This window comes from Nostoc sp. DedSLP03, assembly GCF_034530815.1.
GTDB lineage: Bacteria > Cyanobacteriota > Cyanobacteriia > Cyanobacteriales > Nostocaceae > Nostoc.
This window is the reverse complement of record NZ_JAVRCK010000015.1, coordinates 57,672-115,342: the sequence shown is the minus strand read 5'-3', so window position 1 is coordinate 115,342 and position 57,671 is coordinate 57,672. Positions and strand designations below refer to the sequence as shown.

At 41.6% G+C, this 57,671-nt stretch carries 48 protein-coding genes (2 of these 48 cut by a window edge); 22 read left to right on the top strand and 26 right to left on the bottom strand.

The window, feature by feature from the left end:
- From RM368_RS10130 to RM368_RS10120, 3 genes are all read right to left on the bottom strand, one after another.
- Positions 1-33, bottom strand: partial view of a metal ABC transporter ATP-binding protein gene (locus RM368_RS10130; protein ID WP_322693946.1) — the start only. The gene continues 747 nt to the left of window position 1, outside the view; the window shows 33 of its 780 coding nt (coding positions 1-33); it begins with the start codon at positions 31-33; its stop codon lies beyond the left edge, outside the window.
- 150 nt (positions 34-183) lie between these two features.
- The gene (locus RM368_RS10125; protein ID WP_322693945.1) at positions 184-1,182 is read right to left on the bottom strand and encodes a metal ABC transporter substrate-binding protein; all 999 of its coding nucleotides are present in this window, start codon (positions 1,180-1,182) and stop codon (positions 184-186) included.
- 672 nt (positions 1,183-1,854) lie between these two features.
- Positions 1,855-1,995: a hypothetical protein gene (locus RM368_RS10120; protein WP_322684630.1), complete on the bottom strand. Its 141-nt coding sequence runs from the start codon at positions 1,993-1,995 to the stop codon at positions 1,855-1,857.
- Between RM368_RS10120 and RM368_RS10115 the strand changes: the two genes are divergently transcribed.
- The 5 genes from RM368_RS10115 to RM368_RS10095 all read left to right on the top strand — a co-directional run bounded on the left by RM368_RS10115 (position 1,977) and on the right by RM368_RS10095 (position 6,589).
- Complete coding sequence (locus RM368_RS10115; protein ID WP_322684619.1) at positions 1,977-2,477, top strand: DUF2231 domain-containing protein; 501 nt, start codon at positions 1,977-1,979, stop codon at positions 2,475-2,477. The two genes, RM368_RS10120 and RM368_RS10115, sit on opposite strands and share 19 nt — an antisense overlap.
- The gene (locus RM368_RS10110) at positions 2,474-3,091 is read left to right on the top strand and encodes a DUF2231 domain-containing protein (protein ID WP_322693944.1); all 618 of its coding nucleotides are present in this window, start codon (positions 2,474-2,476) and stop codon (positions 3,089-3,091) included. The genes RM368_RS10115 and RM368_RS10110 overlap by 4 nt, the downstream gene beginning before the upstream one ends.
- Before the next feature lie 107 nt (positions 3,092-3,198).
- The gene (locus RM368_RS10105) at positions 3,199-4,128 is read left to right on the top strand and encodes a cytochrome c oxidase subunit II (protein ID WP_322693953.1); all 930 of its coding nucleotides are present in this window, start codon (positions 3,199-3,201) and stop codon (positions 4,126-4,128) included.
- 100 nt (positions 4,129-4,228) lie between these two features.
- Entirely contained in the window at positions 4,229-5,890 is a 1,662-nt protein-coding gene (gene ctaD, locus RM368_RS10100; RefSeq protein ID WP_322693943.1) for a cytochrome c oxidase subunit I, read from the top strand.
- Between the two features lie 96 nt (positions 5,891-5,986).
- On the top strand, positions 5,987-6,589 hold the full coding sequence (locus tag RM368_RS10095; RefSeq protein WP_322693942.1) for a heme-copper oxidase subunit III: 603 nt from the start codon (positions 5,987-5,989) through the stop codon (positions 6,587-6,589).
- Positions 6,590-6,703: 114 nt separating this feature from the next.
- Here RM368_RS10095 and RM368_RS10090 read toward each other — a convergent pair whose 3' ends face one another.
- Both RM368_RS10090 and RM368_RS10085 read right to left on the bottom strand, forming a co-directional pair.
- The gene (locus RM368_RS10090) at positions 6,704-7,300 is read right to left on the bottom strand and encodes a hypothetical protein (protein ID WP_322693941.1); all 597 of its coding nucleotides are present in this window, start codon (positions 7,298-7,300) and stop codon (positions 6,704-6,706) included.
- A gap of 202 nt (positions 7,301-7,502) precedes the next feature.
- Entirely contained in the window at positions 7,503-8,855 is a 1,353-nt protein-coding gene (locus RM368_RS10085) for an OB-fold nucleic acid binding domain-containing protein (protein WP_322693940.1), read from the bottom strand.
- Between the two features lie 558 nt (positions 8,856-9,413).
- Between RM368_RS10085 and gatA the strand changes: the two genes are divergently transcribed.
- The gene (gene gatA, locus RM368_RS10080; protein WP_322693939.1) at positions 9,414-10,874 is read left to right on the top strand and encodes an Asp-tRNA(Asn)/Glu-tRNA(Gln) amidotransferase subunit GatA; all 1,461 of its coding nucleotides are present in this window, start codon (positions 9,414-9,416) and stop codon (positions 10,872-10,874) included.
- A 98-nt stretch (positions 10,875-10,972) separates the two neighbouring features.
- On the opposite strand, the gene RM368_RS10075 is transcribed toward gatA, so the two are convergent.
- The 3 genes from RM368_RS10075 to RM368_RS10065 all read right to left on the bottom strand — a co-directional run bounded on the left by RM368_RS10075 (position 10,973) and on the right by RM368_RS10065 (position 17,576).
- Positions 10,973-11,434, bottom strand: coding sequence for a helix-turn-helix domain-containing protein (locus RM368_RS10075; RefSeq protein ID WP_322693938.1), 462 nt, complete (start codon positions 11,432-11,434; stop codon positions 10,973-10,975).
- 296 nt (positions 11,435-11,730) lie between these two features.
- Positions 11,731-17,184 (bottom strand): Calx-beta domain-containing protein, encoded by a 5,454-nt coding sequence (locus RM368_RS10070; protein WP_322693937.1) that lies wholly within the window; start codon positions 17,182-17,184, stop codon positions 11,731-11,733.
- Positions 17,185-17,405: 221 nt separating this feature from the next.
- The gene (locus tag RM368_RS10065) at positions 17,406-17,576 is read right to left on the bottom strand and encodes a hypothetical protein (protein ID WP_322693936.1); all 171 of its coding nucleotides are present in this window, start codon (positions 17,574-17,576) and stop codon (positions 17,406-17,408) included.
- Between the two features lie 120 nt (positions 17,577-17,696).
- Between RM368_RS10065 and RM368_RS10060 the strand changes: the two genes are divergently transcribed.
- Both RM368_RS10060 and RM368_RS10055 read left to right on the top strand, forming a co-directional pair.
- Entirely contained in the window at positions 17,697-18,824 is a 1,128-nt protein-coding gene (locus RM368_RS10060; protein ID WP_322693935.1) for an acyltransferase family protein, read from the top strand.
- Between the two features lie 264 nt (positions 18,825-19,088).
- Complete coding sequence (locus RM368_RS10055; protein WP_322693934.1) at positions 19,089-19,793, top strand: CAP domain-containing protein; 705 nt, start codon at positions 19,089-19,091, stop codon at positions 19,791-19,793.
- A 286-nt stretch (positions 19,794-20,079) separates the two neighbouring features.
- On the opposite strand, the gene RM368_RS10050 is transcribed toward RM368_RS10055, so the two are convergent.
- The 6 genes from RM368_RS10050 to RM368_RS10025 all read right to left on the bottom strand — a co-directional run bounded on the left by RM368_RS10050 (position 20,080) and on the right by RM368_RS10025 (position 30,668).
- Positions 20,080-21,462 carry a carotenoid oxygenase family protein gene (locus RM368_RS10050; protein ID WP_322693933.1) on the bottom strand — a complete coding sequence of 461 codons (1,383 nt, stop codon included), beginning with the start codon at positions 21,460-21,462 and terminating at the stop codon, positions 20,080-20,082.
- A 579-nt stretch (positions 21,463-22,041) separates the two neighbouring features.
- A complete protein-coding gene (locus tag RM368_RS10045) occupies positions 22,042-25,233 on the bottom strand; it encodes an efflux RND transporter permease subunit (protein WP_322693932.1) in 3,192 nt (1,063 codons plus the stop codon).
- Positions 25,234-25,421: 188 nt separating this feature from the next.
- Complete coding sequence (locus tag RM368_RS10040) at positions 25,422-27,047, bottom strand: efflux RND transporter periplasmic adaptor subunit (protein ID WP_322693931.1); 1,626 nt, start codon at positions 27,045-27,047, stop codon at positions 25,422-25,424.
- Positions 27,048-27,420: 373 nt separating this feature from the next.
- Positions 27,421-27,507, bottom strand: a complete 87-nt coding sequence (locus RM368_RS10035) for a hypothetical protein (protein WP_322693952.1) — start codon at positions 27,505-27,507, stop codon at positions 27,421-27,423.
- A gap of 522 nt (positions 27,508-28,029) precedes the next feature.
- A complete protein-coding gene (locus RM368_RS10030; protein ID WP_322693930.1) occupies positions 28,030-29,319 on the bottom strand; it encodes a glycosyltransferase family 4 protein in 1,290 nt (429 codons plus the stop codon).
- A 743-nt stretch (positions 29,320-30,062) separates the two neighbouring features.
- Positions 30,063-30,668: a PEP-CTERM sorting domain-containing protein gene (locus RM368_RS10025; protein WP_322693929.1), complete on the bottom strand. Its 606-nt coding sequence runs from the start codon at positions 30,666-30,668 to the stop codon at positions 30,063-30,065.
- A gap of 558 nt (positions 30,669-31,226) precedes the next feature.
- Here RM368_RS10025 and glyS point away from each other — a divergent pair.
- Both glyS and murD read left to right on the top strand, forming a co-directional pair.
- Positions 31,227-33,380 (top strand): glycine--tRNA ligase subunit beta, encoded by a 2,154-nt coding sequence (gene glyS, locus RM368_RS10020; protein WP_322693928.1) that lies wholly within the window; start codon positions 31,227-31,229, stop codon positions 33,378-33,380.
- 82 nt (positions 33,381-33,462) lie between these two features.
- Positions 33,463-34,998, top strand: a complete 1,536-nt coding sequence (gene murD / locus RM368_RS10015) for a UDP-N-acetylmuramoyl-L-alanine--D-glutamate ligase (protein WP_322693927.1) — start codon at positions 33,463-33,465, stop codon at positions 34,996-34,998.
- A 139-nt stretch (positions 34,999-35,137) separates the two neighbouring features.
- On the opposite strand, the gene RM368_RS10010 is transcribed toward murD, so the two are convergent.
- From RM368_RS10010 to RM368_RS09995, 4 genes are all read right to left on the bottom strand, one after another.
- Entirely contained in the window at positions 35,138-35,362 is a 225-nt protein-coding gene (locus RM368_RS10010) for a type II toxin-antitoxin system HicB family antitoxin (protein ID WP_322693926.1), read from the bottom strand.
- Between the two features lie 5 nt (positions 35,363-35,367).
- Positions 35,368-35,523 (bottom strand): addiction module toxin, HicA family, encoded by a 156-nt coding sequence (locus RM368_RS10005; RefSeq protein ID WP_322693925.1) that lies wholly within the window; start codon positions 35,521-35,523, stop codon positions 35,368-35,370.
- The gene (locus RM368_RS10000; RefSeq protein WP_322693924.1) at positions 35,516-36,124 is read right to left on the bottom strand and encodes a hypothetical protein; all 609 of its coding nucleotides are present in this window, start codon (positions 36,122-36,124) and stop codon (positions 35,516-35,518) included. The genes RM368_RS10005 and RM368_RS10000 overlap by 8 nt, the downstream gene beginning before the upstream one ends.
- Before the next feature lie 183 nt (positions 36,125-36,307).
- A complete protein-coding gene (locus RM368_RS09995; RefSeq protein WP_322693923.1) occupies positions 36,308-36,895 on the bottom strand; it encodes a thylakoid membrane photosystem I accumulation factor in 588 nt (195 codons plus the stop codon).
- Positions 36,896-37,251: 356 nt separating this feature from the next.
- Between RM368_RS09995 and RM368_RS09990 the strand changes: the two genes are divergently transcribed.
- From RM368_RS09990 to RM368_RS09975, 4 genes are all read left to right on the top strand, one after another.
- Positions 37,252-38,610: a MurT ligase domain-containing protein gene (locus RM368_RS09990; RefSeq protein ID WP_416212227.1), complete on the top strand. Its 1,359-nt coding sequence runs from the start codon at positions 37,252-37,254 to the stop codon at positions 38,608-38,610.
- Between the two features lie 77 nt (positions 38,611-38,687).
- Entirely contained in the window at positions 38,688-39,506 is an 819-nt protein-coding gene (locus RM368_RS09985; protein ID WP_322693922.1) for a type 1 glutamine amidotransferase, read from the top strand.
- A gap of 81 nt (positions 39,507-39,587) precedes the next feature.
- Positions 39,588-40,211, top strand: a complete 624-nt coding sequence (locus tag RM368_RS09980) for a Uma2 family endonuclease (RefSeq protein ID WP_322693921.1) — start codon at positions 39,588-39,590, stop codon at positions 40,209-40,211.
- Positions 40,212-40,259: 48 nt separating this feature from the next.
- Complete coding sequence (locus RM368_RS09975; RefSeq protein WP_322693920.1) at positions 40,260-40,883, top strand: Uma2 family endonuclease; 624 nt, start codon at positions 40,260-40,262, stop codon at positions 40,881-40,883.
- 433 nt (positions 40,884-41,316) lie between these two features.
- Here the strand turns inward: RM368_RS09975 and RM368_RS09970 are convergent, their stop codons facing one another.
- Complete coding sequence (locus RM368_RS09970; RefSeq protein WP_322693919.1) at positions 41,317-41,439, bottom strand: hypothetical protein; 123 nt, start codon at positions 41,437-41,439, stop codon at positions 41,317-41,319.
- A 113-nt stretch (positions 41,440-41,552) separates the two neighbouring features.
- Here RM368_RS09970 and RM368_RS09965 point away from each other — a divergent pair, with 113 nt between their 5' ends.
- The 3 genes from RM368_RS09965 to RM368_RS09960 are packed head-to-tail and all read left to right on the top strand — an operon-like array spanning position 41,553 to position 45,210.
- Positions 41,553-44,180, top strand: coding sequence for a COR domain-containing protein (locus tag RM368_RS09965; protein ID WP_322693918.1), 2,628 nt, complete (start codon positions 41,553-41,555; stop codon positions 44,178-44,180).
- Between the two features lie 35 nt (positions 44,181-44,215).
- Complete coding sequence (locus RM368_RS38730; protein WP_416212228.1) at positions 44,216-44,632, top strand: helix-turn-helix domain-containing protein; 417 nt, start codon at positions 44,216-44,218, stop codon at positions 44,630-44,632.
- Positions 44,545-45,210 (top strand): transposase, encoded by a 666-nt coding sequence (locus tag RM368_RS09960; protein WP_322693917.1) that lies wholly within the window; start codon positions 44,545-44,547, stop codon positions 45,208-45,210. The genes RM368_RS38730 and RM368_RS09960 overlap by 88 nt, the downstream gene beginning before the upstream one ends.
- A 160-nt stretch (positions 45,211-45,370) precedes the next feature.
- Here the strand turns inward: RM368_RS09960 and RM368_RS09955 are convergent, their stop codons facing one another.
- From RM368_RS09955 to RM368_RS09935, 6 genes are all read right to left on the bottom strand, one after another.
- Positions 45,371-45,934, bottom strand: a complete 564-nt coding sequence (locus RM368_RS09955; RefSeq protein ID WP_322693916.1) for a hypothetical protein — start codon at positions 45,932-45,934, stop codon at positions 45,371-45,373.
- 247 nt (positions 45,935-46,181) lie between these two features.
- The gene (locus RM368_RS09950) at positions 46,182-46,775 is read right to left on the bottom strand and encodes a DUF4360 domain-containing protein (RefSeq protein WP_322693915.1); all 594 of its coding nucleotides are present in this window, start codon (positions 46,773-46,775) and stop codon (positions 46,182-46,184) included.
- A gap of 447 nt (positions 46,776-47,222) precedes the next feature.
- Positions 47,223-47,561 carry an element excision factor XisH family protein gene (locus RM368_RS38725; protein WP_416212226.1) on the bottom strand — a complete coding sequence of 113 codons (339 nt, stop codon included), beginning with the start codon at positions 47,559-47,561 and terminating at the stop codon, positions 47,223-47,225.
- Positions 47,562-47,587: 26 nt separating this feature from the next.
- On the bottom strand, positions 47,588-48,193 hold the full coding sequence (locus tag RM368_RS09945; RefSeq protein WP_322693914.1) for a Uma2 family endonuclease: 606 nt from the start codon (positions 48,191-48,193) through the stop codon (positions 47,588-47,590).
- Positions 48,194-48,314: 121 nt separating this feature from the next.
- Positions 48,315-49,928 (bottom strand): NAD(P)H-quinone oxidoreductase subunit 4, encoded by a 1,614-nt coding sequence (locus tag RM368_RS09940; RefSeq protein ID WP_322693913.1) that lies wholly within the window; start codon positions 49,926-49,928, stop codon positions 48,315-48,317.
- A gap of 582 nt (positions 49,929-50,510) precedes the next feature.
- Entirely contained in the window at positions 50,511-51,620 is a 1,110-nt protein-coding gene (locus tag RM368_RS09935; RefSeq protein ID WP_322693912.1) for an S-(hydroxymethyl)glutathione dehydrogenase/class III alcohol dehydrogenase, read from the bottom strand.
- Positions 51,621-52,029: 409 nt separating this feature from the next.
- On the opposite strand from RM368_RS09935, the gene RM368_RS09930 reads away from it, so the two are divergent.
- The 5 genes from RM368_RS09930 (at position 52,030) to RM368_RS09910 (ending at position 57,215) form a co-directional block, all read left to right on the top strand.
- Complete coding sequence (locus RM368_RS09930) at positions 52,030-53,313, top strand: valine--pyruvate transaminase (RefSeq protein WP_322670381.1); 1,284 nt, start codon at positions 52,030-52,032, stop codon at positions 53,311-53,313.
- Positions 53,314-53,383: 70 nt separating this feature from the next.
- The gene (rimM, locus tag RM368_RS09925) at positions 53,384-53,971 is read left to right on the top strand and encodes a ribosome maturation factor RimM (RefSeq protein ID WP_322693911.1); all 588 of its coding nucleotides are present in this window, start codon (positions 53,384-53,386) and stop codon (positions 53,969-53,971) included.
- A gap of 62 nt (positions 53,972-54,033) precedes the next feature.
- The gene (locus tag RM368_RS09920; RefSeq protein ID WP_322693910.1) at positions 54,034-54,288 is read left to right on the top strand and encodes a hypothetical protein; all 255 of its coding nucleotides are present in this window, start codon (positions 54,034-54,036) and stop codon (positions 54,286-54,288) included.
- 18 nt (positions 54,289-54,306) lie between these two features.
- The gene (locus RM368_RS09915) at positions 54,307-54,648 is read left to right on the top strand and encodes a type II toxin-antitoxin system PemK/MazF family toxin (RefSeq protein ID WP_322693909.1); all 342 of its coding nucleotides are present in this window, start codon (positions 54,307-54,309) and stop codon (positions 54,646-54,648) included.
- A gap of 185 nt (positions 54,649-54,833) precedes the next feature.
- Positions 54,834-57,215, top strand: coding sequence for a phosphoketolase family protein (locus RM368_RS09910; RefSeq protein WP_322693908.1), 2,382 nt, complete (start codon positions 54,834-54,836; stop codon positions 57,213-57,215).
- A gap of 443 nt (positions 57,216-57,658) precedes the next feature.
- Here RM368_RS09910 and RM368_RS09905 read toward each other — a convergent pair whose 3' ends face one another.
- Positions 57,659-57,671, bottom strand: the end of a protein-coding gene (locus RM368_RS09905; protein WP_322693907.1) for a hypothetical protein. Its footprint extends 125 nt past the window's final position; only the last 13 of its 138 coding nucleotides appear in the window; its start codon lies off the right edge, out of view; it ends in the stop codon at positions 57,659-57,661.

Here is a 57,671-nt window from a genome sequence, read left to right as displayed (position 1 = left end):
CAAATTTTCGACATCAATACTAATGGATTTCATTAAAAATTACCTCTAAAATTAATTAATAGTTTGTAGTAAGCGGCTTCAGCCCTCTTTTCAAAGACGTAACGTTTTCCAGAAAATAAAATAGGACTAAATTCGTTACTACAAGCTTATTTTCAATAGTTAAATTTATTCTTGCATACTTGCTCACTTTTCCTCTAATCCCTGAGTTAGAGTATTAATATTACCTTCTAGCAACTTGAGATAAGTCGGTGCTGGCCCGTTTGCTGGAGACAGGGAATCAACATAAAATACTCCACCAAACCTTGCTCCTGATTCTCTCGCTACCTGACGTTGCGCTCCATCGTTGACTGTACTTTCACAGAAAACTACAGGTATTTTATTTTTTTTAACTATATCAATGACTTTCTCTAGCTGTTTGGGAGTAGCTTGTTGTTCAGAGTTGACTGCCCAGAGATAAGCTTCTTTCAAGCCATAATCGCGGGTGACGTATGAGAAAGCGCCTTCACAGCTTACCATGTAGCGCTTTTCTGCTGGAACTAACGACACGCTTTTTCGCAGTTTCTCATCAACTTCCTTAATTTTTTGGCTGTATGCTTTGGCATTGGTATTATAAGTCTCTGCATTCGCTGAGTCCAAATTAACCAATGCCTTACGAATATTCTCTACGTAAATCAAGGCATTTTCTGGTGACATCCAAGCATGGGGATTAGGTTTCCCTTTGTAGGCATCCTCCGCAATTTCAACAGGCTTAATTCCCTCACTTAGGGTAACGTGAGGTACATTAGGAACGCTGTTATACAATTTCTGTGCCCAACGCTCTAAATTCAGACCATTATTCAAAATTAGGTCTGCTTTTTGCGCCCTCACCAAATCGCTAGGAGTTGGTTCATAACCATGAATTTCCGCCCCTGGTTTGGTGAGAGATTCAACAATCGCCTTGTCTCCTGCCACGTTTTGCGCCATATCTGCAATGACTGTAAAGGTGGTAAGAACTACTTTTTTACCTTTTTTATCTAGGTTGGTGTTAGTTGTGCCTGGGTTTGGACTTAACTGTGGTTGAGAATTAGAGATTGACGGGCTACACCCACTCAAACATAGCCACAATAGCAGCCCAGACGCTAAAGCCAATTTTTGCCCGTGCTGCGGTAGTTGCATCTGAAAGTTATTGATATTAAATCTCATTATAGCAATTTCATAATCTTCTCACTTTTGTTTCACTTTAGCAGAAGGAAGATAAAAATGAAAGAATTATGAAAATCATCTCAGAGCAAAAAAGCGAACCTATTGCAATAAACTATATTTCTGAGTTCTGGCTTAACCATGATTCCTTACTTTTGTCTTTTTAAAGGTTTTTTTGAGTGATTCAAATATTTTTGTTATTTACATCACAAACAAATATTTTACTATTGTGAAATAACTTACAGACAAATATTATTTTTCGGCTTTTTTGTATTTAAAAAAAATGCAAAAGTAAATACATTATGAAAATCTTTGTTTGTTAAACAACTAACCTTTAAAAGTTTAATATTTATTGTTTTGACAATTCATAAAAATTTACTTAAGCTAAAGGATAGGTTAAGCAAATCAACAAACGACAGCGATTTTATTTAGCTACATCAAGAATTGCTGTTGCAGACTATTGGCATAAGGAAATGAATCAAAACAAAAATTATTCCATGTAGGCAATTTAACCAAATTTGGCTACAAAAAGCTAAGACATGATTAAGCGTATTGCACCGCGCAGATATTGAACAGAATTCGGTCAATTATGGATGGATACTTGTGGTGATGTTAGTGAGTGTCCATCAATTATTGAAGCTTGACTAGCGATTTTAGATTTTTGATTAGGGTCTTCTAGTTTATATCTCGTCTGGGACGGAATAAATCTAAAAGACGCTCGCTAAGACTGCGCGATCGCCAATCCAAAATCCAAAATTTATTGACCAAAGTGCGGTAGATATGTCCAGGAGAAGACGATGCTTGAGTATTTGACATCTTTGAACGACCACAATTTGCCCTATCCAGATACGATTCATCCCATCGTTGTCCACTTCGTAATTGCGATGGTGTTGTTTTCCTTCTTCTGCGATGTAATCGGCTATTTTACTGGTAAATCCGGTCTTTTTGAGGTGAGTTGGTGGAATATGTTAGTTGCCACGATCGCCATCTTCGTCGCGATTATCTTTGGTCAGTTTGAAGCGGGATTAGCACAACCCTACAGCCTAGCGAAATCGGTGCTGAATTTGCATACGCTAATTGGTTGGTCGCTTTCAGGAATTATCACCGCGATTACAGCTTGGCGCTATGTAATTCGTGCCCGCAATCCTAAAAAAGTACCGATTTATTATTTGGGAGCCGGGCTAGTTTTAACTTTAATAGTTGGCTTGCAGGTATATCTCGGAGATGAGCTTGTTTGGGTATATGGATTGCATACCGTGCCAGTTGTGGAAGCAGTAAAGGATGGTGTGTTGCGATGAACTCAGAATTAATTGACCAACTGAACGGTTCTTTAGGTGCAAACGGATTACCTTACACCATTCCCATTCATCCCAATTTAGTCCATCTGACAATAGGTTTGTTCATCATTGGGATCGCCTTTGATATTGTTGGTGTTCTGTTCCCCTTTGAAAAATGGGTCTTCAAATTTTTGGCGATTACTGTCGAACGTGACAACTTATTTGCTGTTGGCTGGTACAACATGCTAGCTGCCAGCATCATCACATTTTTCACAGTGGGAGCAGGCTTTTACGAAATGCTGTTGGCAACACCACCGACGGATATAAAGAGTGCCTGGGGATTGCAGGCAATGGAAACTATGCTTTGGCATGGTGTAGGTGGTGTGTTCTTATTAGCGCTGATTGTTGGCATGACCATCTGGAGAGCATGGCAGCGCTTCGTTTGGGGCAGACAAGAATATAAACATACAGATAGAGAAGTGCAATGGATCTATCTGTTTGCAGGCATAGCAATCATGTTCGTTATGTACATCCACGGCACACTAGGAGCGCAACTAGCTGCTGAGTTTGGCGTACACAATACAGCAGATAATTTGCTGCGATCGCACCAAGACCTCAACACAACACTCAAATAGTCATTTGTCAATTGTCCTTTGTCATTTGTTTAAAGTTACTAACCAATGACCAATGACCAATGACCAATGACCAATGACTAATGACCAATGACCAATGACCAATGACCATGAAAATCCAGAAGATTTTAAATATTTTGACGCTGCTTACAGGCGCGATCGCAGTGACTGTTACGAGTCTCTGGATCGGCAAGCAGGCTTACTCCTGGCTTCCTCCCCAAGCAGCAGCCGAATCCCTACTCATTGATGATTTGATTAGCTTCTTAGTAACTCTCGGAGCCTTCATCTTCTTGGGAGTAACAAGTACTCTGATGTATTCTGTGATCTTCCATCGGGCAGTCAAAGATGACTTCACTGATGGCCCCCCGATTCATGGCAATATCACCTTAGAAGTTGTCTGGACAGCAATCCCAATTCTTTTGGTGTTTTGGATTGCGGGTTACAGCTACCAAATTTATGAACAAATGGGAATTCAAGGCCCATCGGAATTAGTTCACCTACATAATCCGTTAGCAATGCAATCGGCTCATGCAGATCCAAAAGATGCACCAGCTAACGCTTTAGCAGAACCTGTAGAAAAAATCGACGTACTAGCTAAACAGTGGGCGTGGGTTTTTCATTATCCTGAAAAAGATATTACTAGTACCGAATTGCATTTACCAAGCGATCGCCGGATACGTTTAGCGCTGAAATCACAGGATGTTTTGCACGGCTTTTATATACCTGCGTTCCGCCTCAAGCAGGATATTATTCCTAACCACGCGATCGACTTTGAATTTACTCCCATCCGCCCCGGACAATACCGATTAACCGATTCCCAATATAGCGGTACATACTTTGCGACGATGCAAGCGAATGTAGTCGTCGAATCTCCTGAAGATTATCAGCAGTGGCTAGCACAAGCTGCAACCCAAAAGCCATCCCTAGCAAATAATCAGGCAGCTTCTGAGTATGCCCAAACATCCAATCAATCAGTCCAAACAGGTTGGGTTACAGTTCCACCTGCTGCACCACCTCTAGTCAACATAATTGGTAATTGATAAGAGAGTAATTCGTACTTGCAATCAGATTTTATTACGAATTACGAATTACGAATTACGAATTATTTAGTCAATTCTCCTGGTTGAAAGGAAAGTAACCATGACTAATGTTCCTATTGAAGGTATCCTTCTCCCTGATGAGAAGCATAACCACGAATCTGCAAGTAACTGGAAAGAATACTTCAGCTTTAGTACTGACCACAAGGTAATTGGTATACAGTATCTCGTTACCTCCTTCTTCTTCTTTCTCGTCGGCGGTATCTTTGCGATGGTGATGCGGGGAGAACTGATGACACCCGAATCAGATTTAGTCGATCGCACCGTCTACAACGGTATGTTCACCATGCACGGCACTGTGATGCTGTTTTTGTGGACATTTCCCTCACTGGTTGGTTTTGCTAACTATCTAGTACCCCTGATGATTGGGGCGCGAGATATGGCATTTCCCCGCCTGAATGCCGTCGCCTTTTGGATGGTGCCAGTAGTTGGGATTTTGATGATGGGTAGCTTCTTTGTCCCTGGTGGCCCAGCCCAAGCCGGTTGGTGGTCTTACCCACCAGTCAGTCTCCAGAATCCCACAGGTAACTTGATTAATGGTCAAGTTCTCTGGCTCTTAGCAGTGGCAATATCCGGCGTATCCTCAATTATGGGGGCAGTCAACTTTGTCACTACAATCGTGAAGATGCGCGCCCCAGGAATGGGCTTCTTTCGGATGCCCTTGTTTGTCTGGGGAGTATTTAGCGCCCAAATCATCCAACTATTCGGACTACCTGCATTGACAGCTGGTGCGGTGATGTTGCTACTTGACCTCACAGTTGGCACCGCCTTTTTTGACCCTAGCAAGGGTGGGAATCCAGTGATGTTCCAGCATTACTTCTGGTTCTACTCCCACCCCGCCGTTTACGTGATCATTCTGCCTGTCTTTGCGATTTTCTCAGAAATCTTCCCAGTTTATTCACGTAAACCTCTATTTGGTTACAAAGTAGTTGCTATTTCATCCATCTTGATTGCAGGAGTAAGCGGCATTGTTTGGGTACACCACATGTACGTCAGTGGTACATCAGGCTGGATGCGGTTGCTTTTCATGCTGACGACAATGTGTGTGTCTGTACCCACAGGAATTAAAGTATTTGCTTGGGTAGCAACTATTTGGGGCGGTAAACTGCGGCTAAATACCGCCATGCTGTTTGCCTTGGGCGGATTAATCATGTTTGTCTTCGCCGGCATCACAGGCATCATGCTTTCTTCCGTGCCGGTTGATGTCCACGTTAATAATACCTACTTTGTAGTCGGACACTTCCACTACGTCCTCTACGGCACCGTGACGATGGGCTTATTTGCAGCCATCTATCACTGGTTCCCCAAAATGACTGGACGGATGTACTCCGAAAGCTGGGGTAAAATCCACTTTTGGTTAGCCTTCATCGGCACCAACCTCAACTTTTTGCCCATGCACCCCTTGGGATTGCAAGGAATGTTACGCCGAGTTGCTTCCTACGCACCAGAGTATCAATTCTGGAACATCATCGCCAGCCTCGGCGGATTTCTCTTAGGAATGTCCACCTTGCCCTTCATCTTCAACATGGTGATTTCTTGGATGCAAGGCGAGAAAGCACCCGCTAACCCTTGGAGAGCGATCGGACTAGAGTGGTTAGTTTCTTCACCCCCCCCAGTAGAAAACTTTGAAGAAACTCCCATCATCATCTCCGAACCCTACGGCTACGGCAAATCAGAACCTTTAACAGCCAACCTCCCAGAATAAACGCCAACCATCGGGAAGACGCAAAAACCCTCCGCGTACCTCTGCGCTTCCCTTTGCGTACCTTTGCGTTTCAAATTCCCCCTCTCAAAAACTAAAATGGACAGCTATATCAATTCCCACGAATTGCCCCATACAAGCTCAGAACACAGCCACGACGAAGAAGGCAACAAAATGTTTGGCTTCATCGTCTTCCTCCTCTCAGAAAGCGTCATTTTCTTGAGTTTTTTCGCCGGATATGCCATCTACAAAACAACAACCCCTAACTGGCTACCAGCAGGTGTTTCTGGACTAGAAGTAAAAGAACCGACAATCAACACAGTAATTCTTGTTGCTAGTAGCTTTGTAATTTACTTAGCAGAACGCGCCCTTCAACGCCACGACTTAGTGAAATTTCGCCTATTCCTCTTGGCAACAATGGCGATGGGAACTTACTTTTTGGTTGGACAGGCGATTGAATGGAACGGCCTCGCCTTTGGTTTCACCTCCGGGGTATTTGGTGGAACCTTCTATCTGCTTACAGGTTTCCACGGTTTGCACGTTTTCACTGGTATCCTGTTGCAGTTAATAATTTTGGTACGTTCTTTCTTACCTGGCAACTACGATACAGGTCACTTCGGCGTCAATGCAACTTCATTGTTTTGGCACTTCGTCGATGTTATCTGGATTATTTTGTTTGTTCTTATCTATGTTTGGCAGTAAAGATTGATGGGAAGGAAAACCCAGATAATTTCTCTGGGTTGGTGTATGTGGCATTGTTAATTACTTTTATGCCCCATACACCATTCACTGTAATAACTATATTTGGGTCTTAGTTCAACCTTTTAAATTAACCTTCTTCTCAAACTTTGACCCATCTTGATGAGATAAAATTTTTTCACTACTGTGATAACTTCTTCGCCATTGTTCGAGCTTATCTATAGATATTGATTTAGATGTGACATTCACCCCATTTCCTCGCCAAGCAACTTCTGCATCTGTTGTGAAAACCCCGCACTCTAATTGATCTAGCCTCATATTCCAATATTCGCTAAATCGACCTTTTAAAGTAATGACTTGCTCAAATACCTTGTTTCTATGCTTATTTCTCCTTTTTCGTTCTGTTGCTCCAGTTGCTTCTGTATCAATAAACTTAGTTTCAATTAAAAAGAGACTACCCTTAAAGGTTAGGAAGACAAAATCACACTTTCCTAAATCTGTATAATCTGAAATTGGAGATTTTTCAAATAACAGTAATTCAGCGCACGAGGGAAACAATTCTTTAATATTCAGAAATAAATAAGCTTGCAATAGAAGTTCCTTATCATAAGGAAATAATATTACTCCTTCAAAAAATTTTTGAATGTCCTCGTGAGTTTGGGGTTGAATTTTTTTACAGTATGAAACAAATCTATGTAGCTCGTTGACGATCATCAAGTTCTAACTCCTTCCCCCAGTCGCAGCCTTAAGGGTATTAGCATCAAAAGATACCACTCTCTCAAGGAAATTATCATCCGCATAAGTAACTAAAAAAACGATTAAAATCCTAGATACTTAAGGCAATTTACTGTTGACAGTTCAATCAAAGGAATTTTTAAGTTGCTTTTCAGTATTGGTGGATTTTTCACACCTGGCCTCAGCTACCAGTCAGCGATTTTATATGAGCAGGAAAACTGGCATTTTGCAAAGCTTGAACAGTTATTCGAGAATCTTGTACAGAAAATTGCCAACCTAAGCGAACAAGTTTACGAGAAGTTTCAGTTTGAATAATTCCAATCACTGGCATTTTTGCCTTTTCTTTGTCTACTGAATGGTCTTGTAAAATTATTTTCAAGCGATGTAAATCTTCCATATTACCTGCTTGCTGGGGATTTAATTCCACCATTACCATTTGTACTGTTTCCACTGGTTCTGCATCTTCAAGAATAAATTGAGTTTGCTCGTCACGTCGGTCTACTTTTCCCCAAATAATCAATCTAGTATCAACTTGGAGTAGGGAACTTATGCGTTCATAAGTTTTCGGAAAAACTACAGCTTCTGATTGTGTAGTTAGGTCTTCTACTTGCAAGATCGCCATTTGATCGCCTTTTTTAGTCACCACTTTTTTGACATTATTTAACATCACAACTGCACAAAGCCGTGTATCTTCCCTTTGTTCTCCCAGTTGCGAAAGGTTAATTGGTGTCAAAAGCGGTGCTATTTGCCGTAAGGATTTCAGTGGATGATCTGATACATAAAAGCCTAATAATTCTTTCTCCATCTGTAACTTTTTCTGTGGGGGTAAATCTGTCACAGGTTTAGATTTTGGAGCAGTTTCAAAGGCATTATTTGCTCTTTTATTCTGAGTCGAAGAAAAGCCGTCGCCCAATAAATCAAATAGATTCCCTTGACCACTAGCTCTATCTTTCGCACGAGATTGTGCCCAATCATACACTAATTCTGAGTCGTTAATTAACTGTTGGCGGTTGGATTCAATTTTGTCAAAGGCTCCACAGTAAATCAGCGACTCCAGGGTTCGGCGATTAACAGCACGCAAATCCACGCGATCGCAAAAATCAGCGAGTGATTTAAACTCTCCTGTCTCATTTCTCGCTGACAAAATAGAAGCGATCGCATTTTGTCCCACGTTACGCACTGCCGAAAATCCAAATAGAATCTTTCCTGCCGTTGGCGTAAAATCAACACCAGAACGATTAATATCTGGTGGATCTATGGATATCCCCATATTTGTACAGTTAGTAATGTATCTCTGTACCTTATCGGTATCACCACTGTTAGCTGTTAACAGCGCCGCCATATATTCCAATGGGTAATTAGCTTTTAAATATGCTGTTTGATATGTTACATAACCATAGGCTGTCGAATGGGATTTATTGAAACAATTAGCAGCTATTAAGCCATTTCTTATGGTAAAATTATGGTCACGCTCCACCCCAATGTCATAAACATTTTGTTTGCCTAAATATTTACGTGTGGCTATTTTTATCATCCTACCTTACCTCGAAAAATTTTGTGTAATTGATAAAATTATGAAATTTGTAGTATGAATAAGGTGTAATACAAAATTATATCATTAGAAAACACTGCTATACTCTTACACAAAAGTAGTCAATTATAGATGAAAACTTTAGCAAACTATTCAATAGATGGTTGATAGCCATGTATTTGCTGTTTTTAAAAACATATTAAACACATTTCAATACATATTAATCCGCTTAGTCAGATGAATGACCAATGGCAAGCAGAGGAGAATAAGCAATAGACCTGCCTTAAAAATAGGGACTAGGGACTAGGGACTGGGGCCTGGGAACTGGGGAAGAGATATTTTTATTGTTCCTTGTGAGTTCCACTCATGGAGTCTCTTGGCATTTGTACCTTTTGCACTCGTGTAGGGAAAGGGAGAAAGGTTAAAGGGGAATGTTAATTTTATCCCTTTCCTCTTTACCCTTTACCCAGCTTCTGCAAGAAGTCTAATGCCCAATAACCAATACCCAATTTTGACCAATATGTACTAGAATCAATGACTTGAGTCACAAAGAGAGCAATCATGGCATCCATCCGCGAGTTGCACCAACAGCTGGTTAAAAAAGAACGTTCTGCCGTTGAAATTACCCAAGAAGCTTTAGAGCGCATTCAAGCGTTAGAGCCGAAATTGCACAGCTTTTTATGTGTGACGGCAAATCGAGCATTAGAGCAGGCGGGTGCTGTGGATGCCAAAATTGCCGCAGGAGAAGAAATTGGGCTGCTGGCGGGCATTCCTGTGGGTATCAAGGACAATATGTGTACCAAGGGGATTCCTACCACCTGCGCCTCTCGGATTTTAGAAAATTTCGTGCCGCCTTATGAATCAACAGCGACGCAAAAATTGGCAGATGCTGGGGCGGTAATGGTAGGTAAAACCAATTTGGATGAGTTTGCAATGGGTAGTTCCACTGAAAACTCTGCTTATCAAGTCACGGCTAATCCTTGGGATTTGTCACGAGTTCCAGGTGGTTCTTCTGGGGGTTCGGCGGCGGCGGTGGCGGCTCAAGAATGTGTAGTTGCTCTCGGTTCTGATACTGGCGGTTCAATTCGCCAACCTGCATCTTTCTGCGGTGTGGTAGGGATGAAACCAACTTATGGTTTGGTTTCCCGTTATGGCTTGGTAGCTTACGCTTCCTCTTTGGATCAAATTGGGCCATTTGGAAATACGGTAGAAGATGCGGCAATATTATTAGGTGCGATCGCAGGTTACGATCCCAAAGACTCTACCAGCCTGAAAGTTCCCATTCCCAATTATGCTGCTAGCTTAAAACCAAACTTCAAACCCAGAGGTCAGCTAAGAATTGGTATCATTAAAGAAACTTTTGGTGAAGGTTTAGACTCGGTAGTGGAACAAGCTGTTACCAAAGCAGTAGATCAACTACAAAGTTTGGGAGCCGAAATTCATATAATTTCCTGTCCCCGCTTTCGCTATGGCTTACCCACCTACTACATCATCGCCCCATCAGAAGCATCAGCAAACCTGGCTCGTTACGATGGCGTTAAATATGGGTATCGCGCTCCTGATGCAGATAATCTGTTATCAATGTACACTCGTACCCGTGCCGCTGGTTTTGGTACAGAAGTCAAACGCCGGATTATGATTGGTACTTACGCTCTTTCGGCTGGCTATTATGACGCTTACTATCTGAAAGCGCAAAAAGTTCGTACTTTGATTAAGCAAGACTTTGAAAAGGCTTTTGGTGCGGTTGATGTGTTAGTTTGTCCCACATCTCCCACTACAGCATTCAAAGCAGGGGAAAAAACTACTGACCCCTTGAGTATGTATTTAAATGACTTGATGACTATTCCTGTAAATCTTGCTGGTTTACCCAGTTTGAGTTTGCCATGTGGTTTTGACGAACAGGGGCTACCGATAGGATTACAGCTAATTGGCAATGTGCTGCGAGAAGACCAACTGTTTCAGGTAGCTTACGCTTATGAACAATCTACTACTTGGCATCTGCGTAAACCCCAAATATCTTGAAAATTGTCATTGGTCATTTGTCATTGGTTATTAATTCTTTTCCTTTACTCGGTACAGACGCGATTAATCGCGTCTCCCCACTTGCTTTGCCTTCTTGGTCATTTGTTAGTCTGATTACTGACTATTGACTGTTGATTATTATTTTCTGGAGTCAGAGATTCAGCTGTCAGTTGTGGATTAAGTATATGAAGAAGACCAGCAGATGCACTAACCAATAATAAAATATAGGTCAGAACAAGAGGTATGTATGTATTTTGTTTATTGTCTGAGTGGCGAGCATTTTTAGAGTCTTTAGAGACAACATTGGTTATAAGGCTGTACGATAAAGCATTTCCATCCAGCCCTAAAGCATCTCCATAACGACGAATGAATCCTTGCAGAAAAATCGGCTCAGGTAATTCTTCAAATCGATCTTCTTCTAACGCTTGCAAAATACCTACTCGAAGCATTGTCTGAGAGGCTATTTCTTCTATGCGGATAGATTTTTCTTGTCTTACTTGTCGCAAGCGTGTGGTTATTTCCTTTAGTTGCTCTACTTGAGCTTCATTTAAGAGCGTCACAGTCTTCTCCTGTATGGGCTAATTCTACTATTCATTGAGAAGACTTCGATCCGCATACGTAATTATACTGAATATTTGATTTTCGGATAAATTTTTTTGATAATGGCTTAATCCTGTATTTTAAAATGCTAGTCGAACTTTAGCTACGTAAATAACTAGTTATATTTAATACTTTAAATTATAAAAATTTGGTTGGATAAATCAAAAAAACTGTAATTTATAGCACAAGTATTTTACCAACGGCTACTCTAGGCTGGGATAATTGCAGCGATCGCTAATGTTCTGCTCAATAACGATTAGTCATCATTCTTGATTGTGCCAACTCCTTGGTAATTATTAAATGTGGCATTTGCCGCACCATAGATATTGACAAAAAATGTTTCGTTGGGTTCAACTTTATTATCACCTCTGACGCCAATACTAATAACTTTGCTAGTTTCGCCAGGGTTGAAAACAATTGTCCCTAAACCAAAATTATAATCCGAGTCAGATTCTTTAGCGGTACCATCACTCGTACTGTAATTTACGACTATCGGTTGATAGAATTCGTTCGAGAGAGTGACGACAAAATTAGCATTAGTTGTCATCCCTGTTGTGCCTTCTTTGACTAATACATCTGCAATGCTAATGGCTGGAGGTTGGTCATCATTTATGATAGTAGCCACTCCCAAGCTATCAGTAATCGTGGTGTTTGTAGCACCGAAAAGATTAACGGAAAATGTCTCGTTAGTTTCAGCTTTGTTATCACCTATGACACCAATAGCAAAAGTTTTGGTGGTTTCGCCAGGATTGAAAACGATTGTCCCGGAAGCAGGGTTGTAATCAGAGTCAGAAACTTTAGCAGTGTCATCACTAGTGTTGTAATTTACAGTAACCTGCTGTAAACTCGCTGCGGAGAGAGTGACGATAAAGTTAGCATTAGTTGTTGTGCCTGTGTTACCTTCAGCAATTGAGACATCAGAGATACTAACAGTTGTTGGATTGTCATCATCAATGATGGTAGCCACTCCTAAACTATCTGCGATCGTGCCATTTGTCGCACCTGAAAGATTAACAGAAAATGTCTCGTTGGCTTCACTTTGGTTATCGCCTATGACGCCAATATTAAGAGTTTTGCTAGTTTCACCAGGAGCGAAAATAATTGTTCCTGAATCAGAGTTGTAATCAGAGTCAGAAGTTTTCGCAGTGCCATCACTCGTGTTGTAATTTACAGTAACCTGTTGATAACTGGCATTGGAGAGAGTGACAACAAAGTTGGCATTAGTTGTTGTGCCTGTATTGCCTTCAGAGACTGAAACATCCGAGATGCTGATAGTTGGTTGGCTGTCATCATTGATGATGGTAGCAACACCTAAATTATCTGCGATCGCGGCATTTGTTGCACCCAAAAGATTGACAGAAAATGTCTCGTCAGTTTCAAATTTGTTATCGCCTACAACACCAATGCTAAAAGTTTTACTGGTTTCGCCAGGATTGAAAGTAATCGTCCCGAAAGCCGAATTGTAATCAGAGTCAGCAGCATTAGCAGTGCCATCACTGGTATTGTAATTTACAGTAATCTGTTGAGAACTAGGGTTAGAAAGACTGATAGTGAAGTTAGCGTTAGTTGTTGCACCTGTGTTGTCTTCAGTAACAGAGATATCCGAGATGCTGATAGTTGGTTGACTATCATCGTTGAGAATAGTACCAACTCCTAAGCCATCTGCGATCGCGGCATTTGTTGCAGCCGAAAGATTGACAGAGAATGTCTCATCAGTTTCAGTTTGGTTATCGCCGACGACGCCAATACTAATAACTTTGCTCGTTTCGCCAGGATTGAAAGTAATAGTTCCAGAAACAGAGTTGTAATCAGAATCACCAATTTGAGCAGTGCCATCACTCGTGTTGTAATTTACAGTAATCTGCTGATAACTAGGATTAGAGAGACTGATCGTAAAGTTAGCATTAGTTGTTGTGCCTGTATTGCCTTCAGAAACTGAGACATCCGAGATACTGATAGTCGGTTGGTTGTCATCATCAATGATATTAGCCAATCCTAAACTATCAGTAATTGCGGCATTTGTTGCACCTAAAAGATTAACAGAAAATGTCTCGTTGGTTTCAGTTTTGTTATCACCAATGACACCAATGCTAATAACTTTGCTAGTTTCGCCAGGATTGAAAGTAATAGTTCCAGAAGCAGAGTTGTAATCAGAGTCAGCAACTTGAGCAGTGCCATCACTCGTGTTGTAATTTACAGTAACCTGCTGATAACTAGGATTGGAGAGAGTGACAATAAAGTTGGCATTAGTTGTTGTGCCTGTATTGCCTTCAGAAACTGAAACATCCGAGATGCTGATAGTTGGTTGGTTATCATCATTGATGATGGTAGCAACTGCTAAATTATCTGCGATCGTGGCATTTGTCGCACCCAAAAGATTGACGGAAAATATCTCGTCAGTTTCAAATTTGTTATCGCCTACAACACCAATGCTAAGAGTTTTACTGGTTTCGCCAGGATTGAAAGTAATAGTTCCAGAAACAGAGTTGTAATCAGAGTCAGCAGCATTAGCAGTGCCATCACTCGTGTTGTAATTTACAGTAATCTGCTGATAACTAGGATTAGAAAGACTGATCGTAAAGTTAGCATTAGTTGTTGTACCTGTGTTGCCTTCAGTAACTGAGATATCTGAGATGCTGATAGTTGGTTGGCTGTCATCGTTGATGATGTTTACTGTAGCCGAACTGTTAGTAATTGTGGAATTTGGCGCTCCAGTTATGATATTGGGGTTACTCAGGATAACAGTAATGTCTTCATTGAGTTCAAATATGTTGTCACCCAAAACATCGGCTGTAATTGTCTTTGTGGTTTCCCCAACAGCGAAGCTTAAAGTTCCAGATGTAGCAGTTCCTCCACCCGTCACTTGAATATTGTTATAGTCACTGCCAAAAGTTGCCGCACCGTTAAAAGCATAATTTACAGTACTAGCCACGCCAATACCACCACTGCGAGTAACTGTGAAAGTAACAGCTTGAGTACCGCTATTACCTTCAGTTAAAGTTGAGGTGGGAGTAGAAATTGCATATTGAATCGCATCATTAGCAGCAATAGTTAGAGTAGTTTCAGTTATTGTCCCTAAATCAGCTCCAGTTAGCGTGCCGAAGTTGAGTACAACTGTTTCTGCATTCTCAGGTAAATCGTCTGGATTTATAGTAAAAGTGATTAGCTGTGTTAAATTTGCGCCTGTTGCCCCAGCAGTAAAGGAGATGGTAGCAGGGGAAAAAGTGTAATCGTTGCCATTAGTAGCCGTACTATTGTTTTTGACGACAATAGGAACTGTGACAGCGGTTTCAGGAGAGGCATCTAAGGTAACAGAAATAGTTACTGTAGTGGCGGTACTATCTTCTGTTGTATTGTACGTAGCAGCACCAAAGTTGACTTTTGGAAGTACATATTCAAATGCTCCAATGTCAATTCTCCCGCTTTCAATACGGTTAAAATCCGTGCCACGCTGATCCGTAGTTAAGCCACCATTGTAAGCGGGATCGCCAGCATTCCTGGCAGGACTGCTAAAGTATAAAGCATGAGTTTGTGTAGAACCACCGTAATCTCCTAGCGGTTTGAGTCCGGGATTGGAGTTAATAATATCTGTACCCGTACCGAGAGTCCCGGATGATTTACCAGTAAGATTGCCAATCAGGTTGTAAGCATTACCATTGAAGTTGCTACCATAGACATCAGATCCTTGATTACCTGGATCAATATTGCCAGCAATGATGCTATTGCTGATGCTTACCGTACCGCTAAATTTATAAATGCCGCCACCATCACCTTGGCCATTGTTATCACTATCGGCAGTATTTCCAAAAATAGTGCTATTGCTGACTGTGGCATTGCTGGTGTAGATGCCGCCACCATAGGTTTTAGCTGTATTACTAGAAATAGTGCTATTGCTTATGGTTAGACTAGTGCTACTGAAAATGCCGCCACCATTGCTGTTAGCAGTATTGCCAGAAAGAGTACTATTGCTAACTGTGGCATTGCTGCTGTATATGCCTCCCCCAAGGTTTGCTATGTTACCAAAAATACTGCTATCGGTGAGTGTGGCACTATTGCTGTAAATGCCGCCGCCGTTAGTGTTTGCGGTGTTGCCAGAAAATGTACTGTTGCTGACTGTGACACTACTGGTGCTGTAAATGCCGCCGCCGCTAGTGCTGGCAGTGTTGCCAGAAAAATTACTATTACTGACTATGACACTACTGGTGCTGTAGATACCGCCACCATTTGCTCCATTTCCCCCAGTTATGTTTACCCCATCAATTGAGAGAGAGGCAGTGGCATTAAAAATACGAGAAGTATTGTTACCACTGATGGTAAGTTTATTAGCTCCAGTTCCTTGAATTATCACTCCTCCAGTAACATTCAATTCCCCAGAAGTGAGGGTAATAATGTCAGGGGTAGCGTCACCGAATATTCCAGTCGTATCAAAGAGGATTGTCTCAATCCCTGGATCGTTATTGGCATTGATAATAGCTTGCCTTAAGGAGCCGGCACCGCTGTCATTGGTGTTAGTTACTATATAGGTGGTGCCATCTACTTTGACAGATACATCGTCAATGGCTAAACCATGATCGTTGCCTGTATCATCTATGTCTTCCCAACGCAATATAATCTCTTCACCGTTAGCTATGGGGGTAGCTAGGGTAATTATTACAGGCGTTATGACAGTCCGATTGGCAATTTGATTACCAACTAAGGCACCTGCGGTTGCAGTTGCAATTGGCCCGGTGAAATCTAACGATGTGACAGGCGTCCATGTTCCTGTTGTTAAACTTGTGACAGTTGACCCAGTTTGATAACTGAATTTCAGCTGTTGCTGCGATGTATTACTACCATTACGCCATTGCTCACCCGTATAACCTACTTGCAACTTAGTAATTGGTGAACCTGTATTGTTTTGGAGGCGCAAACCATAATAAATAGTTCCTGTAGTACCAGAAGCTACAGAACCAAGTGCTCGGTCTGTGGTCGTACCAAAACTGTACATTGCACCTGTGTTATTACTGCCATTACCAGCGCTGTAACTTGTTCTTGTGGAATACCAGCCTGAAATGGTTGAATCATTAGCCCAAGGTAGAGTTCCTGAAGCCGCTAAAGTGTTGAAGTTTTGAGAGTATGTGCCAGTAAAACTAGCTGGCAAAATCGATTGGTAAGCCTGTATTACTTCAGGTTGAAATGCCAGGGAAGCCTCAATTTTTCCTGTTTTCACCTCTAAATCCCAATCGCCACCTAAAGCTGTACTTCCGGTTTTGTCAGTAGAAGCGGCAACATCTGCTCCAGTAATTTGGCTAATCTGCTGTACAAATTTTGTGCCTTCGCCACTGGCTACATCACAGCCATAAAGTAGGATGTCAGCTTTATCAGTTAAAGCACTTGCCCACTTTTGTAACTGATTTTTGTAGCTATCCAGATTGCTAAGGCTGAAGTTGATTGACCCTAGCTGCAAACTCCCCACACTTCCGTGGGAAACAATGTGAATTGATTGAACTGAATTGGATTCACGTTTTGCTAGAAACTCGGTAATTTGTGCTAAACCGTCTCTATTGGCATCAAGAATAACAACTTCACTGCCGAGTGTGATACCAGCCATTAAGCTTTGGTAATCTATAACTTTTGGATCTATAAAAACAATATTTGTGCTTCCATCTATTAATTTGATAGTAGACTTATTTATACTTTTAGAGCGATGATTTTCTGGCAGCTTTATCATAATTATTCCTTAAATATAATTTATTAGCTTTAGCTTAGTAATAGTTAACGTGCATAACAAAATAGAAAGTGAATGACTCTGCATTCGCTTTCATTTCCAAATGAAATCGGTAATTAAACTTTTTATTTAATGAGAGAAAATCGCAATATTTTTAGTTGTTATATAAGCACGCCTTGAATAAAGTTAGCTGTTTTTTAGTCACAGCTTTTGTTTATAGCAATTTATACTAAGTCTAGTGACAAAACAACTGCATTTTCACTTAAATAACGATAGATTGATTGAAATTTGAGTATATCTAGTTTTATTAACAGTTCTGGTACTACCAATCCTTTTTGAATCGCTAAACTAAAACTGTGGTCTAGGTGCGATCGCGTACTTCTAGTTTCGTACAAGATAGTATGGGCAGGAACCTTGATGAAAAACTATATTTGGTAAGTAGACCGATAAATTTTGCTTGCTTACCTGCATCAAGCGGAGTACTTTAGATACTCATGTAACATAAAATTCCGTTTATGCGCCTGACTTCACTGGATGTTTTTCGCGGCATTACCATCGCTGGAATGATTCTCGTTAATATGGCGGGTGTCGCAGATGATGTATATCCTCCCTTAGCTCACGCCGATTGGCACGGCTGCACACCAACGGACTTGGTATTTCCCTTCTTTCTCTTCATTGTCGGTGTAGCAATGACTTTCTCGCTGTCAAAATACAGCGAAGGCAATAAACCAACCTCAGCTGTTTACTGGCGGATATTGCGCCGCGCCGCTATTCTCTTTGCCTTAGGATTACTACTAAATGGCTTTTGGAATCAAGGTATTTGGACTTTTGATTTGAGTAGTATCCGCATAATGGGAGTGTTGCAGCGCATCAGCCTTACCTATCTGCTGGCTTCCCTAGCTGTTCTCAACCTTCCGCGCAAAGGTCAATGGATACTAGCAGCAGTGCTACTCATTGGCTACTGGCTAACGATGATGTATGCAGCAGTGCCAGAATTTGGTGCAGGAGTTTTGACGCGAGAGGGTAATTTTGGTGCTTATGTTGACCGCCTGATTATTCCCAAAGCACATTTATATAAAGGTGATGGTTTCAACTTTATGGGAGATCCAGAAGGGCTATTCAGTACTATTCCCGCGATAGTAAGCATTCTCGCTGGCTACTTCACAGGTCAATGGATACGCAGTCAACCTGTACATTCACGTACAAGTATCGGTTTAGGATTATTTGGAGTCGGTTGCTTAATTATCGGTTGGGTATGGGGGTGGACATTCCCAATTAACAAAAAGCTGTGGACAAGTTCTTATGTAGTATTTACAACAGGTTGGGCGTTACTATTACTAGCAGCTTGTTATGAACTGATCGAAGTACGGCTGATGCGTCGCTGGAGTAAACCTTTTGAAATTATGGGCTTAAATGCGATCGCTCTTTTCGTTGCCTCGGTTTTGTTAATTAAAATTTTAGTCAAAACCACTATTGGCACTGGCAAAGACGCTCCTAGTACCTACAATTGGATTTACCAGAATTTTTTCGCATCTTGGGCGGGTGTGCTGAATGGTTCCCTGTTATTTGCCTTAGTCACCGTGTTGTTGTGGTGGGCTGTTGGTTTTCTGATGTATCGGCAACGCTGGTTTCTGAAAGTGTAAAAAAGATTTTTGTTATTATTTACGTTTTAGTGTTTTCAATGTTACAACAGATGTTAAGTGATACATTGTAACACTCTAGGAACAAAGGCAATCGCAACTTTATCAATATTATTGGCGCGTTAATCTGCGCTTTCTTTAGCAAACTTACTTAAACCCTGATATCGTTTCTAACGGCAGAAGCGTATACAGACTTATCTGTGCGTTGAAAATTCTTATTTCTTCTAATTCACTAAATTAATCCATAGAAAAATTGTGAGGTAATCGATGCGTCGCATGAATTTTTGGGTATTTTTGCCAATTACCTTGATATTGGGGTGCTCAAATCAACTACTTCAATCTAATCCGTCTGTAGCCAACTCTAACCCAGCAGTAGTTAAACAAACTAGTCCAACTTTATTAGCAAAGGCGAGTTACCTTTCACCGTTGGAACAACAGGTAATTGTTCAAACCAATAAGGTAAGAACAAATCCTAAAGCATACCTCCCGATTCTGGAAAACTATAGAAAGCGCTTTGAGGGGAACCGAGTCAAAATTTCTAATAATACTTATCTACGAACTCAAGAAGGAGTCAAAGCAGTTGATGAAGCGATCGCATTTCTCAAATCAGCACGTCCTGTAGGAACCTTGAGTGCATCTAAGGGTATGTCTTTAGGAGCAAAAGATCACGTAAAAGACCAAGGCCCAAAAGGTGCTATAGGTCATGATGGTAGCGATGGTAGCAACCCTTTTACTCGCATCAACCGCTATGGGAAATGGCAAACAACCGCAGGTGAAAATATCAGTTATGGGCCAAACAGCGCTCAAGATATCGTCATGCAGTTAATTATTGATGATGGTGTGAGCGATCGCGGCCATCGAAAAAACATTTTTAATGGTGCTTTTAAAGTCTCTGGTGTTGCTTATGGAACTCACAAATTATATAGAACAATCTGCGTGATTGACTACGCTGGCGGATATAAGGAAAAATAATTTGCGCGGGAGTCATATAAGCCCAAAATCCTGATGTAGAGACGCGATTTACCGCGTCTTGAAAGACCAATTATTTACACTAATAATCCTTAACCCAAGCATATTGGGGATCAATACTTCTCGGGTTTTGAGGAAAAGGGGAAGGTGGGGTTCCCTCTGGGGATAAGGGGCGGAGGGAAAGGGAAAGGTTCTGTATTTTGCCTTTCCCCCTTAACCTTTACCCTTTTCCCACCTCTTGCAAAAAGCACTTTTGCAAGAGGTCTAAGGTTTCTAACTGCCCATTGAGCTATTTTGCAGCAAACCAAGCACCATGAAAGCCGTAAGGCACTCGCTGAGGAATTATCACCCGCGCTACAGGTTCAGCTGTTATATCTTGGGCATTCACTACTACTAATTCTGAAGTATCTGAACCCTCATCATGGACGAAAGTCATCAGCCAACCATCATCCTCAGCCGTTGCACCAGGACGCGGCGCAAACACAGTTTCACCGTTATAGCGCCCCTGTCCAAATTCATGTATTTGGGATTTTCCACTATTGAAGTCGTATTTGATGATACCGTCAAATAAAGGTACAGGACTGTTTACCGCTTTGTTAGTGTAGCCATATCGGTTTTGTCGCCCCAATCGGTTTTCGTTGACGCGGGGAAATTCCGAAGCTACATCATCCAACATATCTTCATGCACTGACCCCGTGCTGAGATTAAATCGCCAGCGATGCAAACGGGGAATATTTGCGTTTGGATCGGGTTGCGATTCATCAGAACTTAAAACAGTTGTAGAACTCATGCGACAGGCAATTAGCACTACTTCGTCTCCCTCTTCGTAAGCGTTGAGGGTATGGAAGATGTAGCAAGCAGGACTTTCAAACCAGCGGATATTACTGTTGTCACCGTGACGTGGTACAATGCCAAAGCGACTGGGGCGATCGCGCTCAAACATCATTACAGGTTCTCCCCGTTGCGATCGCTCTAGGTTAAAAGTCAGCGGCAAATCCATGAAAATTGTGTAGTTTTCAGTGATGGCAAAATCGTGCATCATCACGCCTATTGGCAGTTCAATTGGCACTGTCCGTAACAGTTCGCCTTGGGCTGAGACTACACTATATTGCAGATACGGTGGCGCAAACAGAGAATAGCCAAAGAAGATCATTTCCCCTGTAACTGGGTCTACTTTGGGATGGGCTGTGAAGGCAGAAACCAGCTTACCATTGTAGCTATACTCGCCAATGGTTTCTAATTCAGGCAGCTTGATGGCATGAGGTTTACCTCCCTCGTTCAGCGCCAACATCTGACCAGCGTGCCACACTAAGGCAGTATTGGCAGTATTTTTGTAGCGCCCGTGAGGGTTATCCATTTGTGGCGGTTCTAACAACCCAGTCCAGATAGCTTTACCCGCTTCTCGTTCTTTTTTCCATCCAAAAGTCTGGACGTAGCGGTTACGATAAGTGGCTATGCCGTTGCTAATTTGCACACCATGCAACATCCCATCCCCATCAAACCAATGATATTGACCGATAGGCGTCCATTGAGGGTTAGGGCCATTCCGCACAAACATCCCTGATAAATCAAGGGGTAATTCACCGATAACTGGCAATTTGTCGGTGGTGATTTCTTCATGGACTGGAGCAAAATTGCCATTGAGATAGGGATTGACTGCTATTGTTACCATTGTCTTGATTTCAGCGTACATTTGTACTGTACATTCTGGTATGTCATTATGCCCACTTAGAAATTTTGAGGGTGTTGTGGAATTTTTGCAATCGATGCTACAAATTCAATTTTTTCTCTAGCTGTTTAATTCGTTTGATTTGTAGGAGGTTCCATTCATCTTCAGAATAGGGTGTGCTATAGCAGATATCTAAAATTTATTTAGCGAGCGCTAATTGTATATAAACTTAATACAAGGACATTATCCGCTAATTTAACTGGTATAAGTTATTTATTCTAACCGTTGACTTCTGTTTTAGTTTTCTTTCAAGAGTTGCTAAAATTTTTGGATAACTATTCATGTCAGTATTTGCTAACTGCATTAGTTTATTTTTGACCAATTTACTCTTACGATCAAAGTAAATATTTAGTCTATATCTCGATAGGAATAAAACGGCGATGTCTTGAGCATTGAGTCTAGCAGCATTTAAGGCAATTGCAGTTAAAAAGTATCCCATCATAAAAAGCAAGCTTTATGATGGGATAATTTATTTTTGGCAAGTACCTAAATTGATTTGCTTCAATCGATAACGAGAAATACTCAATCTTCAGCTTTTGTTGAATATATAGCAGTATTACCATTCAATGACACTGCTTCAACTGTTATTTCTTGATGTCGATTTGGTTTGATAAATCGCTCTGTTATCGTCTTAATGACGATATACAAAATCGGCACTACAAACAAACTCAAAAAAGTAGCGATTAACATCCCACCAAATACTGCCGTTCCCAAAGATTGTCGACTTCCTGCGCCGGCACCTGTGGCAGTCGCCAAAGGAAAAATCCCCAAGAGTGTAGAAAAAGCAGTCATCAAAATTGGGCGTAACCGCTCTTGTGAAGCCTCAATTACTGCTTTGGTCATCGAAAGCCCTTGGTCTCGTAATTGATTAGCAAATTCCACAATTAAAATTGCATTCTTACTAGCTAAACCGATCAACATTACTAGACCAATTTGACAGTAAACATCATTCGCAAAACCCCGCATTGATTGAGCTATCAGCGCTCCAAAGATAGCTAAGGGAACTGATAACAGAATAATAAAAGGGTCAACGTAGTTTTCATATTGAGCGGCTAGTACCAAAAACACAAAGATGATTCCTAATCCAAAGATCAGGGGTGCTAAACCACCAGAATCGATTTCTTCTAACGCAGTCCCTGACCATTCGTAACCATAACCTGCTGGTAAAACTTCTTTAGCAACTTTTTCCATTGCTTTAATAGCGTCTCCAGAACTAGAACCAGGGGCGGCGGAACCATTAATTTCAATTGAGCGGAACAGATTGTAGTGATTTATTGTTTGCGCTCCCACAGTCGGAGTAACTGTAACTAAGTTACTCAAAGGAATCATTTGATTCTTTTGAGAACGAACGTATAGTTTGCCAATATCTTTTGGGTTGGAACGAAACTGTTGATCTGCTTGGATATACACCCGATAATTGCGCTGCTGGAGATTGAAATCATTGACATATTGCGATCCCAAAGCAGTTTGTAATGTACTGAAGACATCATCTATGGAAACTTGTAATGCTTTGGCTTTATTGCGGTTTACTTCCACAAGCAATTGTGGTGTATCTGCGGCAAAGGTGCTAAATACAGCTTGTAATCCTGGCGTTTGATTGGCGCGACCTAGCAACTGACCCATTGACTGGACTAAATTTTCTAAACCACTGTTACCTCTGCGGTCTTGCAGTTGAAAAACAAAGCCGCCAAAGTTCCCTAAACCCTGAATTGGTGGCGGATTCACAGGAAACACTCTGGCCTCTGGAATTGCCAATAACTTTCCTTGCAAGCTGCCAATAATCGCCTGTACTGATTGATCGGGTTTTGAGCGCTCATCCCATGATTTTAAAGTGGTAAAGATGATGCCGCTATTGGCGGTGCTACCACTAAAACCAAATCCACCGATCGCAAAAGTCCCCAGTACTTCAGGAATTTGGAGAATTTCTTTTTCTACCTTTGCAATCACATCGCTGGTATATTGCAGCGAAACTCCTTGGGGTCCTTGGATAATTGTGATGAAGTAGCCTTCGTCTTCGTCGGGGAGAAAGGCTGTTGGTACTGTGGTGTACAACCAAGCAGTCATTCCCAAGGAGACGATAAACAACCCAATCACAATACCTTTGATGCGTGTTAGAAAGGTAAGCGATCGCTTATAACCATTCTGTACCCAGTCAAGAAACCGATTAATCTGGTCAAAAATCCAACCCAGTATGCCTGAAGGTCTTTGTCCTTGGCGCAGTAGCAGCGCACATAAAGAAGGTGTCAGCGTCAAAGCTAAAAATGTCGAAATCGCAATCGAAAAAGCGATCGTCAAGGCGAATTGTCGATAAAGTGCACCTGTGGTTCCCGGAAAAAATGCCACTGGCACAAACACCGCCATCAATACCAGTGATGTGGCAATAACTGCGCCAAACAGCTCCTTCATTGATTCGCTAGCAGCTCGGCGAGGATTTATGCCTTTATCCTGAATAAAACGGCTAATTTGCTCCACCACCACGATCGCATCGTCTACCACCATCCCCGATGCTAAAGTTAGACCAAACAGAGTCAAACTATTGATGGAAAAGTTAAAAACTTTAACGAAGGCAAATGTTCCAATTAAAGAAAGTGGAATGGTAAGTGCAGGAATTAAAGTAGTTCGCCAGTCTTGTAAAAACACAAAAATTACAATTACAACCAGCACCACCGCTTCAATTAGAGTTTTGACTACTTCTGCCAAAGACTCTTCGACAAAGGATGTTGTGTCAAAAGCTACTTGATATTTCATGCCAGGGGGAAAACTTGGAGCCAATCGCGCAATTTCGGCTTTGACTCCCTTGGCTACATCCAAGGCATTACTACCAGGAATCTGATAAATCCCTAAACCAACAGCATCGTTACCACGAAATCTTAGAAATGAACTGTAGTTTTCTGCACCCAGTTCTGCTCTCCCGACATCTTTGAGCTTGACTAATGTGTTATTATCTCCAGTTTTGAGGACAATTTCTTCAAATTCTGATGGTTCTGCTAATCGGCTAGCAGCACGCACATCAAGTTGATACCTTTGTCCTTCAGGAGCAGGTTCTTGTCCAATTCTCCCTGCACCAACTTGCAAGTTTTGTTCAGATAAAGCATTTGCTACATCCTGAGTTGTTAGCCCCCGATTGGCAAGGCGAGTTGGATCTAACCACAGGCGCATTGCATAGCGGCGTTCGCCAAAAATTTGAACGTTGCTCACACCTTTGACTCTTTTTAAGGCATCTGCTAAGTAAAGGTCAGCATAGTTACTTAAAAATATGTTGTCGTACTCTTTATTTTCAGCATATAAACCAATTGCTAAGAGAATGTTGCTAGATTCTTTAGATACCCGTACTCCTGTGCGTTGCACACTCTCTGGTAATTGCGGTTGGGCAACAGAAACACGATTTTGCACATCCACAGCTGCAATATCTTTATCACGCGATGAATCGAAGGTGGCTGTAATGGTACTAGTACCATCGTTACTGCTGCTAGAAGTCAGATATCTTAGTCCCTCAACCCCGTTGATTTGCCTTTCTAAAATATTGGTAACGCCGCTTTCTACGACTTCTGCACTAGCTCCGCTATAGTTGGAAGTTACACTAATTTGAGTGGGACTAATTTCTGGGAATCTGGCGATCGGTAGTGTGGGAATACTGATTAATCCGATTAAAAGGATGACGATCGCACATACCGACGCAAAAATTGGCCGCTTAATAAAGAAGTCAACAAACATAGTTTAAAAATTGGGCTTTGGGTATTTGGTATTTGGTATGGAAGATTGGGAATTGGGCATGGAGAAAAGACAAGGTAGACAAGGAAGAGGGGAAAGACAAAAAAGAGACTTGTTCAATAATTCCCCCTTGTCCCCTTGTCCTCTTGTCTTTCTTGCCTCTGTGTCCCCTGCCCCTTGTCCCTCTTCAGCTAAGGTTTCTGGCTACCAACTTCTTCTTTTTCAGGAGTAATGGGAGCGCCATTGGTTAAGTTGAGAATACCGGAAACAACAATTTTCTCCCCCGCTTTTAGTCCTTCGATAACTTGATAATTATTCCCCTCAATGACTCCCAATTTCACCGATTTTTGTTGAGCTACTAAAGCTGGCGCTCCAGCTTTCTTTTCTACTGGTGCTTCAGCTTTTTTTTCTGTTGGTTCAGCCTTCTTTTCTGTTGGCGCTTCAGCTACAAATACAAATGTCTCTCCACCCAAGCGAGATACTGCTGTAACTGGAATTAATATTCCCGGACGTTCGTTCCAGATCACTCTGGTTTGCACTGACTGAAGATTAAGCAGTCGATTTCTCGAATTGCCAAAGTTGGCTTTTACCAAAACTGTCTGCGAATCGGAACTAGCATTTGGGGAGATAAAACTCACCTTACCCCTTGCTATGGGTTTGTCTTGGACATCCAGCATTTGCACAGGTAAGCCCAAGCGCAACTTTCTGGCTTCGGCTACGGGAACGGAAATATTCAGTTCTAAAGAGTCGTTTCTAGTTAGTGTAGTGAGTTGATCGGCTTTTTCCACATAATCTCCCACTTTTGCTGGAATATCACCAACAATGCCAGTGAAAGGTGCTAGAACTTTTGTGTATTGCAATTGGACTTGGGCCGCTTGAACTTGGGCAGCTGCTTGAGTTACTTGCGATCGCGCTTGGGCAATTTCTTCTGGACGCGAACCATTTTCTAGTTGCCTTAAGTTTTGTTTTTGTTGTTCCAAAGCACCACCTAGCTCGTTGATACTCGATCTTCTGCTTTGGCGGAGTTGGTCTAGGCGTTTCTGGGCTACGACTAGAGCAGCTTCAGCACTTTGCTGTTCTTTGACATATCCTTCTAAGGTATCTTGGGAAACTGCGCCCTCTTTTCTCAATTGTGCATATCGTTTGGCGCGTGACTGTGCTAGTTCCACATCAGATTTAGCTGACTGAATTTGAGCCTCAGCCTGAGCAATTTCTTCTGGTTGCGATCCCGATTGAGCATCTCTAAAGCGAGCTTGGGCTTGAGCTAACTGCGCTCTGGCTTGGGCAATTTCTTCTTGTCGCGTACCTGCTTGAAGTTCAGCAAGCTTTGCTTGGGCTTCTTGCAGTGTGCCTCTAGCTTGTAATAGTTGAGCTTGGACATTATCACTTTGCAGACTAATAATGACTTGTCCTTGTTGAACGCGATTGCCCTCTTGGATGAAAATCTCGGTAATTCGCCCTTCAACCTGTGGCTTGATGATTACTGAACGTGGAGCTTCTAAGGAGCCAATAAACTCTGAACTGTCTTGAACGGTTTCAGTTTTTACTGTCGCTAGCTTGACTGGAACTGCTCTAGGTTGACCGGCATTTGCCCCAGCCGCAGGTGCATTGCTAGCATTACTAGTTTGCCACCAGCGCCAACCAAAACCTACACCTGCAATTAATAAGATGATTCCTAATAGTAGGGGCCAACGACGTTTTTGAGGTGGCTTAGGCGATCGCTCTGGCAATTGTTGCGACTCTTGACTAGAATCAGTAACAGCAGGCTGTTCTATTTCAATGGGTAAGGGAGAGTCAGGGAACTCAGAATGGGACATCTTCGTTTTCTCGTCTTGTGGATTTAGACTTGGGCAATCTACTTTTCGCTAAAAAAGCATTATTTGGAATAGTTTTTTAGCCCTTTTGTCTCTTTGTTTGTGAAAAATATGTTTTGGTATTTGGGCGATCGCTCACGATGTCTAGCACCTAAAATCAAGGAATTTTGTTCAGCACATTATGGTTGATTTGTACATTACTTAACTCCGTTCAATTTCTTAAAGTGTAATTTATAGTTTTTTGTTACTTAGTATAAACACAGTGCTTTCTCTCTAAGCTAAAGCACAGTTTATGTTGTTGCAGCTAAAGCTTCTGCCTGTAAAGCGTAGGCGTAGCCTCTCGTAGAGAAGGCATGGTTTTGGTAATTAGAGCAAGTTAGTAGTTGCTTTTGTAGTTATGGAAATGACGAAATAAAGTTACCTCATTGACCGCAGCAACACGAGTAATTTCTCGCGTTGTCACTGTGATTAAACCTGTCGTTGCAAATACCTTAGTTGCTGATTAGATCAAGGGTGCATAAGTTTGTGCCGTACTTGATGGTAATGTTTTCTATGAGTGTTTGCAAGCGCTTGCTTGCATTATAACCACATAGCAAAGGAGATTAGTATTATTTATAGATGAGTTTATCCCTCTTGAGTAGTACTGAATACTGATCTTAGGGAAGAAAAAAGTCTAGGGTGATGCCTTCTCTAGAAGACACTTCTTTACGAGAAGCTTTGCCAACGCCTAGCTTGCTTCCCCCTATGGGTACGGCGGGCTACGCCTACGCTGATTAATTCAGCTTTATTAATCATCAAGTTATCCTCACCGAGAACGACGTGCAATCAATTAGTGTTCTCTAGATTCCTATTTTTGAGCAGTCTCAACTTCCTACAGTTAGTTCACCCGACCGGTTGATCTTTAAATCACCCGAATGGGTGATTTTATTTATTCCAATCGGGGTTTTATTTGTGTAGCTAACGAGTGAGAAATCCTCAATCCCCTTCAACCATCCACAACTGATTTCTTAGAATCGAATTTTGGTAAAATCCCCACAGTTGATTTTCGGTTGGTAACAATATGAGAAAAAAGCCACTCATACCGATCGAGCGCTTGCTCTAAAGAATAGTTTTCTTCGGCAAATTGTCTTCCTGTGTTACCTAGTTTCGTCACTATAGCCGGATTAGCATATAAATCATGCACCGCAGCAGCCATTGCTTGGGGCGATTCTGGTTCAACAACTATCCCACCACCACTGAGTTCGATGGCTTTAGCAGCAGTACCAGTGGCGGGAACTGAACCCACAATTGGGCGACCACTCGCCAACAAAAGTGGTATTTTTGAAGGCATATTGAACGAAATCACATTGTGCTTTTGCACAATCAGCCCAACATCAGAAGCTGCTAGCATTTCAGGTAGCTTTTCTCGCGGCTGTAACGGTAGTAGCAAAACATTATCTGCTCCATTTGATAAACAATATTCCTGCAATCTTTGCAATGCTCTTGATTCGCCCACAATGACAAAGACAATATCTTTGATATGACGTAAACAAACGGCTGCTTCGATTACTGTCTCTAAACCTTGTGTTAGAGCAATGTTGCCTGAATAAAGTACTACAAATTTTCCATCTAATTGATGGTTAGATATCCAAGAGTTGCTCTGTTTCGGTAACGGGCGAATAAAATTTACATTTACCCAATTGGGAATACAAACGATTTTATTAACAGGTACTCCTTTATTTACTAAATTCTCACGAAACCCATCAGCGATCACACTAATAGTGTGTGCAGTCCGATATGCAAATTTCTCTAAAGCTGCAAGAGTTCGGATCATCCACTTGTTTTTTAATAGCCCGATACGCACAGCAGCTTCTGGTAAAATATCTTGCACATTTAGAACTACTGGGCAGTTGTATAACCAGCCCAATATTGTTGCTGGCAACGTACCTAGTAGCGGTGGAACTGTTAAGATAATCACATCTGGTCGCCCACCTTTCAAGGCTTGGGGTAAGCTCGTGAAAACAAAGCTCAACTCCAGTAACAGGCGATCTACTAGGTTAGGTTTAGACTTAATTCGCACGTAACTTCGCGCAATTGTAACACCATTTTTTTGTTCCGTAAGATACCATTTATTTTGATACCCATCGTAAACTTCGCGCTGAGGATAGTTGGGCATTCCCGTAATCACTCGCACTTTATGACCTCGCTTTACTAACCCTTCTGCCAATTCAGTCATTAACGGAGCAATTCCAATTGGCTCTGGATGATAGTTGTAGGAATAAATCAGAATATGCATGAACTATTTGTGAATTTTGTGAAGATAGCATGAGACAAGCAAATTACTTATTAATAGCTAGTAGGATCTGCTATTTTTATTGCTTACAGCGTTTTCTTTTGCATAAAGCATAAAGCTATAGGTTTAGAGGCAGGAAGCAGAGGTAGAAACTGTTTATATCTGATTTGTATCTCTGTTTTTACTTACCTCATTTATTTACAAATGCTGTATTTTGACTGGTTAAATTGTTTAATTAAAAAAAATGTGTTAAACATTGCTTATAATTTTTTTTATTTTTTAAAAGATAAATTTTGTCTTGCATAAAACACTTAAAAATTAAAATATAAATTTAAATAAACGGGTGAGATTATTGATAAATATAGACTTTATTTTCTGATGATTATGACAATAGTTGGTCTTTTTATTTCCGAACTAATGCCTAAATTTACACTTGGGGAATTGTAACATTATATTCAGTGTTATGCATATAACCCTCATTCCGCCTTTTAAACTGGCACATGAAGTATTTTTAACCAAGTCACCAGTATTGTATTAATTGAGGAGAATCCCACTTTTTGAGTTGTTCAAAGGCGCTGACTAAAACAGTGTTGAGTGCTGAGTAATAAATGCTGAGGTAAAAGTAAAATTAATTTCACTCATATTTTTAATAAGGTTATATGATAGCCCTACTAGTTAACTGAACTAGTAGGGCTAGAATAGAGATTCAGTAAATTTGGCAAGCTCTGACTAGAAAGCCCTAATTTCTAGTAAAAGGCTTGCTTTTTCTTTAGAGTTGAAGCTATACCCAAACCAGCAAATGCTAGCAAACCCAACAAAGAAGCAGGCTCTGGAACTTTGGATACTTGAATAAAGCCAGAATTTTGATCGAGTGTTGTTGACGTTCCCTGTTGATCGACATCCTGACGTAATTGCAAAGAGTCGCCAACCGTTCCCTGAAAGAAATATTCTCCAATTACACCCGTTCCTCCGGCGACATCAAAGGGGCCAAATAATGTCTGAGTCGAAGTATTAAAATTGAAAGCGAAGAAATTAGATTCTGATACTCCACCACTAACGGTGTTATAGGTTCCCAGAAGATTTTTAGATGGGTCTAAGAAGGAGACATTTAAGGATTGTAAAAAGTTGGTGGCTCCACTACCAAGTTCTGAAATGATTGTTGGTGCTGTAGTTTCGTCGTAGCTAAATGAACCTGTTGCTGAGTAACCAGCATTACCTTGCCAATTAAAGTTTAATTCAATAGCTTGGGCTGGGTTGTTAGCACTAGTAGCGATCGCAACACTAGTTGCTGCGATCGCGGTAATTTTGGCGAAAATATTTTTCATGGTCATAACTCCAAAATTGATTGTCATGATGCATATATCAATGCATCAATCAACACTAAGCTTACGATAGAAATATATATCCGTAAATACCGCATAAAATACAGGATGTAATGTAATGAATCTATGAAGAGAAGCACTTGTTTTATAAATTTTGCATAAAATGTCAAGTCTATAGTGATGTCTGACGACAAACTCCTCTGCGTCTACGCTTCTTTCTATGCAATCCACCCTGGCTTAACTTCCATTCCTCATTTATCGTAAATTAAAGGGTTTGAAATCTCTGTGTTTTCACGTAGCTCAGTTACTCTGGGGATCTTCTAACAGTAGGGCTTTAACCTCGTCTATTTGCATAGCGTGCCGCAGACAAAATATCTTTAATGTTGGTTGAATTTAGAATTGTTAACTATGAGGTTTTCCCTTTATTCTCTTCGATGACCGACATTCCTTGATGGTACAAGCCCCTAGATTCATCTATGGAGTTAATCTAAAATCTAAAATTGTCTGACCGATTCAGCTAAAAATCACGAGCGATCGCCTGAGAATAACTGATAAAGTTGAGCTACGCAAAGTTGAAAACAGTGTTATATGCCTGGGTTTCTATTAGAAGTTGGTACAGAAGAACTACCTGCAAGTTTTCTCAGTGATGCTTTAGTGCAATGGCAGGAACGCATTCCCCAAAGCCTGGAAGCAAACAGTCTCAAGGGCGAAAGTGTCCAGGTGTACGGTACTCCCCGGCGGCTGGCGGTATTGATTACAGGTCTACTATCGCAGCAACCAGACCGAGAAGAAGAAATTAAAGGGCCCCCCGCCCAAGCCGCCTTTAAAGATGGTCAGCCGACAGCAGCAGCCGCAGGTTTTGCCAAAAAGCAAGGTGTGGAACTGGATGCGCTGTCAGTTCGCCCCACAGACAAAGGGGAATTTGTTTTTGTGCAAAAAAGAATTCCCGGTCGTCCTGTGGCGGAAATTTTGACAGAACTTGTTCCCCAGTGGATTTGGGGTTTAGAAGGTAAGCGATTGATGCGTTGGGGTAATGGAGATGCCAGGTTTTCTCGACCGATTCGTTGGCTGGTAGCTTTGTTAGATGAGACGGTATTGCCTTTAGAATTAGTGAATGGTTCTAAAACGATCCAGAGCGATCGCCTTTCCCAAGGTCATCGAGTTTTACATCCCGAACCTGTGACAATTGCCCAGGCTACTGATTATGTTACCGCCCTCAAGTCTGCTTATGTCACCGTTGACCCAGAAGAACGGGTAAATCTGATTAAAGAGCAAGTAAATGCAGTCGCAGAGAATTTAAGCGGGTATACAGTAATTTACCCCGATTTGTTAGCGGAAGTAACCAACCTTGTAGAATATCCTTCCGCAGTTGTTGGTAAATTTGAACCAGAATTTTTGGAATTACCAACTGAGGTAATTACTGAAGTGATGGTTACTCATCAACGTTATTTTCCTGTATTCAAACCAGGGAGTTTTGAGCAAGAATTATTGCCCAATTTCATTACCATTTCTAACGGCGATCCAAAAAAATCAGATATTGTTGCTGTAGGAAATGAAAGAGTAATTCGTGCCAGATTAGCTGATGGTAGATTTTTCTACGAAGCTGATTTAACTAAACCAATAGATAGCTTTTTACCGCAATTGGAAAAAGTCACTTTCCAAGAAGAATTGGGTTCGGTACGTGCCAAGGTAGATAGAATAGTTCAAATTGCCGAGCAAATTAGCAGTCAATTAGAATTAGCAGAAGATCAAAAACAAAGAATCCAACGTGCTGCTTTATTATGTAAAGCAGATTTGGTGACACAAATGGTCTATGAATTCCCTGAACTGCAAGGCATTATGGGAGAAAAATATGCTTTGGCTAGTGGTGAAGATGCCGAAGTAGCAAAGGCAATTTCTCAACATTATTTGCCAAAGGGAGCCGGTGATGTGTTACCAGAAACACTCACGGGTAAAATTGTTGGTTTGGCAGATAGATTAGATACTTTAGTGAGTATCTTTGGTTTAGGTTTAATTCCTTCCGGTTCATCCGATCCGTTTGCTTTACGCCGTGCGGCTAATGCTGTAGTTAAAATTGTTTGGTTTGATAATTTGCCAATAAATTTAGATGATTTGTTGAAGCAAATATCGATAGACTTTGCAGCAAAATATCACAAAGATCGAGCATCATTAACCACAGCGTTACAAGAGTTTTTCTTACAACGCATCCGCACTTTATTACAAGAAGAAAAACAGATTGATTACGATTTGGTAAATGCAGTTTTGGGAGAAAATGACCCAGAATACACAGAACGGACGTTAAAAGATTTATTGGATGTGCGCGATCGCGCTTTGTACTTACAACAAATCCGCAATGACAGTACCTTAGATAACATCTACGAAACCGTTAACCGTTCCACACGATTAGCCGCTCAAGGTGATTTGGATACAAAACAGCTAGAACCGACAACCGTAGTTCGTCAAGAATTATTCCAAAAGCCCTCTGAAGACGCTTTGTATAATGCGCTAATCGAATCAGTGCCACAAACTCAAACAGCACAGCAAACCCGAAATTATCAACTATTAGTAGCAGCATTAGCAAAAATTGCTCCGGCAGTTAGTAACTTCTTTGATGGCCCGGATAGCGTTTTAGTTATGGACTCCGATCCAGAAATCAAGCGTAATCGGTTACATCTGCTGGGATTAGTTCGCAATCATGCCCGTGTTTTAGCTGACTTCGGTGCGATCGTCAAAAATCTGTAGCGTAGGTCAACAAAAACTTGTGTAATTTTTGCCAAGAAAGGCTACTATAGGGAGTGCTTAACCAGGGACTCTGCTGCAATCTATGTCCAAAGCTCATGTTATTGGATTGGGAAAGTCCGGTGTTGCTGCGGCGAGATTGTTGAAACGGGAAGGTTGGGAGGTAGAGCTGAGCGATCGCAACACCTCCGAAACCCTCCTAGAACAACAACAAAAACTCGCTGCCGAGCAAATAACCGTTAAACTAGGACAATCCCTAGAATTGAATGGTGCTAATTTACCGCAATTAATAGTCGTTAGTCCTGGCGTGCCTTGGGATATTCCCGTATTAGTTGAGGCACGCCAATTAGGTATTGAAACCATTGGCGAAATGGAACTCGCTTGGCGAAATTTGCAATCGCTACCTTGGGTAGGAATTACCGGCACTAATGGCAAAACTACTACCACAGCTTTAATTGCTGCCATTTTCCAAGCAGCAGAATTAAATGCACCCGCCTGCGGTAATATTGGCTACGCCGCTTGTGAAGTTGCCCTATCTCAGGGAGCAGGGAGCAGGGAGCAGGGAGCAGGGGAGGCAGGGGGAGCATTTGATCACTCCTCACTCCTCACTCCTCACTCCTCACTCTTAACTCCTCACTCTTCACTCGATTGGGTAATTGCCGAAGTTAGCAGCTATCAAATAGAATCTTCCGTCTCTCTTGCTCCCCGGATCGGTGTTTGGACGACTTTTACACCGGATCATCTTAGTCGCCATAAGACTTTAGAGAACTATTACAATATCAAAGCCAAGCTATTGCGTCAGTCTGAGTTGCAAGTGTTCAATGGCGATGATGCTTACTTGAGTCAGCTAGGTTTAAGTGCTTGGCCTGATGCCTATTGGACAAGTGTGAGAGGAAAAGATTTTCTGATTAGCGAAAAAGGCTTTTACATTGAAGATGGTTGGGTTGTGGAAAAATTGACTGCAACCTCTGCACCAGAACCGATTGTGAAAGTATCTAGTTTGCGAATGGTGGGAGAACATAACCAGCAAAATCTGTTGATGGCAGTAGCAACAGCAAGATTAGCGGGAATTAATCGTGATGCGATCGCACTTGCAGTTCGGGAATTTCCTGGTGTTGCCCATCGTTTGGAGCATATCTGCACATGGGAAGGTATTGATTTCATTAACGATAGCAAAGCTACTAATTACGATGCGGCTGAAGTAGGTTTAGCATCTGTCAACAGTCCAGCGATTTTAATTGCTGGTGGAGAAGCTAAAGCAGGTGATGATACTGCTTGGCTAGCACAAATTCAAACTAAAGCTGCTGCTGTGTTATTGATTGGTTCTGCTGCACCCGCATTTGCCAAACGTCTCCGAGAGGTGGGGTATCATACATACCATATTGTGGAAACTATGGAAAGGGCAATTCCTAAGTCGGCAGAATTAGCCAAGCAGTATCAAGCGCCTGTGGTATTGCTATCTCCGGCTTGTGCGAGTTTCGATCAGTACCCAAATTTTGAGGTGCGGGGCGATCGCTTCCGTCATCTATGCCTTGCTTGGGCAGGTGGTTGGAAACCCGCTAGAGTAGAACTTCCAGAACTTGAAAACTCTAGTCAAGAGTCCATAGTTCAAAGTCGATAAGCATTGTTTGTCAACAAGTTCGTAGTAAGGACTTTAGTCCTTGTTTTCTAAGCACTAAAGTCCTTACTACAAACTCTCAAAACTAACTTGACAAAATACTAGAAGGATTATTTGATACTAATTTAATAGTTTTCTATAATTAGATTTTGCTATAGTTTGTAACTTCAACCTCATGAGCGATGCTTGTAGATTTAGGAATAGGTAAACCATCTTCTAGCATCCCTTCAATATGAAATTGAATAGCTTCTGCAATCATCTGCTTGACTTCTTCTAAAGTTTCACCCACAGCGACACAACCTCGTAAATCAGGGACATAAGCGCTGTAGCTAGTTGCTCCCTTTTCAATCACAACTGTATAACGCATCAGTCTTACTCCAATTGAGCTTGTCTCCAGATATTTTTCAGAGTACCAATTGGCACATCCACATTTAGCTTACCAGCCATTGTTACAGTACCAGGTTTATTTTTAAATGTGGGTTTCTTCTGCCTCCTGCCTTCTGCCTTCTGCCTTCTGAAGTCAACCAATAGGGCGATTTCCGGGATTGACTGCATGAATATATTCACTACCCGATCGCGGTCTTCCTCGTTTATAATAAGCTTCTTCTGGTTTACCCCATCCTAGCTGCAAAATCATTTCCAAAAAGCTAGAATTTTCCCACTTACATAAACTTGCCCACTCTGTTCTTTGAACAATTCTTTCTACATCAGATGTGACAATTTGTTGGTGTTGTTTACTATTATTAAAACTCAAGTATAAATCCATTCCTATAGTGACTTCATACCAAAATTCTACGATAGAATTTTTAGCGGCTTTTAATATCTCTAAGTCACCATTGAGGGCAATTAACTCACTATCTATTTCGGGATAATGCAAGTTTTTTCCTTTAACTGTCATTTCCCGCCAGATAATACCAGAAACTCGATTTTCTCTTTGATACTCATGAATTGCAGTTTTGAAATCTTGATAGGCAGTAAACTGTTGCAACCCATCAGTTCTGATAAACTGGTCAATTACAGGATTGCCAGAGACTTTTATTTCTAACTTTAAGCGTTTTCCTTTCAGGCAAGCTTGGCGTTCGGCTGCCAAAATTTGAATTAGTTCCTGGGTGGTGTAAACCTTTGACATCAGATACACTCTATTTAGTCATTGGTCATTGGTCATTGGTCATTGGTCATTAGTCATTAGTCAGTTGTTACGGACTTATAGACTATAGATTAACTTTCTAATCATTATGCTTTGACATCGGCGGCAATGTAGTAACAGATATAACTAAAAATTAGGGCAGACCAATTTGGTCTACCCCATAGGTTACTTAGCTAACTCACTACTAAACTCGTTAAAAGCTCGCCGCTTTAGCTGTGCTGTTTCAGTGCGTGGTAACAAATCAAAGATTTCACGAAATCGATCGTCTATATCTTCATAAGGTACTTGACCCTTTTTATTCAAAACTACTTCACCTGATTTATTTAACACCACGACTTGAGGAACGCTTCCAGCATAGTAATATCCTGGTTCAGTTGGGTCGTAGGTCTCTTTCTGCGGGATAGCATCTACATTAATCGGCATAATCTCTGCTACCTTGCCATAGAATTCCTGTACTCGTGAAATGGAAATGGCATATCTTTTGGAATCACTGCTATCATCCAGATAAAAAGCCAAAAATACTGGTTTATGTTCCACTAAAGTTTGTGCGAGTGTCTGTCTGGGAGGAACTAATGAACCATTGCCAGCATAAACAACAAAGATGTTGCCATCATATAAATCATTATTCAGACCAGCAGATGCAGGTTGCATACTTATAATGAAAAGACTTACAAGCAACAACAGGCATTTGGACAACCACCTTTGCCAGCTAGTAATTTGTTTATGTAAAAAAAGAAACTTTGTGCTATTCATCAAAAGGAACCTTGCAAGCTACTACTTGTTGTGAGTTTGTGCTGAATTTGGCCAACTGGGCTGGATATGTAATTACGCCCACGCACTATTTTTTAAGATAACGCCTACTGAGATTATCTCTCGCAAGTGGCTGGTATTGCTACGCAGAATTCAAAACAGAGGTAAAGTAGCGCAACAATCCAAAATTATTCGACTGAGCGTAGCCGTACCCTTCCGGGGAAGCAACGCGTAGCATTCCGCAGAAAAGTTTAAAATTCAAAATTGCGAATACTGGCTTTTTCAGCCAAGATTCGCTAAACTCACAAGATTAAATTTGCACTTTTAATTAAGAACCGCCAGAAAACTAGGGTATAGATGTGGGAAACAAAATACAATTCATAGATAGACTGCGATTGGGTTTCGCGGTGTCAGTGGCAAAGAGTGTGACCTTTATAGTGCAATATCTTCGACGGGCTGCGCCTACGCTCCGTCTAGGTGCTGGTAGTGTATTACCAGGGGCGATCGCTCGTCGCATTGAACCCAGACTTTTACAATTATTGAGTCAGCAAGTTAAAAACGGGGTGATTTTAATTGCTGGTACTAACGGCAAAACTACTACAGCGCTGCTTTTATGCACAATACTAGAACGCAAAGGTTTTCGTGTCACTCATAATTCTACAGGTGCAAATCTAGAAAATGGCTTGATGACGGCGCTGTTAGAAAGCACCAATTTACTAGGTACGCTAAATTCTGATTACGTCATTTTAGAAGTTGACGAAAATATTGTACCGAAGGTATTAGCGCCACTCCAGCCGCGAATCATTCTCTGTTTAAACTTGTTCCGCGACCAACTCGATCGGTACGGCGAAGTAGACACAATTAGTAAACGTTGGACAAAAGTTATTTCTACCCTACCACCAGAAACGGTAGTAATTCCCAATGCTGATGACCCAACTTTATCTAATCTCGGTCAGCAGTTACCCCAACGGGTGTTATTCTTTGGCTTGAATGAACCAGAACATTATCTAGAAGCAATTCCTCACGCTGTTGATTCTATTTATTGTCCAAAATGTGGACATTCCCTAGATTACAAGGGTGTTTATTTGTCTCATTTGGGAGATTTTACTTGTCCTAAGTGTGGTTTTAGTAAAAGTAAACCGACTTTGGAAAGTAGTGAATGGTCGCAAATTCTGGTTGGTTTATACAACAAATATAATACTTTGGCGGCTGCAACTGCGGCTATTGAGTTAGGAGTTGATGAAGCAACAATCAGAGATACTATTAACAACTTCCAAGCTGCTTTTGGTCGGGCGGAAGATTTAGTAATTAACGGTAAACGAGTGCGAATATTGTTATCAAAAAATCCTGTGGGAACGAATGAAACCATTCGCGTAGTCACTGAAAGCACAGATAAAACCACACTGCTAGTATTGAACGATCGCACGCCTGATGGCACTGATGTATCCTGGATTTGGGACGTAGATACCGAGAAACTAGTCGAACGCGGCGGGACTTTAGTAGTGAGTGGCGATCGCGTCTACGATATGGCACTACGTCTACGTTACAGCCAAAAGTCCCCTGAGAGTAACTTAAATTTAATAGTCGAAGAAGATTTGCGACAAGCGATCGCTACTGCATTAGAGCATACACCAGAGAATGAAACTCTGCATATTCTACCTACCTACTCAGCTATGTTAGAAGTGCGAGAAGTTCTGACTGGTCGGAAAATTCTTTAAATTTGTCATTGGTCATTGGTCATTTGTCATTTGTCATTTGCGATCGTCTTATTCCCTATTCCCCATTCCCCAAATTTATGAGTTCTCAAAATATAGAATTAACAATTGGTTGGCTTTATCCGACGCTGATGAGTACTTATGGCGATCGCGGTAATGTAATTACTATAGAACGTCGCGCCCAGTGGCGGGGATACGATGTGAAAGTATTACCCTTAGATCAAAATTCTACAGCCGCAGATATTAAAACAGTAGATGTCATCGTTGGTGGTGGCGCACAAGATCGTCAGCAAGAAATAGTCATGCGTGATTTGCAAGGTGCGAAAGCTGATGCAATGCGCGAGAAAATCGAAAATGGCACACCAGGAGTATTTACTTGTGGTTCCCCCCAATTACTGGGACATTATTATGAACCAGGTTTGGGACAACGGATTGATGGTTTGGGAATACTCGATTTAGTTTCCGTGCATCCTGGCGAAAATACTAAGCGCTGTATTGGTAACTTGGTAATTGAAGTGACAGCTTCACGTCTGGCGCGAGATTTAAAAGAGATGACAGGTAGCACACCGTATTTGGTAGGCTTTGAAAATCACGGCGGACGTACCAAACTGGGAAAAGTCGAAGCTTTGGGGCGCGTGGTGTACGGCTTGGGAAATAATGGTGAAGATGGGACAGAAGGAGCATTTTATCAGAATGCGATCGCTACTTATTCTCACGGCCCTTTGTTACCGAAAAATCCTTTTGTTGCAGATTGGTTAATTCAAACAGCGCTGCGGCTAAAGTATCAACAGGAAATTACCTTAAAACCTTTTGACGATAGCCTTGCTACACAAGCACGAGAAGCGATGTTTAAGCGATTGAAAGTGAGTTTACCAAGTGCTGCGGCGGCGAAAGTTTAATCTCAGTTCGCTAATTAAGCCTCTCCCTGTGTCGGGGAGAGGTTTGGAGAGGGGTCAAATTTGACATAAAGAGGGCAAAGTATGACTCAAGCCTTAGCCAAACAAGTAACATTTGATGAATTTATCGCCTGGTATCCCGAATCTTCAGACAGGCATTATGAACTACATGATGGGGTAATTGTTGAAATGCCTAAGCCAACAGGGAAACACTCGGAGATAGCCGGGTTTATCAATGGTTCTTTGTTTATTGAAATCACCCGTTTGTCTATTCCTTGTTTTATCCCTAAAGAATGCGTCATCAAGTCAGTTAACACTGATTCAGGTTATGAACCAGATGTAATCGTTCTTGATAGACAAGCTGTTATGAATGAACCACGCTGGAAAAAAGAATCTATCATTACGTGGGGTAGTTCCGTCAAGTTGGTTGTAGAAGTTGTTTCAACCAACTGGAGCGATGATTATGCTTTGAAACTAGAAGATTACGAGTCTTTGGGCATTCCTGAATATTGGATTGTAGACTATTTAGGTTTAGGTGGTAGACGCTTTATTGGCAATCCTAAACAACCAACTATCTCCATTTACCAATTAATTGAAGGTGAGTATCAAGTTAGGCAATTTAGGGGAAGCGATCGCATTCAGTCGCCAGCATTCCCAGAGTTGAATTTAACTGCTGAACAGATTTTTCGGGCTGGAGAAGTTGCGTAATTTAGGTGGCTAAGGTTGAAATTTTTATCTGATAAAGCAAGAGGGCATATGACTCAAGCCTTAACCAAACAAGTAACATTTGATGAATTTATTACTTGGTATCCAGAAAACTCACAACGACGCTATGAACTGCATGATGGGGTAATTGTTGAAATGGCTCCTCCCACAGTTGAACATGAACAAATTGTTGGATTTTTAGTTGGGGAAATAGTTACAGAATACAAACGTTTCAAACTACCTTATTTCATCCCCAAAACAGCTTTCATTAAACCTACTCAGAGCGAAGCAGCTTACTCACCAGATGTACTGTTGTTGAATAACTCTAATTTAGTAAATGAACCTCTGTGGAAAAAAGAATCTACTGTAAGCCAAGCGGCATCAATTCCTTTAGTAATTGAGGTGGTAAGTACCAACTGGCGAGACGACTATTTTACCAAAGCAGGTAAATATGAAGAGGTCGGAATCCCTGAATACTGGATTGTAGACTATCTCGGCTTAGGTGGTAGGCGGTTTATTGGCAATCCTAAACAACCAACTATCTCGATTTACCAATTAATTGAAGGCGAGTATCAAGTTAGGCAATTTAGGGGAAGCGATCGCATTCAGTCGCCAGCGTTCCCAGAGTTGAATTTAACTGCTGAACAGATTTTTCAAGCTGGAGAAGTCGCGTAAAAAACGGCTAAAGAAGTAAAAGAACCATCAAAGACTCTTTCACGAGTATCAAAGACTCGTCCGCGAGTATCAGAGACTCGTCAACAAGTATCAAAGACTCGTCCGCGAGTATCAGAGACTCGTCCACGAGTATCAAAGACTCGTCCGCGAGTATCAGAGACTCGTCCACGAGTATCAAAGACTCGTCCACGAATATCAGAGACTCGTCCGCGAGTATTAAAGACTCGTCAGCGAGTATCAAAGACTCGTCCACGAGTATCAAAGACTCATTAACGGAGTTCATAGCCCCATTAATGAGTATTAAAGACTCGTTTACAAGCAAATCTGAGCCATTGGTAATGATAAATTATTTTTAGATTCCGTAAAAATTATTAGCGCTCATGTAGTGTTACACAAGATAGTAAATTGCTTTGATATCTTGTAGCATTCTCAATTAGTAGCCGCGATCGCCTGAAACTCGAAGTTCTAGGAACCAATAGCCAAGCCACTCAAGTAGACTAAAATCTAAGCCTGGAAAGAATTTAGTTCTCTTAAGAGAACTTTCGCTATCAGCCATAGGTTTCTAACCTGTAGCGGTTGTTGGGATTAGTGCAAAATATTAGTAGTTGCGAGATTGTCCAGCGAATCAGGGGCATTAAATATAACTTTCGTTGACAGGTGAACCTAAGTATGACAAACACGCCTCAACGTTACCTTGGAAAAATCCGAGAGGCGAAAGAGAAAAAGCTTAAAGAATTAGATTTAAGCAATGATTCGCGTACTAATGACAAGGAAAAATTAACAGAGATTCCTGCTGAGGTGTTTGAACTGAGATGGTTGGAGGCTTTGGATTTAAGACACAACAAATTAACGACGCTGCCAGAAGCGATCGCCGGCCTGCAACAACTGACTTTCCTAGATTTAAGCGTCAACAAATTAACGACGCTGCCAGAAGCGATCACCCGCCTGCAACAACTGACTTCCCTGTATTTAAGCGTCAACAAATTAACGACGCTGCCAGAAGCGATCACCCGCCTGCAACAACTCACTTTCCTGGATTTAAGCGACAACAAATTAACGACACTGCCAGAAGCGATCACCCGCCTGCCACAACTGACTTCCTTGGATTTAAGCTTCAACCAATTAACCAAACTGCCAGAAGCGATCGCCCGCCTGCAACAACTGACTTCCCTGAATTTAAGCTTCAACCAATTAATGAAACTACCAGAAGTGATCGCCCGCCTACAAAAACTCACCTTTCTGGGTTTAAGCGGCAATCAATTAACGACACTGCCAGAAGCGATCGCCCGCCTACAAAAACTTACCTTTCTGGGTTTAAGCAACAACCCCATCGAAAAGCCACCGCCAGAAATTATTGTAAAAGGTATTAAGGCAATTCAGAATTATTTCCTACAACTGGAAGTAGAGGGAACAGATTATCTCTATGAAGCAAAGTTACTAATTGTCGGTGAAGGAGGAGCAGGTAAAACAACACTGGCGAAGAAAATTGAAGACCGAAATTATCAACTCCGAGAGGAAGACTCTACAAAGGGAATTGAGGTTATCCAGTGGAGTTTCCCAATGGAAAAAGGGCGAGAATTTCAAGTCAACATCTGGGACTTTGGAGGGCAAGAGATTTACCATACGACTCACCAGTTTTTCCTCACCAAGCGTTCAGTCTATGTCTTAGTAGCAGATACCCGCAAAGAAGATACAGATTTTTATTACTGGCTGAATGTGGTGGAACTGTTGAGCGATAACAGTCCGCTACTAATCATCAAAAATGAGAAGCAAAACCGCCATCGGGAAATTAATGAACTCCAGTTACGGGGACAGTTTACTAATTTGAAGGAGACTTTACCAACAAATCTTGCTACCAATAGAGGTTTAGAACAAGTTTTAGAACAAATCAAGCACTATGTTACAAACCTGCCCCATATTGGCAGCCCTCTCCCAAAAACTTGGGTTAGAGTCCGGGAAGCTTTGGAAAGTGACGCACGCAATTACATTAGCTTGGATGAATACCTGAACATTTGCCAACAAAATGGGTTCTCCCAAAGAGATCACAAGTTGCAATTGAGCAGCTATCTGCACGATTTGGGAGTATGCTTGCACTTCCAAGAAGACCCACTTTTGAACGAGACCGTCATCCTCAAACCCAAGTGGGGAACTGATGCAGTCTACAAAGTGCTGGATAATGAAAAGCTGATTCGAAACCTCGGCAGTTTCACACGGTCTGACTTGGAAAACATCTGGTGTGAAGACGAATACGCCACGATGTATTATAAACTCTTGCGCCTGATGATTAACTTCAAGCTGTGCTACGAAATTCCCAGAAGCCAAGGAAAGTATATTGCCCCACAACTGCTATCTGCTAATCAACCCTCCTACAACTGGGATGAAAGTAACAACCTGATACTGCGTTACACTTACGAGTTCATGCCCAAGGGCATCCTCACCCAGTTTATAGTTACCATGCATGAGTTGATCGATGAACAACAATGTGTCTGGAAAAGCGGCGTTGTTCTCAGCAAAGACCAGACGAAAGCAGAGGTGATTGAATATTACGGCAAGCGGGAGATTAAGATTCGAGTCTCAGGTCGTCACAAAAGAGATTTGATGACCATAGTTACACATGAACTCGATAAAATTCATGATTCCTACAAGCGACTGAAGTACAACAAGTTAATTCCCTGCAATTGCGAAACCTGCAAATATAGCCAAGAGCCACATTTTTATAAGCTTGAAAATTTAAGAAATCGCCTTGCTAAACAAAAATATGATGTTGAATGTGATATTAGCTATGAAAAAGCGAATGTTTTGAGCTTAATTGATGATGTAATAGATAGGGGTAAAGAGAGGTTGTTTGTAGAGCAGTTAGGCGTTGAAGTGAATCCTCCTCAATCTCCGCAAATACCATCTAACATATATTTCAACCTAAATCAAGTTCAAGAACAAAATCAAACTCGCCAAAAGGAAAATAATTTAATGTCAACAGTAAATCAATACGGCTTTGGGGATAACGTTGGTGGCGATAAAGTCATGCGTGATAAAATCGACACTCAAATCAACAACTCGCAAAACTTGGCACAAGCTGCAAAAGATATTAAAGAACTTTTAGATCAACTGTCACAAGAATATTTTAGTACAGCAATGGTTGGCGTCAAAGCAGTAGAGGAAATAGAACAGAAGCCAAAATTGAAAGCTCGAATTATCAATGCCCTGAAAGAAGCAGGATCGGAAGCTCTAGAAAAAGCAGTCGATCATCCTGCTGTTAGCATTGTCATAGCAGCCACCAAGGGCTTCATAGATGGTTGAAGATACAGCAGTTTTGAGGTAAATGAGGCACACTAATTAATAGTGCATCAAGAAATACAATAAAGCCGTACTCAATCGATTTACGAGAAAAAATAGTAAAAGCTTATGAGAGAGGTGACACTTCGGTTAGAAAAGTAGCTGTTCAATTTGGTGTAGCGAAAAGCTATGTACAAAAGCTCCTCCAACTAAAGAGAACCCAAGGTCATCTAGAACCCAAGAAGCAAGGTGGGACAATGAAAGGTAAATTGGATGAGTACGGTAGTGAATTAGCCGAAATGGTTAAAAGCCATCCAGACGCAACTTTATCAGAATACTGCGAGTATTTTGGAGAAAAGAACAACGTTTGGGTATGTGCAAGTGTAATGTGCTGTGCATTGCAAAAACAAAAACTAACACGAAAAAAAAGACTTTACGCAGTAGCCAAGCGAAAACAGAAAGAGTCCAAAAGCTGAGAATAGAGTATTGGGAGAAAGTAAAACAAATAGACCCAGAAAACCTGGTTTTTATCGATGAAATGGGTGTTTTACTTGGTTTGACTCGTACTCATGGCAGAAGCGATGGCTTCGCCAACGCCAAGGGCGAACGCGGCAGTAGAGTGTATGATTTTAAACCATATTATCGAGGTGCAAAAGTTAGTGTAATCGGGGGAATTAGTTTAAAGAAAGTTTTAGCTGTCATGACTTTAAACGGCTCGATGGATGGAGATGCATATAAAGTCTTTATCGAACATTTTTTGTTACCACAATTATGGGCTGGTGCAGTTGTTGTAATGGATAATCTTCCTGCACATCAAGTCGTAGAAATTAAACCCTTAATTGAATCTGTTGGTGCAAGTGCCCTATACATGTCTCCCTATTCCCCTGAATTTAATCCCATCGAGCATTGGTGGTCACAATTAAAAGCATTCTTGAAACAATTTTCTCCAAAGAATGCATCTGGAGTTGATGTTTTAATTAAAATAGCTCTTGAATTAATTAATCCTGAACATCTCAAAAATTGGTTTACAACTTGCTGCTACTGTACCTCATAAACTCCGAATATGCTGTATGTTAATTTAATCAAACTGAAAAGTAAAATTCACTGCCTAAATACTAGTAAATTTATGTTTTCATTCTGACTCACAAGCGATCGCACCACCCCAACATCTTAATGTTCTTCACTTTTTCCTGAAGGAGCGCTAAAACCACATTTTATTGTTGTTGAAGTGCAAACTTTAGCTCTGTCAACTCTAATTCTCCTCCGTTCGTCATTAATACTAAATTAATGCCTAAAACACTTTTTCCTGTAGTTGTATAATTAGTTAGAGGTATTTGATTAGTCAAATTAAAATTTATAGCACTTCCATACATCATTTGATATGGAGTTGGTTTATCGCCAAGTAAAAATGATGAGATAGATATTTGTGCTGGTGCGTTCTTGACTACACCTTTTACAGCTAAAGGCACAAGCCTAAATTGCTTTTGAGTATTAGAAGTATTAATTCTAACGATACATCTAGCTCTTGGCGATTGTGCATTTACAGTTATAGGAGAGCCAAGTGTAAACTGATTTATTTGCGGATTGAAAGTTATATTACATCTCCGATTAACTAAAAAGTTTGGCTGGTTATCTATTGCAACAGCAGTGCTAGATGAATTGGCATTATAACAGAAAAAAAACAAGCATATTAATATGAAAAAATTACGTGCATCACTTAATCTCAACATAACTTCCTCTCCATCAACAGAAATTTGTAATTTGAAAGAAGAATACATTCGGTAGATTCAATGAGTGGGGGATTTAGACTCACCACTCATTGAAGACCACTAAATTTAGAATTTGATACGGTGTGTCACAATACTGCTCGGTTAAGCATTTTCAACTCGGCATTGGGTTTGGGGAAAAGGTTAAAGGGTAAAGGTTAAAGGTTTTTTCTTTCCCCTTCCCCCTTCCCCTTTTCCCCTTAACCGACAAGTATTGCGGTGTGTCACTATCTATGCGCAGAATAGCAAAAAGCGAGGACTAACAACGTCTTAGGTCAAAATAAAGCCTTACATCCCCAGCATTGAGATCGGCTGTATCAACGAAAATAGAACTTCCTGCTGAGGATTGTGCAATCAGATTAATACCTAATAGTCCTTGCCCACCACCACTACATAAACCTGTAGCAGCTAGAACAGTAATCTCATCTTGCTCTGCAAATGCCTTACTAGATGTAAACTTGCTAGTTTTAGGGGGAGCTACAGCTTGACCAAGAGCACCACCACTAAAGCTATAAGTTCTGTTTAAGCTAGTACCTTTACTCTTGCTATTAATATCAGTAGTTCCTTGGTACAGTACTTGTACATCTTGGACGATGAAACCACTTGGAATAAAAGTTTGAACGCGTAAAATACACTTTTGACGCTGACCATTGAATGCACTAAAGTTATCCAAGACGATCGATAAGCTTCTACCATCCTCTCCAGGAAGCTGATCTGCAACACTACATCCACCAGACCCGATTGCATCTCCAAAAGTAATACTAGGCTCATCAGCCAAAGCTTTGTTCGCAATTACGTTGATTCCAAGAATTGTAGATAGAGACAGTAATACACCAAATTGTTTAAAGTTCATATTGATTGTACCTATGTTGTTAAAGTTGTTTTTTCATGGAAAATGCAGTCAAAATGCATCTCCCCCAACTATTTAACTAGTGCAGGATAAATCTCTAGAAGGTTTACTTTATTTAGAAACTAAATCGTTTTTAACTGTGGCAGGAATTAACTTAGTGTAGGTATAGCATCACCTACGTAGGACTCACCTGTAATAGCCTAAAGTCTTGAGATTAAAAAATGGCACTTTCTCTGTAAAATCCATGAGAGAACTCTCCTATAGATGCAAAAGTAGAATTAAGCTTCAATACCTTCGCTAAGAAAAGAGGCAGTCAAGCTTTTGCCGAAATACCCCAACACAAGAAGGTGTAAACTCTCAAGCTAATTCATGCAATAGTTAAGTGTCTCTATCCTGAAGTTACAAAAAGAATATGAGGAACTTGTGAGGGAATACGGTGCTTATTAAAACTTAAATTTTGCCAGTATTCAGGCTGGAATTTACTGGAATATCAATAAAAATAATCTTAATACTACAGAGATGTATATGTCGTTTCAATACTTTTCGGATAAGCCTAACAATCTCTCTTTTGGTCTGGGAAAAGGTTAAAGGGCAAAGGGGGAAAGGTAAATTCAAACCCTTTCCCTTTCCCCTTTCCCCCTTAACCGAAAAGTATTGTATGTCGTTTGTCCTTATATTAGATATCTGATGAAAGAGAATGTGAGGAACTTGTGAGGAAATAGTGATGAGCCAACCCTCTTTCTCCAAAGCGCGTCTTACTGCATCATGGAATATGTCTTTCGCCGCCATAGATTCCTAACATTTGTATTTCTTCCTTACCAAATCTGACTTAAATCCAAAACAAACCCAGTTAGCAAAGGTTCACCATTCAGCGTTTTTGGATTATCTAATTGTTCAACCGCAATATTAGGACGATAAATAAAAACTTGGCGTTGTTTTCTATCAATTAACCAACCAAGTTGAGTGCCATTATCTATATACTCTTGCATCTTGTTTTGCAAAATTCGCAAGTTGTCGCTCTCAGAACGCAATTCAATCACAAACTCAGGACAAATTGGTGCAAATTTTTTTCGCAGTTCCAATGATATGGCTTCCCAGCGATCGCGTTTTATCCAGGCTGCATCGGGCGATCGCACTGCACCATTAGGTAAAGTAAACCCAGCACTGGAACCAAAGCCTACACCTGTAGCATCTTGCTTTGTCCATACCCACAATTGCCCAACTAAGTTAAAATTGCGTTCATCAGTTTCCGAACCAGTTGGGGGCATAATGACTAATTCTCCAGCAGCATTACGTTCAATGCGAAAGTCGCGGTTTAGCTGGCAAAATTCATAAAACTGATCGTCAGTTAGTGCGATCGCAGGTTGCAATTGCAAGACCATTGGTATAATTTCTATGGCTATAGGTAAGTTAATGGTCATAATTCATATTTTGGGGCTTCACCTGTCTTTAGGATATATCTTGGCAAAATTTTAGGGGTGGTTACAAAACCACCCCTTCAAATTTAGAATTTACTTGCAGACCCCTTAATGGGAAGTTAATTTACTCAGAAATATTAATTGAACTTTCAACTTGAGAAGTAGCCAATGTTGGTGCAGAGAAAATACGCGAGTACAGACTTGCTGGTTGTTGATGAGCAACAACTGGTAGAACTTGACGAGCATGGGCGGCTAATTCTACTGCTTTGACATCATAAGTCTGCGTTGCTAATTTGGGATAAAACCCGATTCCGATGATTGGCAGTAGCAAACAAGCGGTAATAAATATTTCGCGGGGTTTGATATCAGAGATTACAGCATCCAAGTGCAACTCTTTATTTTGCTCACCGTAGAACACTTGACGCAGCATTGACAGTAAATAAATCGGTGTCAAAATCACGCCAACTGCTGACAGCAGCACGACTACAACTTTGAAGCTGGAACTGTAAACATCACTGCTGGCGATACCCAGAAACACCATCAACTCACCCACAAAACCACTCATTCCGGGTAAAGCCAGAGAAGCCATTGAACCGATGGTAAACAGAGCAAAGGTTTTGGGCATTACCTTAGCCATACCGCCCATTTTATCCATCATCAAGGTGTGGGTGCGATCGTAAGTCACGCCAGACAGGAAGAACAAGCTAGCAGCAATCAAGCCGTGAGAAACCATCTGTAATACTGCACCGCTGATACCAAGCTCTGTGTAAGAGGCAATCCCAATCAGCACAAACCCCATGTGGGCAATTGAAGAGTAAGCCAAGCGGCGTTTGAGATTGGTTTGAGCAAAGGCACAGCAAGCACCGTAGACAATGTTAACCACACCCAAAACTGCTAACACTGGGGCAAAAGTCACATGGGCATTGGGCAACATTTCCACATTGAAGCGGATGAGAGCATAACCACCCATTTTTAACAACACACCAGCCAAAATCATTGAACCGGGTGCTGATGCTTCACCGTGGGCATCAGGTAGCCAAGTATGTAAAGGGAAAATCGGCATTTTCACACCGAAGGCAATTAAGAAACCTGCATAAACCAACAATTCCAAGGTTTTGGGGTATTCTTTCATTCCTAGAGTCGCCATATCGAAAGTGACGGTATCTCCAGAGAATGCTATTGCAAAACCTGCAATCAAGATAAATATTGATGCAGCAGCGGTGTAAAGAATAAATTTGGTAGCGGCATAACGGCGGTTTTGTCCTCCCCAAATGGAAATCAGCAGGTAAACTGGCACTAACTCGATTTCCCACATTAGGAAGAACAACAGCAAATCTTGGGCAACAAATACGCCAAGCTGGGCGCTGTACATCGCTAACATCAAACCATAAAATAATCGCGGCTTGGTGTTAACTTTCCAAGCCGCGAATATTGCGAGGGTATTTATTAAGCCTGTCAGAAGCACCAAGGGCATCGATAAACCATCAACCCCCACAGCCCAATGCAAACCTAACTGCGGTATCCAAGGATAGTTTTCTATAAGTTGGAGTCTTGAACTCTGGAAGTCGTATTTATACCAAAAGGCATAAATCATCAGTGCAAAGTCGGCGATCGCAACTCCCAGACCATACCACCGCACAGTTCTACCTTCCTTGTCTGGGATTAAGGGGATGGCTAAGGTAGCCACCAAGGGTAAGAGGATTATAGCTGTTAGCCAGGGAAATTCAATAGCATTCATTACTTCTGACAATTAATTTGCCTTATCACTTTTGATTTCATTATATTAAGCAATCAATATTTTTGTAAACATTCTTTAACTTAAGAAGATTAAATTTTTGACAAAGATAAGAACATATACTCATTGAATGTCAATTTTTCAGGATAAATAAGAATAAATACTTATCCGGTTTTGACGATTCTATTCTAAATGTAAACTTTTGCAACGTCAACAAAAAACGGTAGCTCAAGCTACCGTTACAATACAGTTACATTTTTTGGTTCAGCCCAATTGTCAGTACTATTTAGTCTACGCTTCTAAGTTGAGTCATAAATCTAACCTTTTGTATTGGGTTACAGCAGTTTTCATGTATTTAGGCCACAATTATGAGACCTAACCCCCAGCTCTTTCCCTACAAGGGAAGGGGAGAAAATCAAAGCCTCTCTCCTCGTAGGAGAGAGGTTTGGAGAGAGGTCTATTTGTGGTTCATTTACCTGAAAATAGCTGTAAGTGCAACGCCAATTTAAGGTTTAGCTATGTACTGAGATACTTTAATGTGCTAGCTATGAGAGCAAAATACCCTTTTAAAACATCCTCTAACAGCTAAAAAGTCACCACACTACGAATTGATTCACCTTTGTGCATCAATTCAAAAGCATCATTAATTTGCTCAATGGGCATCACATGGGTAATTAAATCATCAATATTTATCTTACCTTCCATATACCAATCAACAATTTTTGGCACATCTGTACGTCCTCTAGCGCCACCAAATGCTGAACCTTTCCAAACGCGCCCAGTTACTAATTGAAAAGGACGAGTACTAATTTCCTGTCCAGCACCAGCAACACCAATAATCACGCTGACGCCCCAACCTTTATGGCAGCATTCCAATGCTTGACGCATAATATTGACATTACCGATACATTCAAAACTATAATCAGCACCGCCTTTTGTTAAATCAACTAGATAGGGAACTAAATCACCCTCTACTTCTTGAGGATTAACAAAGTGTGTCATACCAAATTTTTCTGCCAAGGCGCGTTTGTTGGGATTAATATCTACCCCGACAATCATATTTGCCCCTACCATCCGCGCCCCTTGGATGACATTTAAGCCAATACCACCCAAACCAAAAACCACAACATTTGCTCCAGGTTCCACCTTGGCAGTATTGATGACTGCACCAACACCAGTAGTCACACCGCAGCCAATGTAACAAACCTTATCAAAGGGGGCATCTTCCCGAATTTTTGCTAAGGCGATTTCTGGCAGCACCGTATAGTTAGCAAAAGTGGATGTACCCATATAATGATGAATCATCTGCCCATCAATACTAAAGCGACTAGTGCCATCGGGCATCACACCGCGTCCTTGAGTTAGGCGAATCGCTTGACAGAGATTAGTTTTGAAACTCAAACAATATTCGCATTGGCGACATTCGGGAGTGTAGAGGGGAATCACGCGATCGCCTGGTTTGAGACTGGTAACACCAGCGCCTACTTCCACTACCACACCAGCACCTTCATGTCCCAAAATCGCCGGAAACAAACCTTCGGGATCGTCACCAGATAAGGTAAAAGCGTCGGTGTGGCAAACCCCGCTTGCTTTCATTTCAACTAATACTTCGCCGGCTTGTGGGCCTGATAGTTGAACGGTTTCAATCGTCAACGGCTTACCTGCACTGTAAGCTACTGCTGCTTTAACTTCCAATGTCAGCGCTCCTGTATAGTTTTGTCATTTGTCATTTGTCATTTGTCATTTGTCATTTGTCATTGGTCTTCTTCCCCTGCCCCTCTGCCTCCCCTGCCTCCCCTGCTCCCCCTGCCTCCCCTGCTCCCCCTGCCCCCTGTACACTGTAACCTGTACCCTATTCTCTTCTTTACTCCCCAGTTTTCTCACAGGCATTGAACGCATGATAAACTTTTGTATTACTTCATCGTATTTACTAAGCACGATCGCGGCTATAACGATAAATATTATTACCTTTGTTAAAATGTCATTCTCTGGCTAGATTGGTTAAAGGCGGCAACAGCTGTTTTGGCAACGATGTAAACTGGATGTCAGCAGCAAACCTCAAATAATTTGTCCACCCCTAAATTAATATATTTTGTCACAGCTTATGAACCCTGCCCTAACTCAAATTGGCGCTCAAATGTCCAACCTGACTGGCGTCAGAGCAATCATGAAGGATATTATCGAAACATTACGAGCGGGTGCAGGGCAGCAGTTTATTAATTTGAGTGCTGGTAATCCGTTGATTTTGCCAGAGGTAGAACAATTATGGCGAGATTGTACTGCACAGCTTTTGGCTAGTCCAGAATATGGTGAGGTAGTTTGCCGCTACGGTTCAAGTCAGGGCTATGCACCATTCGTTGAAGCGATCGCCAACGACTTTAACAAACGCTACGGGTTAAAATTAACCGATCGCAATATCCTCATCACCCCCGGTAGTCAAACCCTCTACTTCTACGCTGCCAATACTTTCGGTGGCTACACCCCTAGCGGCGAGTTAAAACAAATTGTTTTACCCCTCAGCCCTGACTACACAGGTTACGGTGGCATTTGCTTAGTTCCAAAAGCCTTAACTGCCTACAAACCAACTCTCGATATTGATGCGGCTGCTCACCGATTTAAATATCGCCCCGACTTCAGCCAACTTACGATTACAGAAAATACGGGTTGTGTTCTCTTCTCTCGCCCCTGTAATCCTACTGGTAACGTCCTCACGGATGATGAGGTGAAAAAGATTGCTGCCCTAGCTGCGCCTTACAATCTACCCGTGTTAATTGACTCAGCTTATGCGCCTCCCTTCCCAGCATTAAACTTTACCGACATGACACCAGTGTTCGGTGATAACATCCTCCACTGCATGAGTTTATCGAAAGCCGGATTACCAGGAGAAAGAATTGGTATAGCTATTGGGGATGAAAAGTGGATTGAAGTGCTGGAGTGTTTCCAAGCAAACATGAGTCTCCATTCTTCACGTTACGGCCAAGCGATCGCAGCTTATGCAATCAATTCTGGTGCTTTAGTGGAAATTTCTCACACTGTCATCCGTCCCTTTTACCAAAATAAATTTACCGTTTTAGAAACCAGCTTAGAACAAGCGATGCCCAAGGATTTACCTTGGTATCTCCATCGCGGTGAAGGAGCAATTTTTGCTTGGTTGTGGTTACAGGATTTACCCATGAGTGACTGGGAATTTTACCAGCTAGTTAAGCAAGTAGGTGTGATTATTGTCCCTGGAAGTACCTTCTTCCCCGGTTTAGACCAAGAGTGGGCGCACAAGCACCAATGTTTCCGCATCAGTCTTACAGGTACAGATGAAGAGATAGCCACTGCTATGCAACGTTTAGCAAAAGTGGCCGAAGAAGCTTATCAGCGTGCGGCTGTGACTGCCTGATTAAGGGCAGAGGGGCAGGGGAGGCAGGGGGAGCAGGGGAAGAAGACCAATGACAAATGACAAATGACAAATGACAAATGACAAATTAGATAATTGGTTAGAAATTGGTAAGATTGTTGCCCCTCAAGGATTGTCTGGAGAATTACGAGTTTATCCTGTATCAGACTTTCCCGAAAGATTTGAAGTACCGGGAAAACGTTGGTTGTTGTGTTCAGGTGACACAGAACCGCAACCAATCGAATTATTAACAGGACGTTATATCAGTAATAAAAACTTGTATGTAATCAAATTAGCTGGCGTGGAAAATTGCGATCGCGCGGAGGCGTTGCGCGGTTGTAAATTAATGGTACCAGCAAGCGATCGCCCCCAATTAGGCAAAGATGAATATCATGTCCTCGATTTGATTGGCTTAGAAGTCTTTATGCAAGCATCTGGCGAACTCGTAGGTACGGTGGTAGACATCATCCCTGCCGGCAATGATTTGCTAGAAGTAAAATTACACCCATCTTTTACTACTGACAAAGGACAAATAACAAATGACAAAAAGCAAAAGACTGTTTTGATTCCATTTGTAGAAGCGATTGCACCAGTGGTAGACTTGCCATCTGGTCGTATTGAAATTACGCCACCGCCTGGATTATTGGAAATTAATAATTAGGTTAAAATAATTCGTAATTATAATTAGTACACACTCTATATATTAATTTAGGAAATGTGGCAATGCTAGAAGAACCAACAGCAACTATTCATCGGCAACTGCTACAAATATTGTCCCGATTGCCCTTCTCTTCTCAAGAAGAAGTATTAGATTTTGCTATCTCTCTCCAGAAAAAAAAACTAACTCAGGATTGGGATGCTATTTCTGATGCGGAGGCTGCTGCATTGAAAACTGAGTTTGCTGATGAAGATTTAGCTTTTGCAGAATCTCTTTTAACTGATTATCTCCCCCGGCTTCAGCAAGAGGACGAAGTTTGATGCGAGGAGATTGTTTATTTGGCTGATTTGAATCCGAGTCGAGGTTCAGAGCAAGCAGGTATTCGACCAGTGATTATTGTTCAGCGAAATAGACTAGCTCAGTTTACAACGACATTAGTAGTAGTTCCTTTAACCACTAATCTGCGACGTGCCACTATACCAGGTACAATTATCATACCTTCAGGTGAAGGCGGTTTAACACAAGAGTCAGTAGTGCTTTGTTATCAAATTGTTGTTATTGATAAACAGCGATTAATCAGAAAATTAGGAACTCTTTCTTATAATTATTTAATAATGCTAAAAGTGGCATTAGATTACACTTTACAACTAGAAAATTATGACGAAGAAAATGCCGATTGATAGCATTAATCAATAGCGTCGGTGTAGCCTAGCATAGACATTGCTCTCTATCCTCTACTCATAGCCAAGGAATTTAGTCAAGAAGGCTGAAAAAATTCATCATGGGTAGATGGCCATCATCTTGAAAATAAGTAAGATTACATACTGGTGAATCCGTCAAAATCCTTTTGTAATGGAGTGTCGAAATGACATTAGCCAGTCCTCCACAAACAAAGCCTTTAACAGATGAAGAATTACAGAAGATAAACGCCTACTGGCGTGCAGCGAACTATCTTTCGGTTGGGCAAATATATCTATTGGACAATCCGTTACTGAGAGAACCTTTAAAGCTGGAACACGTCAAACCGAGGCTCTTGGGTCACTGGGGAACAACGCCAGGGCTGAACTTGATCTATGCTCACCTAAATCGGGTTATCAAAAAATATGACCTCAACACAATCTACATTGCTGGGCCTGGTCATGGAGGGCCTGGACTGGTAGCTAACACCTACTTAGAAGGAACTTACACCAAGTACTACCACAACATTTCCCAAGATGCTGAAGGAATCCAGAAACTCTTCAAACAATTCTCTTTCCCTGGTGGTATTCCCAGCCACGTTGCACCGGAAACTCCTGGTTCGATCCACGAAGGCGGGGAATTAGGTTATGCCCTCGTCCACGCTTATGGTGCTGTCTTTGATAACCCTGATTTAATTGTTGCTGCTGTTGTCGGAGATGGCGAAGCCGAAACAGGTGCTTTAGCAACTAGCTGGCATTCCAACAAGTTTCTTAACCCCGTACATGATGGGGCTGTACTGCCGATTCTGCACCTGAATGGGTATAAAATTGCTAACCCAACAGTATTGGCACGGATCGGTCATGAGGAATTAGAAAGCTTATTTGTCGGCTACGGCTACAAGCCCTACTTTGTCGAAGGTGACGATCCCGCAGATGTCCACCAGCAGATGGCGGCGACTCTAGATATAGCGATCGCCGAAATTCAAAGTATCCAAAGAGAAGCCCGCGTACATGGTTTCACCGAACGTCCTCAGTGGCCGATGATTGTCTTGAAAACCCCTAAAGGGTGGACAGGGCCCAAGGAAGTTGATGGCAAAAAAACTGAAGGTTTTTGGCGATCGCACCAAGTTCCTTTTGGCAACATAAGCAAACAGCCAGAACACCTGAAACTCCTAGAAGATTGGATGAAGAGTTACAAACCAGAAGAACTCTTTGACAGCAACGGTAAGCTGATTCCCGAATTAGCAGAACTGGCTCCCAAAGGGCATCGACGCATGGGTGACAATCCCCACGCTAATGGCGGTCTTTTGCTGTGTGACCTGAAAATGCCGGACTTTCGAGACTATGCCGTAGATGTTCTCAAACCAGGGCAAGCGATCGCTGAAGCTACCCAAGTTGCAGGAATTTTCCTCCGGGATATCATGCAACTTAACCAAGAAAGCCGCAACTTCCGCATCGTCGGCCCCGACGAAACGGTATCGAATCGCTTGGGCGCTGTGCTAGAAGCTACAGACAGAGATTGGGTAGCCCAGATCCTCCCCGAAGATGACCACCTTTCCCCCGACGGTCGGGTGATGGAAATTCTCAGCGAAACTAATTGTCAAGGATGGTTAGAAGGCTACCTCCTCACCGGACGCCACGGATTTTTCTCTTGCTACGAGGCGTTTATTCACATCGTTGACTCGATGTTCAATCAGCATGCCAAATGGTTGAAAACGACCAGACATATTCCCTGGCGTAGACCGATTGCTTCCCTCAATTACCTACTCACTTCTCACGTTTGGCGACAAGATCATAACGGTTTCTCCCACCAAGACCCCGGTTTTATTGACCATGTAGTTAACAAAAAAGCAGAGATCGTTCGGGTGTATTTGCCGCCCGATGCCAACACTTTGCTATCAGTAACCGATCACTGTCTCAGAAGCCGCAACTATGTCAACGTCATCGTTGCTGGAAAGCAGCCAGCATTGCAATATCTCAACATGGATGCTGCCATCAAGCACTGCACCAAAGGCATCGGCATTTGGGAATGGGCAAGCAACGATCAAGACGGCGATCCAGATGTAGTGATGGCTTGTGCTGGGGATATTCCCACCTTAGAAACCTTGGCGGCTGTGGATATTCTGCGCCAGCACTTTCCAGATTTAAAAGTGCGGGTAGTCAACGTAGTCGATTTAATGACACTACAGCCAAAAAGCGAACATCCCCACGGTTTAAGCGAAAAAGACTTTGACACGATTTTTACCACAGATAAACACATTATCTTTGCCTTTCATGGCTATCCCTGGTTGATTCATCGCTTAACCTATCGTCATACTAACCACGATCAGATGCATGTGCGCGGCTACAAGGAAGAGGGAACTACCACCACCCCCTTTGATATGGTTGTTCTTAACGAACTCGATCGCTTCCATTTAGTGATGGACGTAATTGAGCGCGTACCAAAATTGGGATATAGGGCAGCTTATGTCAAGCAGCATTTGCAAGATAAGCTGATCGAACATAAGCAATACATCCAGAAGTACGGCGATGATATGCCGGAAATTCGGGACTGGAAGTGGCCTTATTAATCGGAAGACTTACGCAAACAATAACCGAAATCTTTATTTTCAGGTAGGGGCAATTCATGAATTACCCCTACAATGTGCAGTTTTGCGTAAGTTCTAAATAGGAAATAATATCAATTCAAAATTCAAAATTCAAAATTCAAAATTAAGAAAACCAGACATAACAAAGGTTTGGGAGTATGTATCTGTTGCATTCTTTTTTTAAATTGGTATAAGTAGACCTCTTGCAAAAATCCTTGAATCACCTCTCCCCTTGTGAAGCGACAAGCCTTTCTTTAATGTGAGTTCGACGAGTGCTATTTTGACCTCTCCCCCAGCCCCTCTCCTGGTAGGAGAGGGGAGTAAAAACTTTTCTTTTCTCGTTCTCCTCCCTCTCCTTACCCAGACGCTACGCGTTCGCTTTTTAGGAAAGGGAGGCTGTCCGGGATAGGTCTGTCGAACTCACGTTATATATTAAAT

Bases quoted from the DNA above. Each gene is read 5' to 3' on its own strand.
- RM368_RS10125 (WP_322693945.1), bottom strand. From the start codon at position 1,182: ATGAGATTTAATATCAATAACTTTCAGATGCAACTACCGCAGCACGGG.
- RM368_RS10115 (WP_322684619.1), top strand. From the start codon at position 1,977: ATGCTTGAGTATTTGACATCTTTGAACGACCACAATTTGCCCTATCCA.
- RM368_RS10120 (WP_322684630.1), bottom strand. From the start codon at position 1,995: ATGTCAAATACTCAAGCATCGTCTTCTCCTGGACATATCTACCGCACT.
- RM368_RS10110 (WP_322693944.1), top strand. From the start codon at position 2,474: ATGAACTCAGAATTAATTGACCAACTGAACGGTTCTTTAGGTGCAAAC.
- RM368_RS10105 (WP_322693953.1), top strand. From the start codon at position 3,199: ATGAAAATCCAGAAGATTTTAAATATTTTGACGCTGCTTACAGGCGCG.
- ctaD (WP_322693943.1), top strand. From the start codon at position 4,229: ATGACTAATGTTCCTATTGAAGGTATCCTTCTCCCTGATGAGAAGCAT.
- RM368_RS10095 (WP_322693942.1), top strand. From the start codon at position 5,987: ATGGACAGCTATATCAATTCCCACGAATTGCCCCATACAAGCTCAGAA.
- RM368_RS10090 (WP_322693941.1), bottom strand. From the start codon at position 7,300: ATGATCGTCAACGAGCTACATAGATTTGTTTCATACTGTAAAAAAATT.
- RM368_RS10085 (WP_322693940.1), bottom strand. From the start codon at position 8,855: ATGATAAAAATAGCCACACGTAAATATTTAGGCAAACAAAATGTTTAT.
- gatA (WP_322693939.1), top strand. From the start codon at position 9,414: ATGGCATCCATCCGCGAGTTGCACCAACAGCTGGTTAAAAAAGAACGT.
- RM368_RS10070 (WP_322693937.1), bottom strand. From the start codon at position 17,184: ATGATAAAGCTGCCAGAAAATCATCGCTCTAAAAGTATAAATAAGTCT.
- RM368_RS10060 (WP_322693935.1), top strand. From the start codon at position 17,697: ATGCGCCTGACTTCACTGGATGTTTTTCGCGGCATTACCATCGCTGGA.
- RM368_RS10055 (WP_322693934.1), top strand. From the start codon at position 19,089: ATGCGTCGCATGAATTTTTGGGTATTTTTGCCAATTACCTTGATATTG.
- RM368_RS10050 (WP_322693933.1), bottom strand. From the start codon at position 21,462: ATGGTAACAATAGCAGTCAATCCCTATCTCAATGGCAATTTTGCTCCA.
- RM368_RS10045 (WP_322693932.1), bottom strand. From the start codon at position 25,233: ATGTTTGTTGACTTCTTTATTAAGCGGCCAATTTTTGCGTCGGTATGT.
- RM368_RS10040 (WP_322693931.1), bottom strand. From the start codon at position 27,047: ATGTCCCATTCTGAGTTCCCTGACTCTCCCTTACCCATTGAAATAGAA.
- RM368_RS10030 (WP_322693930.1), bottom strand. From the start codon at position 29,319: ATGCATATTCTGATTTATTCCTACAACTATCATCCAGAGCCAATTGGA.
- RM368_RS10025 (WP_322693929.1), bottom strand. From the start codon at position 30,668: ATGACAATCAATTTTGGAGTTATGACCATGAAAAATATTTTCGCCAAA.
- glyS (WP_322693928.1), top strand. From the start codon at position 31,227: ATGCCTGGGTTTCTATTAGAAGTTGGTACAGAAGAACTACCTGCAAGT.
- murD (WP_322693927.1), top strand. From the start codon at position 33,463: ATGTCCAAAGCTCATGTTATTGGATTGGGAAAGTCCGGTGTTGCTGCG.
- RM368_RS10010 (WP_322693926.1), bottom strand. From the start codon at position 35,362: ATGCGTTATACAGTTGTGATTGAAAAGGGAGCAACTAGCTACAGCGCT.
- RM368_RS10000 (WP_322693924.1), bottom strand. From the start codon at position 36,124: ATGTCAAAGGTTTACACCACCCAGGAACTAATTCAAATTTTGGCAGCC.
- RM368_RS09995 (WP_322693923.1), bottom strand. From the start codon at position 36,895: ATGAATAGCACAAAGTTTCTTTTTTTACATAAACAAATTACTAGCTGG.
- RM368_RS09985 (WP_322693922.1), top strand. From the start codon at position 38,688: ATGAGTTCTCAAAATATAGAATTAACAATTGGTTGGCTTTATCCGACG.
- RM368_RS09980 (WP_322693921.1), top strand. From the start codon at position 39,588: ATGACTCAAGCCTTAGCCAAACAAGTAACATTTGATGAATTTATCGCC.
- RM368_RS09975 (WP_322693920.1), top strand. From the start codon at position 40,260: ATGACTCAAGCCTTAACCAAACAAGTAACATTTGATGAATTTATTACT.
- RM368_RS09970 (WP_322693919.1), bottom strand. From the start codon at position 41,439: ATGGCTGATAGCGAAAGTTCTCTTAAGAGAACTAAATTCTTTCCAGGC.
- RM368_RS09965 (WP_322693918.1), top strand. From the start codon at position 41,553: ATGACAAACACGCCTCAACGTTACCTTGGAAAAATCCGAGAGGCGAAA.
- RM368_RS09955 (WP_322693916.1), bottom strand. From the start codon at position 45,934: ATGTATTCTTCTTTCAAATTACAAATTTCTGTTGATGGAGAGGAAGTT.
- RM368_RS09950 (WP_322693915.1), bottom strand. From the start codon at position 46,775: ATGAACTTTAAACAATTTGGTGTATTACTGTCTCTATCTACAATTCTT.
- RM368_RS38725 (WP_416212226.1), bottom strand. From the start codon at position 47,561: ATGGCGGCGAAAGACATATTCCATGATGCAGTAAGACGCGCTTTGGAG.
- RM368_RS09945 (WP_322693914.1), bottom strand. From the start codon at position 48,193: ATGACCATTAACTTACCTATAGCCATAGAAATTATACCAATGGTCTTG.
- RM368_RS09940 (WP_322693913.1), bottom strand. From the start codon at position 49,928: ATGAATGCTATTGAATTTCCCTGGCTAACAGCTATAATCCTCTTACCC.
- RM368_RS09930 (WP_322670381.1), top strand. From the start codon at position 52,030: ATGAACCCTGCCCTAACTCAAATTGGCGCTCAAATGTCCAACCTGACT.
- rimM (WP_322693911.1), top strand. From the start codon at position 53,384: ATGACAAATGACAAATTAGATAATTGGTTAGAAATTGGTAAGATTGTT.
- RM368_RS09920 (WP_322693910.1), top strand. From the start codon at position 54,034: ATGCTAGAAGAACCAACAGCAACTATTCATCGGCAACTGCTACAAATA.
- RM368_RS09910 (WP_322693908.1), top strand. From the start codon at position 54,834: ATGACATTAGCCAGTCCTCCACAAACAAAGCCTTTAACAGATGAAGAA.